Here is a 55,327-nt window from a genome sequence, read left to right on the forward strand (position 1 = left end):
TTAGTGGATGCCCACTCCTCACATATCTCAGGTATGGATTTACCACTTTTTTCGGATAAACAAGCAACAATACTTTTAAAACGAGTTGTCAAACGCTGATCTTTAAATGCACATCCTGACAGCTCTTCATTTAGCCAAGAATCCATTGTTTTTTGCCCAAAAGTCCACTTTTGGCAACTAAAGTGACATAACCTTGTATTCATTGCAAATTTATGGGTAATTAAATGCCATCCTTGGTGGTCAAGAACGCTGACAACAAACCCCAAAAATTGATTCGCGAAGAGTATAAAATCATATTTTTAATTATTTCAAATGAATGTCTATGTTGTTTAAAATAATTCAATAGTTATTTTTTGACTGATTTGAGTGGCAAAAAGTGTGATGCAATTTGTATTTGGCTGAGAATTTTTTCATTAGGTAAGTTGAAGTTGTTAAGTTTCGTTATGAGAATGATGACAAAGTGATGGCCTGGTGCTGTTGGTAAATTATGTTTGATCAGCTAGATTAGTTAGAATGATCACAGTGTTGAGACGTACACCCTTCAAGAAAAAATTATAGGCTTAGTTTTTTGTCTCATGAGTAGTTGAGTAGTAATTTATGAGTTTTACAGTTCAGGTTTTTTCAGCATTTACTGTTGTTCCCGCTGACTTGCGTGAGTCAACCTCTTTCGAGCCCTCATCTTGCTCATTGTTCTACTCTTGGCAATGGTTTGAAAATTTATTCAATAATGCGCTTGTTCACGAAAATGAAGAGCCTCGTATTTATTTTGTGCTGGATAGTAATCAACAGCCAGTGGTTGCGCTGTTTTGTCTTGCCCAGCCATCAAGTCGAACTCTCAGGAGTATGACAAACTTTTACTCTTTAGCTTATGGCGTTGTTGTTTTGCAAAGTCATTGTGCCCAGCAAGCTATCTCGTCATTGGTTGAGTATATAACTCAAGAACAGCCGCGCTGGCAAAAAGTTGAATTATTGCTGACTCAAGATCATGATCTGGAAACTACAGGATTTGTGACTGCTCTAAAAGCAAAGCAGTTTTCTGTTAATGCATTTTTTCAGTATGAAAACTGGTTCTTGAAATTAAACGGTGAAGATTTTACTTCTTATTATCAAAGCCTTTCCTCAAAACTACGTAACACTATTAAGCGTAAAGAGAAAAAACTAGCCAAAGAACATAGCTATGACATAAAACTGATCAAGGGGGGGGAAGCGCTTGAGCAGGGTATAGCGGGGTTTGTCACTGTATATAATCAGAGTTGGAAGAAACCTGAGCCATATCCTGATTTTATGCCAAGCTTTATTAGGCTCTGTGCAGATTTGGGAATTTTACGCCTGGGTGTTTTGACTATTGGTCAGCAACCTGTTGCTGCACAGCTTTGGATTACTTTTCAGTCAACATCCATTATTTACAAGCTGGCCTATGATGAGAACTACAAAGTTTACTCTGTGGGCTCAATACTATCGCACTTTATGTTCAAACATTCGATTGATGAAGATAAGGTGACACTTATTGACTATGGTATCGGTAGTGAAGCTTATAAGCGGGACTGGATGAGAAGCGTACAGAACGTTCAGGGCGTGGAGGCATTTAATTTAAGGACAGTGAAAGGGTTAGGGTTGGCAAGTAAACAAAAAGTCATAAGTTTTTTAAAAACAGCTAAGTCATAGCGGAGTCAGGACCCCGCTCGCATAAATATTATTCATCTAATTGCTCTTGATTAGGCTATCGCCAGGCGTTAGCACGTACAAGTCGGTTTTTAAGGCCTTGAAGAGGATAGCCAAGCTTGTAGGCTTCGTGAGCATGGGCAAGTGCCTTATTGTAGTCTTTCATATCGGTATAAAGCAGGCCCATATTGTAGTGTACTTCAGCTTTATTCGTGTTTAATTTTAATGCTGTTTCATAAGACTTCTGGGCTTCATCGTATTTTTTTAGTCGGTGTAGATATATGCCATAGAGCATATGAACAGTGCCATCATTTGGTTTAAAGCGTATCGCACGATCAAAAAAGCACTCAGCGGTAAAATACTTTTTTGCATTTTCTGGCCGGTTTTTTTGTGTGTAGTAACGAATCACGGTAAATAATGCACGATGATGGTTGGGAAATGCTCTAAGTGTGTAGGTGACATCCCCCATCGCATCCCCAGTAATGCCACGCTTTAAAAACTCAACATCAGAGCTAAAGTGGTATCGCTCAACAATCGTTAAGCGATTTTTGACATGCATTGGATTCGTATAGTCATAGGGACCATAGTGATTTTCTAAACTGCCACAATCAGACTTGCCAAATGCCATTATTGGCGTGAGAAAAGCTGCATAAATGATCAGCACAATGATGCGCATAGTGGTTATGCCCTCTGAGTATTATATTACATAGTCAATGGGCAATATCTGGTAAGCTTTTACTACATATTTGTAAGGTACTCTTACAAATATACCCTTTCCATAGGTTTTTGAGCTGAGGGCATTACTACAGCACCACAGATATCGCATGTGATTATGAGTTTAAAATAACATATTACATCACTTTGCGAATACTTTTTCTGGGTTTACATAGTGACCTTTTGTCTATCTCTTAATAGTCGCACTTACAATATTGATTATTTGGCTGCAACACGAAGTCTGGGACCTTGCTTAAAGGAAATATAAATCCAAGGCGCGTGACTGGATAGCATTAATTGACATTTCCCTACACAAATAAAGGTGGCAGAGCCTACTCGTTTTGCTCCAAGTCGCTCATGAGCGCGTATAGATTCTTTGTTGAATGCTGAAATGCGACTTAATGTCCACTGTATATTATTGTTTCTGTGGTGAGCACATAGGGTATCCCAAAGCTTTGGAAATGCTAGGCTCATGCGGGCATGAGGCACAATATAAACATCAAAATCCCATACCGATTCATTAGCAGGAAGAGGCTCAAAGAAACAGCGGACTTCATCTTCCTGATAAGTGCCTGGGGTATACCAAATATACCCATGAAACTGGTTATTTTTATAAGCTGCGAAGCACCGAGCATGTTGATTGAAACGATAGCGAATTACTCGTTCTGGGCAGGGAAAGTCAGGCCAGCATTGTTGGTCTGATGCAGTTATTTCTTGAATGTTAAACTGCTTGCCTCGGCTCTCAGGAAGGAGTGCTTTGTGACTGATAGGCTGGCTGTAGAGATAGTATTTTATAATTCTGCAGCGGCGATGTAGCTTATTGATGCCGCGGTGAATACTATAAAGGAATGCATTTAGCCAACCGAGTTCATGGACTAAAAGCTGAAATTTGCTGTACATATCCCATCCTGGTCATTAATAGCAAGGGGTTGCCAATGTAAAGCACGTTTTTACACAGGAGTGTGTTATTATCTAACTCATGTCCTAACATGTAATCCTGCGACCGAAGAAGCACATGCTTCATTCATGTGTAATGCTTAGGTAATAAAAAAACACCAAGCCTGTCGCAATGCTTTATTCTCAAAGCAGCCGCTAATTTCGGCTGCATCCTTGATAGAGCAAACGGAATACCACGGTCATTTTTAATAAGCGTACATCCAGTACATGGTGCTGTAAGTACGCTAGTTTATAATGAATAAGCGTATAACTAGTATAGTTAGTCTATAAGTATACGTTAGTTTAAGTATATGTTGGTAAGTTCAGATGGAGCACAGTGAATGGATGTTCTAAACGAGGTTAAACAGTTATTAGCATCCCAATTGCAGCTTGATCAGCAGTTGGCCGCTGCCAATGAAAATACACCTTTATTAGGCGCAATTCCTGAATTTGATTCTATGGCAGTGGTGTCTGTGATTACGGCCCTAGAAGAACATTTTGGTTTTATGGTCGATGACGATGAGATAAGTGCCGAGGTGTTTGAAACGCTGGGCTCTTTAACTCAGTTTGTGCAACAAAAGCTCTGATATTTTCCCAGGCATCATAAATCAAGCATCATGGATATTATACCGGCATTTATTCCTGCTGAGTCAGGTGATTTATTTTCAGTATGCTACAAGCCTACTACAGTTGTTGGGTATGTTTTATGTGTACCGCCATTTGCTGAAGAAATGAATAAATCTCGGCATATGATCACTATGCAAGCCAGGGCACTGGCTGAGGCAGGATGGCAAGTGTTGGTATTTGACTTTCATGGATGTGGAGATAGCCAGGGACTGTTAGAAGAAGCGAGTTTGCCCTTATGGCGCTCCAATTTATTGGCAGCATTTAACTATTTGACTCAGGGTCAAACGCAGCTTCCAGTCATGCTATGGGGGCTTCGGTTAGGGGTTCCTATTGCTGTTGACTGGATGCGGCACCATGCTGAGTGTCCTGTTACCCGCGTACTTGCCTGGCAGCCAGTGACGAATGGCAAACAGTTTATGCAACAGTTTCTCCGGTTAAGGCTGGCAGCAAGCATGGTAAGAAGCGATACTCAGCGCCAAACGGTACAACAGTTAAAGGATATCATCGCCTCAGAAGGGACGCTGGAGGTGGCGGGCTATAATTTATCAGCCACATTACTCAATGATTTGGAAGGCTTAGACTTATCAACACTGATTCCCTGCACAGAAACCACGGTTGGCTGGGTTGATGTGGTAAGAGATGAACAGGCTGATGCTGCACCTGCTACGCGTAAAGTAGTGGACATTTGGCGAAAACAAGCTATTGATATTGATTTACAGACGATTGTTTGTGAACCATTTTGGGCAACACAAGAATTAGTGGACGTGCCTGAAATGATTGCTTTGTCGCTACAGTGGTTGTCGCGGGTTAAGGAGCAGGCCGTTGTATGAGTGTAAGTAGTGAAGTTCCTGTTATTTTTCCCTGTCATCAGCAACGTTTGATGGGGATTATTCATAAACCAACAGACGAAAGTGTTTCACGTGGGGTACTCATCATTGTAGGAGGACCTCAAACTCGGGTAGGCAGCCATCGTCAGTTTGTATTGTTGGCGCGTTATTTGGCTGCTGCAGGTATACCTGTAATGCGCTTTGATTATAGAGGTTTGGGGGATAGTGAGGGCGCGCGTCCAGGGTTTGAATTTATTAATGATGATATCCAAGCAGCGATTGACGTTTTCTATCAGCAGGTACCACATTTAAAAGATGTTGTGTTGTGGGGGCTATGTGATGCAGCCTCTGCCGCATTGCTGTATGGCTTTCAGGATAAGCGCATTGCTGGTTTAGTGTTGCTCAATCCCTGGGTTCGTTCGGAGGCTGGTCTGGCCAAGGTTTATGTCAAAAATTATTACCTGGCAAGACTGGTAAACCCTGATCTTTGGCGAAAAGTGTTCTCTGGACAGTTTGGCTTTACGAAAGCCTTTGGTGATTTGTGGGGCAACATTAAGCAGGTTTTATTCCCTGAACAGTCATCTGAGCCTGGTAAGAAAAAAGTTAATGGAAGCACTGAGACTGCCGTTGATTTTGTGACAGGTATGAGGCTTGGCCTTGAGCGGTTTAAAGGGGAAATTTTAATTATTCTTAGTGGTAATGACTTAACCGCAGATGAGTTTCGTGAGTTGTTAAATGCATCTAGTCCCTGGAAGCAGGTAATCAACCAGCGTCACGTTGAACGCTATGAAGTCAGTGGGGCGACCCATACTTTTTCCTCAGCTGCTTGGCGGGATGAAGTGGCAGAGAAAACACTCACTTGGCTGAAGTCTTGGTAATGTCGATTAATCCATATGTTTGCAAAGAATGGTCAGTCTTTCTTTGCTCATTCTGCAAGTAATCCTTTCGCTTTATTAGGGACATTCGTTTTATACATCAAGTATTATTTTGGCTGAGTTGGCCACTACAGTGTGCTTGTTGTCAATTATTTGCTCACCCCTTTTTTGCTTTTTTGTTTTTTTGAATTAGCAGTCATAGCGTTGTATTACTCCCTTATAAAATAGCGATTTTTATAATAGTTGATTCACTAAAGTGAATTAAGTATGTCGTTACAATTTAGCTCAAGGCAAGAACAACATGTGTTGTTACGGTGACTGAGTTTGCTTTTGATGACAGAACGTTATGTCTGCCTGTTTAAAGCTTCTAAAAGGAACGATATGCCACGTATAAAAGGATAAGGAATGGCTAGTGGAAAGAAACAGTGCGTTTTGCAGAGCAAGCAGCCAAGAAAAATTGTTAGGATTGGCCTAATTGTTACTGGTTTACTAACAACACTAGCCGTTATTGCTGAGCAATTGGCAAGTCACTGGCCTTTTGAGTTTTCACCAAAGGTGCTAATGGATGAAGTTGATCAGCGAAGTTTATTGGCCGGGAAGCTGGTACAGGGGGAAAAAAAAGACGGGCTTGACGGTAAAATAAAGCAACAGCACCCTCGTATATTTTTGCCTTTTTTGGCGGGCTGGGACCCTGCAACAGGTACGCATCCTACGTTAAAAACACGCTTAGCAACCTTTAAGAAACGTAAGGTATCTTCTGTAAATCCCTGTGTTTATCCGAATGTGATGGCTCGAGCGGCATGCTGGGTATTAACGCCAACCAAGGAAAATGGTGATTTAATGGTTAAACGAATGTTTGACTTTTATCTGAAATCACCTGCTGAAAGTGGTTACTATGGGAATGCTTGGCAGTTAGCATTTGCTTATGATCTAGGCTCCTTGTACCCAGGGTTTTCTGCTAAACAACGGCAAGAAATTCAATCACGCTTGAAAAGGGAGCTTAAAAAATATATCCGGCTGCTGGAAGGGGATGATTTATCACTTTGGCATGGCCGAGCTTCCATGGCAGCTAATGCATTTCTGATTGCAGTGATTTTGGACACTGACCTAGATGATCATAAAGAACTGTTACAGCAAAGTCAGCGCCATTTTTTAGATGTTATGGCTGCGCTTGAGCTTACAGAGGGATGGCCTGAAGGTTTTAGCTATTGGATTAATAACAGGGCACTGGTACTGGCACTTGCTGCAGGGGCTTATCTTAATGGTTTGAGTGACACGAAAGAAGCAGATCGAATAAAAGAAATTATGCGGCGCACTGGTCATTGGCATATTTATGCTACGAGGCCTGACCATCGTGTGGAGCATGTGGGGGACGAAGGTGCGCGTGTTGATTTGAAAGATATCACTCGCCCTTATATTGATTTTGTTGCGCAAATGACGGAAGACCCGTTTTTGACTGCTTACTCGCAATATTTATTACAGGCATTTGGCGGTTCCAGTTATCACGACAGTTATCGTTGGGCATTTCGTTTATTTAATGAGCCTAAATTATTAACGCGCTTTGTTGAGAGCCCTTCATTGAAGCATGTTGGCGAAGGGTTACCGCGATTTGATATTTTTGGTAAGGGAGCATTTAACTTAGGTTACATTCGCTCTGACTGGACTAACAATGCAACATACATCAGTTTTCGTGCAGGTCATAACTTTACCCATCATGGACACTATGATGCTGGACACTTTACCTTATTTAAAGGTGAGCCATTAGCGGTGAATAGCAGTAGCTATACATTGTTTGATAAGCCAAATCGTCTAAATTATGCATTACGAACGGTTGCTAAAAATAGCTTATTAATTCTACGTCCTGGGGAGCATGTTCAGCCCAATAAGTTATTTAAGGAGAATATTGCCGCAGGTGGACAACGGTTGACTATGCCAACGGGAAGTGCAGTACGAAACATTAAACACTGGTACCAAAACCTTTACCAGGGAGCACACTGGGAAGGTGGGGTTATATTACAGCAGGATAGTCAGTTAGATTTTGACTATGTGCTTATGGACTTGACTGCTGCCTATAATAATACCCACTTTGATGATAATGGTGAGCAGGGAAAAGTATGGCGTGTTACACGGGAGTTGCTGTATTTACGTCCTCAGGACCGCTTATTGGTCCATGATTTTATTCATGCGGTTAAACCAATCTATCGAAAAAAATGGTTGTTGCATACGCTTGTAAAGCCTGAAGTCAATTCTGTGAAGGTAATTAAAGGGCAGAAAAATGATGGCATTATGCTGAGTGATGATAATCGGGTGCTGGTCAAAGGTAAGACGGCTCAGCTAACGGTTGATCGAATCTTCCCTATTGATGCTAAGACCGAAGTCATTGGTGGCCCTCATTATCGGTTTTATGCGGATACTGATGGAGATGGTGCAACCTATGATGGGAAAAATCAGGCAGAGGGTGCTTCCAGTAAACCATGGTTTGATCAAGCACAATGGCGGTTGGGATTTGTGTCTTCAGGTCAGCAGAACGTTGATCAGTTTTTAGTATCGCTCACACCCCGCTTAAAACAAAAGCAACATGATTATCCCGCATTAAAGTCACTTTTGGCAGTAGGGCAACAGGCAAGGGCAGTACTTTCTGGCGATCGTGCAGTGGTTTTTGTAGCGCATGAAATGGCAGATGTACTTGCAGTTAAAAAAACAGGCCAGGCAAAGCAGCTTTTGATTGTCGGTTTGGCAATGGCGCAGTCTGTTGATATTCAAATAGGGTCAGAAAAAGTGACAGTGATGGCAAATAGTGCAGGTGTTGTGAAAACTAAACTACCGCACTCGTCGGATAAGATTCTGATTTTTTTCAATAAGAAGTAACTAAGTAAAGTACTGATGTGCTTACTCAACAAATCAACACATCCTTATATTAAAGTATGATGGGTAACTTTAAGGTTGTGCTGATTTGTTGTACAAAATTTCAGAACTATTAAATATGCAGGGGCTAGCTTTTACAATAATAGCTCTGTAACCGATGGATGACTTAAAAATTGCTGCGGGCTTGCTGTGGGACCATAAGCACCTGATTGGGTAATAGCAATGAGGTCGCCTACTTGAGCAGCTGGGAGCATCACCTTATCACCCAGAATATCGAGTGGGGTACACAGTGGGCCAACAACCTGTACTGGTTGCAGTGTGGTATCACTCACTTTGTTGGCAAGCAACACAGGGTAGTTTTTGCGAATAACCTGACCAAAGTTACCTGAGTTAGCCAAGTGATGATGTAGCCCACCATCAACAATATAAAAAGTGGTTCCCCTGGACTCTTTAATATCAATAATACGACTGATATAAACGCCTGCCTCACCCACCAGATAGCGTCCAAGTTCAATCACCAGTTCACAGTGATTTAAGGCTTTATGGTGCTGATTAATGAGTTTTTGTAGATTGTCGCGAATTGGTTCCAAGTCAAGGCGGTTTTCCCCAGGGAAATAAGGAATACCCAGGCCACCTCCAATATTGAGTGTAGAAATAGGGGTGGGGGCAAATTGCGCGAGGGATTCTGCTAAGGCAAAGGTCTTGGTTTGAGCATCTATTATGGCTTCTGAGCGCAAATTTTGAGAGCCAGAAAAAATATGGAAACCGCAAAACTGTACTGAGCTGGGCCAGTTTTTTAAAATATCTGGTATTTGCTCTGCATCAATACCAAACTGTTTCGGGCCACCACTCATTTTCATGCCAGAGGTCTTTAACTCATAGTCAGGGTTAACCCTTAAGGCAACACGAGCTGTACAGTGTAATTGCTGACTAATTTTGACGATGCGTTGTAGCTCGTGCGCTGACTCAACATTAATTAAAATACCAGCAGCAATGGCGGATTGTAGTTCATGATCTTGTTTGCCTGGGCCTGCAAAGCTTATATTGTCAGCGGACATACCACTATTAAGTGCGGTATGTAGCTCAAGCTGAGAGGCAACATCCAAGCCATCTACAATGCCTGCCATATGATTAACAACAGCAGGCATAGGGTTTGCCTTAATGGCATAGTGCAGTTTCAGTGGGTCAGGTAAATAAGCTTTTAGCTCCGTGACCCGTTTAGTTAGAAGCTGGCGGTCATAAAGATAAAATGGTGTACGGCCTATAATATTAGCTACTTCAGAGATAGGGCGTTGAGCAACCATCATCTCATTATTGTGTGTCGAAATGCCCCACAGTGGAGCATGTTGGGGTCTTTTATCCATCAGTCGTTAACTCCGAATAATGTTTGGAACTGACTGGTAAGTAGTTTGCGGTCAATTTTGCCATTTGGGTTGCGAGGCAGTGTGGGTAGGCACTGCAATTGTGTTGGGACCATAAATCCTGGTAATTGAGCTTTACAAGTATTGATAACGGCGACTTCATCAACAGTGTTATCTGGTTGGGAGGCAGTAACGGCTAATACGATGGCCTGGCCCAACTGTGGATGAGGAATACCGAGGGCTACAACTTCTCCGACGAGGCCTGATGCATATACAACTTCTTCTACCTCAGAAGGGCTGACGCGATACCCGGAAGTTTTAATCATGTCATCATTGCGCCCAATAAAGTAGAGAAAACCCTCTTCATCTTTTTTGACAATATCGCCTGACCACACTGCCAGCTCTTCTGTAGGAATACCAGATAGCTTTGTTGGAGAAGGCCGAAAACGCAGCTGGGTTTTTTCCGTATCATTCCAGTAGCCCATGGCTACAAGGCTGCCACGATGGACCAGCTCGCCGGGTTCATGAGGTTCACATTCTTCACCTGCCTCATTAATGACAAGTAATTCTGCATTTGGAATGGCTTTACCCATTGAGGTTGGACGTTTTTCCAGTTCGCCTGGGGGTAAGTAACTTGATCGAAATGCTTCAGTTAAACCATACATCAGATATGGCTGGGTTTTTGGCAGGGCGCTTCTAAGTTTACTTAATGTAGCTGTAGGCATTGCGCCACCAGAGTTAGTGATATAGCGTAAAGAGTCTTTGGTTTCCTCGGGCCACTCCAGTTCAGCAAGCTGCACCCAAAGGGGAGGGACGGCAGCTAAACCCGTAATTTGGTAACGCTGAATGGCACGAATGACATCTTTAGGCAGTAGGTAATCCATGAGAAAACAGCTAGCACCCCGACTAAATGCAGTGGTGATCTGGCTTAAGCCATAGTCAAAACTCATGGGTAAGACCGCTAATAAGCGGTCTTTGGAGGTGTTTTCTAAATACTGAGCGACACTATGGGCGCCCGTCACCATATTTCGATGAGAAAGTACGACACCTTTAGGACGACCAGTACTACCTGATGTATACAAAATGGCAGCCATGTCTGTGTCAATGGTTGCAGTAGCTATTGGTGTCGGGCTTGTATTTAACCATTGCTGCCAGCTAATAACTGGGCAGGGTAGATGATGCTCTTCAGGCACATCATCTACACACACCACAAGACGTATATCATGACAATGTCTAAGCTCATCCATCAATTGTTGTAAGCGTGCCCGCTGTGTAATAAGCACTCTTACATTGCAATCTTGTAATATATATCTTACTTGAGCAGGCTTGAGGATAGGGTTGATAGGAACAAATGTGCCTCCTGCCATAGAGCAACCAAAAAAGGTAAATACTGCTTCGGGAAGTTTAGGTAAGTAAATCGCGACACGCTCAAATCGTCTAAGATCAGACTGGTGTAATGCTGTTGCCGTGAGCTGAACAGCTGATGCTAATGCTTTGTAGGTAATTGTTTGTGCTTTAAATCCCAAAGCGACTTGGTCTGGGTCATGAATATCCGTATGTTGGTAGAGTTCGTGAAGTAGTTGCGTCATTAGCAGTTGCTCATCCTTAAGAAATCAGTTTAAGGTAAGTACTATGAGTGTCATGGTTAATTAAGTAGCTATTGCAGTTTTATACTTTTACTGAAGAGTAAGATGGTGATGAATATTGTGCTTCCATTACATGGGAACCTTTGTTAAAACACTTGCTTTGGGTATAAGCATAGCTAATTAGAGCATTTGGTTGGTTATAAAATGAATGGAATCTTTTTGCAATTGCAGCAAACTGCTTTTGTGGTGTTAGCCTATTTTCTGCTTGGAATAAGTCAGTTAGCTTACGGTGCACGTTTTCCTGATGTAGTTGCTAAGGTAAAGCCATCAATTGTTGGGGTTGGAACCTATGATGCCATGGCATCACCTGCCGCACAGTTAATCGCTACCGGTTTTGTTGTGCATGATGGTTATCATGTTGTCACTAATGCCCATGCTATTCCTGAAATATATTCTGCAAAATATCAGGGTAAACGTAAGCTAGTTATTTTTGTAGGTCAGGGGCGTCGCCCGGAACTACGTGAAGCCCGTGTTTTACAGAAAGATGCTGCTCATGATTTAGTGTTGTTAAGAATTAAAGGAGCGCGCCTGCCTGCCTTAGCGCTAGGTCAAGCTAAACTGGCTAGGGAAGGAGAGGCTATTGCATTCACTGGTTACCCTATTGGTGCTGTGCTTGGCTTATATCCAGTTACGCATCAAGGTATTATTTCTAGTGTGACACCAATAGTTATACCTGCAGCGAATGCCAGGCAATTGGATATACAGCATATTAAGCGTTTAAGACATCCCTATAATGTTTTACAGTTAGATGCGACAGCTTACCCAGGAAATAGCGGCAGTCCCGTTTATTTAAGGCAGAGTGGAGAAGTGGTAGGTGTAATAAATAAAGTATTTGTTAAAGAAACAAAAGAATCTGTTTTACAAAAGCCAAGCGGAATTACTTATGCTATTCCCGTAAACCATGTTAAAGATTTAATTAAAAAGTTAACAGAAAATTAGCACATTATTAAAAGGGCGTACGCCGGTCAGTTTGTGAGCGGCGTTCTCCTGTTACTACAATACCACTTGAATCCCTAAAGGGAAAAAACACAGGTTGTGAATTTTTTCGGCGATCACCTGCTTGTCGTCCTTTTGTAAAAGCTTGCTCCATTTTCCCAGGTGGTGGCGTGTTGTCTGAAACCTGCTTTGAGACATACTGTCTGGCAGCAGCAGCAAAAATGTAGGTGAGTAAAATACCTACAAATATAAAGCCTAATAAGTAAAACCATATATGAGTCATTTTTTACTCCCTTATTAACAGATCAATAAGGTGACGCTGGTTTAAATACTAAGCAAATGCTAGGCCGCTTTTTTAATCTGCTGAATAAAAGAGCATATTCGCTTTTCTTTGAACCAACTGTAGCATTTCTGTAATAATTTCTGACGTTTGTTTTAAAGCTATTTCTCGATTTAGCCTGCCTTTTGGTACAATTCTTTCAGGTATTATTGAGTATGCTGTAGCAACCATGTATTTAAGGTCTGGCTATTAATTGACCTGTTTTTGGTAGTTTATTGAGCAAGGCCTTATTAGAGCTAAAGGCGAGCAGGATGGCTTGATCTTCCATTTAATCTCGTGAATGAAAAGTGTAAAAATTAATCAAATTCTCTAGATGTTTGATGAATCTGAGGGTGTTATGTCTGGTTGGATAGGGGTTGATCTTGACGGCACATTAGCGCGTTATGATCGCTGGAGAGGGCCTGAGCATATTGGTGAGCCAATAAAGCCAATGTTGGAAAGAGTGAAGAGTTGGTTGATGCAAGGTCAAGAAGTTCGAATCTTTACTGCAAGAGCCTCGATACCAGAGTATATACCTCATGTTGAACGCTGGTTAGAGAAAAATGGGCTTGCAGGGCTTGAAATAACTAATGTAAAAGATTTTAGAATGATTGAGTTATGGGATGATCGATGTGTACAGGTCATGACGAATAAAGGGCAACCTATTCGTACAAAAAGGCTATGGCGGGATAACTTAAGAAAACTACTTGTGAAGTTGTAAAAAATCATTTTCTTATTAGTTACTTATCAAGTTTTACAACAAAAATAAAAGGGCCTGTAAGAAAAGCCCTTATATTTATATTGTGGTTGTTTTTATGCCGTTGGTAAGTGATGTTTGTGTTACAACGGCTAGCGTGCGCCTTTACCAAATAAAATCACTTCGACGGTTTGAATTAGAATTAAGATGTCTAAAAATAAACTATGATTTTTTACATAGTAAAGGTCATATTGCAACTTATGTAGAGCATCTTTATCGGATGCACCGTAGGGATAGCAGAGCTGAGCCCAGCCAGCAATACCTGGTTTGATACGGTGGCGCTCGTTGTAATAAGGGATCTTGTCTGATAGTTGATGAACAAATTCAGGTCTTTCTGGTCGAGGACCCACGAATCCCATATCACCTCTTAATACATTAAAAATTTGTGGTAGCTCATCAATCCGGTATTTGCGAATAAATTTTCCTACCCGAGTAACGCGGGGATCATTTTGTTGGGCCCACTGTGGCTTGCCTTTTTTCTCTGCATCGATGCGCATACTTCTGAACTTTAATACATTAAATGTTTTACCGTTGAGTCCAACACGCTTTTGTTTGTACATGAGAGGAGCTTTGAAACCTTCTTCTAACCAGATCGCTACGACTGTGATTGCAATGAATGGCCAGGCAAAAGCTAATAGTGTTAGGCTGGCAAATATATCAAAGGCTCGCTCGGAGTATACGCGTAAGTTACTTTGGCCAAATCCGTCAGAAAAAATAATCCAACTTGGGTGTAATAAATCGAGTTCTATTTTGCCAGTCTCTCGTTCAAAAAAAGTGAGAACATCAACAACATCAATGCCACTTAACTTGCAGTCAAGCAAGTCATTGATTGGGAAGTTTCGGCGTCGATCATCTACAGCAACCACTATTTCATCAATATTATGCGCGTTAGCAAACTCTACAAGTGACTGAGTGCTGTTTAAAATATAGTCAGGGTTGACGATATCTTCTTCGTCAGCAATATGCATATAACCAACGATATTGAATCCTCTACGATCGGTTCTTCGACGTAATCGCTGGGCAATATTATTTGCACGATGTCCTGCACCAAGAACAAGCACTTGGCGCTTTAAAATATTTTCATCAACTAAGCGAGTAAAGAAGAAGCGAGTAACACCAATAGAGATGAAAGTGAAGAGTACGGTGAGTATAAAAACACCGCGGCCTATCAAAAGGCTAGGAAATAAGAAAAAACACAATGACAGGATAATACTGCCAAAAATAAAACTAATTGCTGCTCTGATCAGCATTCCTGTAAAGCCTTCCCTGAGCCTGGCTTGATAAAGGCCCATGGCAATCATGCTGATAATGAAAACCGTACCGAGCAATATGGCTCTGAAAATGAGAGGGGTATTAGGCTCACTATGGATGGGGTCAAATGTGCCAAACCTGGAGTAAGTGCCTAGGTATGTTGCAAGTACAAAAAGGCATAACTCAAATATACCTAGAAGGAGATAGGGGACTCGCACATGATGTTTGAAAATACGAATACTGCTCACCGAAACTCCCTTTTATTACGCATGGTAGTTATCTTAACTTTGTTATAAATAAAGGCTTTTTATAGCTAAAGGCTTTATTAAATTAACCGATATTTATTGCAAATTCTCACAAACTTGAGCTGAGTTATGCTGTGAAAAAAGAAAGCAAGAATTTAATAGATGGTTAAGAAAAAATCAGTTAACAAATTCAATTTTTTTAAATCCTTTTGTCTTTTGACCAGTAACAGCAAACTTAACTGGGGCTTGCTTCAGCTTCTTCGATAGTTGCAGACGGTGCAATTTGGCTGACAAGTAAACCTAAAAACACAAGCAGGACAGCCATAAGTTGTTGGTGTGTTAACTTCTCTCCAAGAATTATAAAAGCTAACAAGATAGTAAATACCGGAATTAGATTAACAAATACTGATGCTTGTGTTGCAGAAATATAGCTTAGTGAAATGTTGTAGAGTCCGTAAGCTCCCAATGTTACCACTATGCCCAAGTATACAATGGCAATAGTTGGTGTGTATGGGAACTCAGTTGGTAAATCAGTCAAAAACAGGGCTGGGGAAAAAAATAATGTCCCTATAAATGCCTGTATTGCTGTTAAGAATAGAGCAGAGTAACGTGAACTCAATTTCTTTACGACTAAGGTATAGCCTGTTGCGCAAATCATCGCAAGGAATTCAAAAAAGTTTCCTAATAGAGGATTAGGTGCGTCTGCAGATGACTTTCCTGAGAGGCTTAACCAGCAAGCACCAATAAGCGCAAGTGCTAAGCCTATACCCACTTGCTTATTAATTTTTTCCTTCAGAAAAATGGCCGCAGCAATCACCACAAGTAGAGGAAGTAGGGCAGTAATCATTCCTGCTGCAGAGGCTGTAGTGTTTTGTAGCGCATAGGTCTCACATAGAAAGTATAAGCAAGGCTCGAACAATCCCATGAGTGCTAAGTACTTCCAGTCACCAGCTTGATACTTGAAGCGATTGGCATATTTCCAAATGAATACAAAGCATGAGCTTGCAATTAGCATTCGAATGAATATGACGAGTAGGGGCGGGTAGGCTGTAAAAGCGATCTTGAGGGCGATGAAAGAGCTACCCCATAAGAACATTGCACAAACTAGCAGCATGCTAGCAAGCAGATTTGGCTTTGCACTCCAATTGCGCATTGACACTTCAACCTTTTTGTAATGGAGCTGTTTGTTTTATCAGAGGGGAATTAGTATAGCTGAAGTGAATTAATGTGATAAGAGCACCAACAGTGATTACTGCTGGTGCTAATCATAGCAGGGAAATGTTTAAGGTTAATTACGAATATCTAGGCACCCTTGCTTAGCAGCTTGTAACTGTCTACACAGTGTTTGTGCCTGACGACGGTCACTCAGCCCACTAAAGACAACACGGTAGTAAACACCCTTACTCCCCATATTTGACTCTTTAACTTCAGATGTTAGTCCACCCAGTAATTGAGAGTGCTGAGACTGAATTTTACTCGCAGCTTGTTGGGCTGCATTGGCAGACCGGTAAGATGCGAGCTGAACTCCCCAGCCTGGCCCACCACTAGAAACAGGTGCATTGCTTTGAGCTTGAGATGAAGAGACTCCTCTGCGTGCTGCAGGGGCAGGATCTTGCCAAATAGTAGGCTTATTACTTGATCCTTGCTGACGTTTTTGAGGGCTGTCAAATAAGCCACTGGCATCTTGTGGAAGCACTCGATCAAGCTTAAATTTCTCAGATTTTTTATCAAGCTTATTGCGAACCATCTTTATTGAAGAGTACTTATCATCTGTAAGCGATGCGTTTTCTTGCTCATTCAGCACTATCGAGGTTTTGATAAAAACCATCAGGTTTCTTTTAGTATGCGTATCTGTATCGTTTTCAAATAGTCTTCCTAGTAAGGGAATAGAGCTGAGAAAAGGAACAGCGCTTTCAGACTGGCTTACATCATCTTGAACCAAACCTCCAAGGACAATCGTTTCATTATTATTAACCTGGATTGTACTCTTTATAGTTCGCTTATTAGTAACCAAACCATCAACACCACTTTCAGAGCTTGGAACCACAGCAGAAATTTCTTGATCTACTTCTAAACGAAGGGTTTCACCTTCATTGATGTGAGGTGTAACTTTTAAACGAACACCTACATCTTTTCGCTCAGTAGTAGTAAAAGGGTTGCTGGAACCTGATGAGTCAGTAGTGTAGGAACCTGTTTCAAATGGGACTTCCTGACCTACCAGAATTTCAGCTTCCTCATTATCCAGAGTCATAATGCTGGGTGTTGATAGTAAATTACTATTCGCGGTCGTGGTCAGGGCATTAACAAGAACACCAAAGTTTGAGTTACGAAGCGCAACACTACCAATACTTATTTTACTGTTATCAAGAATGGCGCCTGTGATTGAGCTTTTTGCACTGTCTTTTCCTGAAGATGTTTTTGTTCCATCTATGCCCCACTGAATACCGAGTGCTTCATTAATACTGCCAGAGACCTCCACAATTGCTGCTTCAATTAACACTTGAGCACGTCTAACATCTAGCTTGCGCACAATATTTTCAATTTCACGAACTAACTCTGGGGCTGCAGCAATAATCAGCGCGTTGTTATCAACATCAGCTTTAACTGCTACCTGTTTAGACTCTTTGCTATCTTTGCCTCCTGCAACACTGCCACTGAGTGATTTTGTTAGGTCTGCCAGTGTTTCTGCTAGTTTTTCAGCATCAGCGTGACGTAAGTGAATAACACGTGTTAATGATGTTGCTTCAGAAGCAACGTCCATTGCTTTTGCGAGGCGGCGGACTTGCTGACGAAACTGAGGCTTACCTGTAACCAAAAGACGGTTGGTTCGTTCGTCAGCGATGAGTTCACCACTGAGTTTACGGTTTTGCTGCTTGCCAAGTAAGCTTTCTTTAATCACTTTAACCAGATCACCAACCCAGGCATGTTCCAGTTTTATGATGTCAAAGTTGGTACTCTCTGCCATGTCCATTTCACGGATAAGCTTGGCCAGTCGATTAACATTGCTGACATGGTCACTAATGATGATGGAGTTACTGGATGCGATGGCTGCAGCGTGGCCGTATTGAGGGATTAGAGGCCGTATTACAGGTATTAATTCGACAGCAGATAGATTTACCAACTCCACTACGCGTGTGATCATTGTGCCAGAGTTAGGCTTAGTGTTTGGTGCGAACTCTGGTGCATCACTTTTAGCACGATTGATAGGAACGATATTGAGCATCTTGCCCTGAGGAACTGCAGTAAACCCATTGGCTTGAAGTACAGAGAGGAATACATCGTATATTTCCTCTTTGGACAATGGTGTCGATGAAACCACAGTCACGTTATTCATGCTTTTTATACGTGGGTCTATGATGATGGTTTGTCCCGTTATCGAGGCAACCTGAGCGATGAACTCACGAATATCAGCATTTTTTTGGTTTATGGTCCACTTTTTTTCTGTTTCAGCGTTTTCTGCATAACTATGTATTGGCATAGAAGCACAAAAACAGAGTAAAGAGGCATTTATTAAAAGCCGGGTGAAACGGCCAAGTTTAGTTTTTGGATGTTGGTAAGGCATGAGTGTTTTCCAAAAGTCCCGACACTTTTCCTCGTTCTTGACAGTTAAAGGCAGCATGCTTTAACCCCCTGTGGAGCTGTTTTCGAGAGCACGCATCCTTTCTCTGAGCTCTTGCATTCGTTGTTTTATCTGAGACTGGTCGTAGCTCGGTGTATAAATCGGTGCTTTTTCCTCTTTGCGCTTAACCGGAGTTGCTGGCAATAACGACGTGGGTTCTGGGCGGGAAAAAGCAGAATCTTGAGTAGGCTGTATAGGCGCTTTTGGTAGCTGAGTTATATTCACTTCAATGGCTTGGAAGCGACTTTGTCCATGAGCTTCAGGAAAATAAAGTGTTTCAAGGACTCCATTTCGAGAAATAACAATATGATCAGAGTGCACTTTATCAAGCTGCGCATTGCCCGGTAATGTATCCCCTACATAATAAAGTGCAGTGCGCCGGTCGCTTCCTTCTATAATGGCACTGGACAGTTTGTCATCAGCATTCGCAAAAGCGCCTTTAAGTATTAATCGTAGATTAGTTTTAGGGATGTTTTTTTGGACAGTTTGTGGGTCCTGACCTCGGCCAAATAAGAGTGCAACATTGGCGGGATTAATAGCAGCCTTTTGGTATTGAGAGGGTTGCCGAATGATTTCTGGCTGTGCAGGCTCAGCAATGAGAAGGGTATAAATAGACAAACCTTGGGAAGCAACTGTCATTCCTATTATGGTTAACAGAACGAAGATGAGCACCGAAATATTTTTGGGATGCCCCAAGATAAGGTAAGGAGGTAGTGAAGCTGCTTTCATTACTGATTATTCTATATTCTATAGTGATCGTTTGTTTGGTCAGTTGTTGAGTAAGGAAATGTACCACAACAAACGTATTATTAATGACATAATAACAGCAAATGCTTGAAACGGGTCAAGCAAGTAGCTGTAAGACTGTGAAATTTTTAAAAAATATTATTCCCTTAATGCTTTAGTGCTCAAAAAAAAGGTGACCAAATTTACAAAATAGGTCTATGACTAAATAGTCTAGTTATAGATTGTTTGCACTTGGTTCACAACTGATGTAAACCATTGGGAACTGTTGGCTTTGTTTAAGACCTAAAAGGAAGCAAATGGTTCAAAGCAGCAGGTGCTCATACTAGCCTCCAGACTAGCTATGTCGAGTTAGTGAAATTGGGCATAGATGCTAGTAGCTATCCCAGGCATAATCTTACTATTGATAATCATAATTTCGGGTGGGTAGATGACTGCGCAAGTACAAATTAAGTCAGTCCAAAAAGAGGCTGCGAATACTGAAAACAAGGATGTGTCGTCGCAGCCAGAACTAACAAATCAAGAAGTCTCCTTTGAGGAAAAGCGCCTACCTTTTGCGTTTGCTAAGAAATATGGTGTGCTTTTTCAAACGCAGGAAGATGGCCATGTTCGGGTGTTCCATAAGAAGGGCTTGACGCCCATGATTGCAGCTGAGCTGAGGCGTTACACTGCAGCCAGCATGAGTTATGAGCTTGTGGATGAAGATCGTTTTGGTGAATTGCTTTCTGTAATTTACCAAAGTGATAGCGGAGCACTGCAAAACGTTGCTGGTATTGGCGATGACATGGACTTGGCTAGTTTGGCTGATCAGGTTCCAGAGTCTGAAGACTTACTTGAACAGGCTGATGATGCCCCCGTTATTCGATTGATCAATGCCATTTTATCAGAAGGTATTAAAGAAGGAACATCAGATATTCATATTGAGACCTTTGAAAAACACTTAGCTGTGCGCTTCAGGGTCGATGGTGTGCTACAGGAAAAGCTGCGATTGAAAAGGCAGCTTGCGCCGCTACTAACTTCTCGTATCAAAGTTATGTCTAAGCTGGACATTGCCGAAAAAAGAGTACCTCAAGATGGGCGTATTGCTTTGCGAGTAGCTGGCAAAGAAGTTGACGTGCGGGTATCTACGTTGCCATCTAACAGTGGTGAGCGGATTGTAATGCGTCTGTTAGATAAATCAGCTGGGCGTTTGAACTTAACCCACTTAGGTATGTCTGCTGATGATATGCAGCTGATGAAGACTATTCTATCTCGTCCTCATGGCATTATTCTTGTCACAGGGCCAACAGGTTCGGGTAAAACAACTTCGCTTTACGCTGCTCTTTCAACACTTAATGATCAAACACGTAATATCCTTACGGTAGAAGACCCGATTGAGTATAACCTGGAAGGCATTGGTCAAACACAAGTCAATACTAAAGTTGATATGACCTTTGCGCGTGGTTTGCGCGCTATCCTCCGGCAAGACCCTGATGTGGTCATGGTAGGTGAGATCCGTGATACTGAAACGGCTGAAATAGCTGTACAAGCTAGTTTAACTGGGCACTTAGTTTTATCTACTTTACACACTAACAGTGCTGTTGGTGCGATAACCCGCTTACAGGACATGGGTGTAGAGCCATTTTTATTGTCTTCAAGTCTTGTTGGTGTTGTTGCTCAGCGGCTAGTACGCCGGTTGTGTCAGAGCTGTAAAGACCCTTACCGTCCTGATGATGCAGAGTGCTTGAGGCTGCATTTAAATGTAGATGTGCCGCCAGAGATTTACCGAGCAAAAGGCTGCGCTGACTGTAACTATACTGGTTATAAAGGGCGAAACGGGATTTATGAAATTATCCCGATTGATAGTGAAGTGAGACGGTTAATTCATAACCAAGCAGGCGAGCAAGAAATTATTGAATACGTTCGCATTAATCGACCCAGTATTCGTGAAGATGGACGGCGTAAAGTGCTTGCAGGGTTAACTACTCTGGAAGAAGTTTTAAGGGTAACACAAGAAGATTAGCAGAAGGTTTAAGTGTGGCCGCTTACGAATTTACAGCCCTGAATGCCAAGGGAAAGCAAGAACGTGGTACATTGGAAGCAGATAGTGCTCGACAGGTTCGACAACTGCTTCGAGAGAAAAAACTTACACCCTTAACCGTTGAGGTTGCATCGCAGCAAGAGCGCAAAGCAAAGGGTGGTGGTAGTATTCTTGCGGGAGGCATTTCTACATCAGCACTCGCACTGCTTATTCGTCAATTAGCAACATTAATTCAAGCCGCTCTTCCGATCGAAGAGGCTTTACGAGCTGTAGCTGAGCAGCAGGAAAAGCAGCGTATTAAAAATATTGTGCTATCAGTTCGCTCTAAGGTTTTGGAGGGCTATACCTTAGCACAAAGCATGGAGTGCTTCCCTGGTGTTTTTCCTTCGATGTATTGTGCAACGGTTTCTGCAGGAGAGCATGCTGGTTTTTTGGATAAAGTGCTTAATCAGTTGGCAGATTATTCAGAGTCTCGCCAGCAGTCTCAGCAGAAAATAAAAATGGCACTGGTGTATCCAGCATTATTAATACTGGCTTCTTTTGGGATTGTTGCCTTTCTATTAGGCTTTGTGGTTCCAGATATTGTTAAGGTCTTTATTGATAGTGGTCAGGAACTTCCTGCGCTTACCACAATCTTGATATCATTGAGTGATGTCTTTAAGGGCTTCTGGTATCTCATAGTACTTGCCATTATTGGTATTGTGGTGACTACCCGTTACCTATTAAGCAAACCTCCTATTAAGCTTCGTTTTCATCGCTTTATTTTGCGGGTGCCGCTAGTAGGGCGTTTGAATCGGCAGATGAATACGGCACGTTTTGCCAGTACGCTAAGTATTCTGACACGAAGTGGAGTGCCCTTAGTTGAAGCGTTAAAAATTGCCACAGAGGTAGTTTCTAACCTTTATATCAAACAGGCGCTCAGTACTTTGCCACAACAGGTGAGTGAAGGGGTGAGCTTGACTAAGGCGATGGAGCAGACAGGTCATTTTGCACCCATGATGCTACATATGATTGCGAGTGGAGAGGCCAGTGGGGAACTTGATGATATGCTGGAGCGAACAGCGCGAAGTCAGGAGACTGATTTAGAAAGTCGAATGGCGGTTATAGTTGGCTTATTCGAACCGCTGACGCTCATGTTTATGGGGGGGATAGTGTTGATAATTGTACTTGCAGTGCTATTACCGATCCTCAACATGAACCAGCTTCTAGGTTAATACAACGAGAATGTAAGGAATGAAACTGTGAGAAGAAATGTTGCAAGGCCGAAGCAGTCAGGCTTTACCCTTATCGAGATTATGGTTGTTGTAGTTATTTTGGGTATCTTGGGTGCGCTTGTGGTGCCTAAGATAATGAGCCGTCCTGATCAGGCTAAAGTGACTGTTGCTCGATCAGATATTGCAAACATTAAAACAGCACTGGAAATGTATAAGCTTGATAACCATAACTATCCCAGCACAGACCAAGGACTAGAAGCACTGGTGCGTAAACCCAGTGGTCAGCCTGAAGCCCGTAACTGGAATCCTGATGGCTATTTAGAGAAAATTCCAGTAGACCCATGGGGACGTCATTATCAGTTTCAGTCACCAGGTAACCATGGCAAGTTTGACCTTTATTCGTTAGGTGCTGATGGTAAAAAAGGTGGTGAAGGCTTTGATACAGACATCACCAGTTGGGAAGGCTAAGTAAGTGACTTCTTTGCCCTCTAAAATGCATGTGTCAAAAGGCTTTACCCTTGTTGAAGTATTGGTGGTTATCGTCATTATCGGTACCCTTGTAGGCATCACAATGGTAAGTCCATTAATGCGAGATGGAGGGCAAAAAGTTTTACAGGATGAGTCTCAGCGGTTGCAGCAGCTGTTTCAGCTTGCGGCTGACCACGCTCTGCTCAAAGGAGTTGAGCTTGGTTTTAAGAGTGATGGCCGTCGTTATGAGTGGTTACAATTTAATGAAGGGGAAGGGGCTTGGCAGCCTATTGAAGAAGGCCACTTTCAGCAGTATGAAATGCCTGATGGACTAATCTTGGATGTAAAGCCTGAAGAAGATCCCTTCCTGAATAGTAAGTCAACAACCCTATCCAAAAGTAAAAGCAACTCTACTAAGCAAAAAGATAAAGGAAAAGTAACGCCTGATGTAGTTGTATATAGTGACTCTCAGGTTACGCCTTTTCGAATGACTCTCTCCGATGATAACTCCAAAACACCTTATTATTTAGTCACTGATGGTTTTAATGGCATTGAAGTTAAAACAGAAAAGTAAAGGGTTTACGCTGCTAGAAGTCATGATTGCATTAGCGATATTTGCTTCTGCAGCTGCAGTTGTTGCTATGTCTGGATCAACAGGTGTTAGACAGGCTGCTTATCTCGAAGACAAAATCCTTGCTGGCTGGGTTGCAGAAAACTATCTAAATCAACTCAAGCTTTCCCGTGACTGGCCTGATACCGGTGATAAACAGGCCTCAGTCCGTTTTGCGGAAAGGGACTGGCAGGTTATTGCTGAGATAAAAACAACCGGTCAGGATGGGTTTAGGCGTGTTGAAGTTGCGGTTATTCCTGAGCAAGGTGGTAGTGTTAATAAAGAGCGAAGTCTTTATCGCATGATTGGCTTCTTAAGGAAGCAGAGCGAATGAAGCCTTTGCTAAACGCAAATATCAAGCGAAAAGCTCAAAGTGGTGGCTTTACGCTTTTAGAGCTGATGATTGCCATTGCCATTTTTTCTATCGTGAGTATGGCTGCATATTCATTGTTTCATACAACCGCACGGACACAAGCGGTCACAGAGAAAAGCCTTAAGCGACTGAATGAAGTACAACGGGCCTTTCTGATTATGGAAAAAGACTTTTCACAGTTAGCCCCTCGCCCAATAAAGAGTGAACTAGGGGAAGTGCTACCAGCTTTTGTAGCTAATCAGGGGGGGTATTTAGTTGAGTTTACCCGGCAAGGATGGCGTAATCCTGCGCTGGCCAAGCGCAGTGAATTTCAGCGTGTCGCCTACACGCTTGAAGATGACAAACTTATTCGGCGATTTTGGTTGGTGCTAGATCGTGCACCTAATCCTCCCTATAAAGAGCAAGTGATTTTAACTAGTGTTAATAGCATTAGTTTCCGTTTCCTCAATCAAGAGCATAACTGGGTAGAAGACTGGGCTGTGGCAAATAATCCTGGAGCATCAGACCCTTTTGCTAACAATAAGGGGGCAGACCCTAACGAACTTGTGCCTGGAGGGGTTGAGTTGGCCCTAGATGATCCTCGTTACGGTCGGATGGTCAGGTACTTTGTGGGGGTGAGTACACCAAAAGCACAGCAGAAAAACCAGATTCCTAACATTCCTGGAGGGGGATAGCTATGCGAGATAAAAACCCTACTCCCTCGTTTCCAATGCGTCAGCGTGGTGTCGCCCTGATTTTTGTGATGGTAATTTTTAGTTTGATCAGTGTGATGGTAGCAAAAGTAGTAACTGAGCTTCATTTCCAGACAGATAGAACATCCCACTTTTTAATGCGGAGCCAAGCTCGAGCCTATGCTTTAGCCGCAGAAGATTTGGTTGCTCAATTATTATTAGCTGATTTAGAAAACGATAAAAAAAACCAACCTGCAGGATCAACTACCCCTCCTAATACAGGGACTGGTAATACACAAAACTCCTCCACAGTTGACCATTTAAAAGAGCCTTGGAGTCTTATTGATCGCTACTACCCTCTAGATGAAATTGAGTCAGGGGTTATTGGGGAAAGTAAAGATAAGGAAAAAATTAAAGAAGGTGATTACATTTATATTAATGTGATTGACTTGCAAGGTTATATCAATGTGAATTGGCTTTCTTCTTCCTCAAGCTCAACCCCTTCAACTGCAGAGCCTCCACGAAGTGTTGATGGTGATGATAGTAGCAAGGGGAAGACAAAAGGAAGTGGTGGTAAGGACTTATTTAATAACCTGATCACTAAGCTGGGTCTTAATGTGCCTACTCAGCAGATAACCGACTGGGTGGATGAAAATGATCAAACTACCCCTGGTGGTGGCTTTGAGGATAACGAGTATTTGCTGAATGAGATGCCTTATCGAGCAGCTGACAGGGCGATTACATCAATTTCTGAATTAATGTTTTTACCTAAAATGGAGCCCAAGCTTTATAAGCAATTAGCGCCTTATCTTGTCGCATTACCTCCAGACGCTAAGTTAAATATTAATACAGCTCCCAAAGAGGTTTTAATGTCGCTGCTGCCTAATATGCAGGAAGCGCAAGCCGAAGAAATAATTCGCCAACGAGGTGATAAGGGATTTGAGTCGGTCGATAAGTTGACGTCATTGTCTATGTTTGCTGGGCAAGGGAATAAACTAAATAAAGACGCATTAGTTGTATCCAGTAACTATTTTTTAGCAGTAATTACCGTTAAGTTTGCTGATGCGCGTTATCATATGCTTAGTTATTACAAGCGTGCAGAGAAGCAAGTTGATGTTATCTCTCGGGCAGAAGGGCGTTTGCCAGCACCTTTAGTTCAAAATAAACCCAAAAAGACATAAATTAGGCTGTTAATTGGTATGGAACGTCACCTTTTTGTACGGATTTTATCTCTACCTAGTGAAGACCCTGCAGACATTGATACTGAGTGGCTGCTGTGTTCCAGTGAAGGTGAGGTTATTAGTGGTCCCGCTAAAGGAAGCTTGTTATCGATAGAGGAAACGCTTGCTGAAGAAAACGCTTTAGGTCAGGCGAAGACAGTGTTTATTTTGCCAGGTGATCAGGCATTACTGGTGAAAGTGCCTGTCAGTGAAGCTCAAATGAAGCATATAAAGCAAGCTTTGCCCTATATGCTAGAAGATCACTTGGTTAATGATGTGGATGATATGCTTATTGTCACCAATAGCCAGGTGAATGAAGGAACGCTTCCTGTTGCGGCTATTGCGCATGAGTCAATGAGTAAACTGTTTGCGGCTATTTCTGACTTGGCGCTGAACCCTTATCTTTGTATCTCTGAGGCTCAGTTAGTCAATACCACCTCTTCAGAAGTTATACAGGTTGTTGTTGAAGGGGATAAAGCTTTAATGGCTATTCCAGAAGACAACTACTTTAGTGTAGACACTTCCATTTTACCAATGACGTTACAAACGGTATTAGAAAACCCCGCTGAGTATCGTATGATTGATGCTGAGGATGACCCTACATTGGCAATGTCGGCAGGATATACTCGGCTAAAAGTGACTGTAGCTAAGCCTGTTACTTTAGAAATAAAACGATTATTAAAACAGTTAGAACATCAGTTGCAGCAGTACCAAATTGAGCTGGAATTTTCTGCGTTAAAGGGTGCTATTTTTCATTATTTGTGTCGCAGTTTTTTACAGAATCAAAACCGCCAAAAATATATTAACCTCTTTCAAAACCAATATTCCGTGAGTGCTGACAGTGGTGCAGGGTTTGCGAAGTGGAAAAGTGTTATCTATTTGGCGGCAACCTGGGTGGTTGTCACGTTAGGTCTGCATTTAGGGCAGGCCATTTACTTTGGCCAGCAAAGTGATGCTTTACACCAACAGGCAGAGGAAGTTTTTCGTTCGATATATCCGAATGCACGCAATGTTTTTGACCTTAAAGACAGTATGACAAGCCGGATGAAACAAAATGCTTCTTCAGGTGGTGAGGGGGTATTTATCAAATTACTGGTAGATGTTTCATCAGTCACCCAGCAGTTGGGGAGCCAGCAAATAAAACCTAAAAGCCTGGACTTTAATAGTTCTGGTAATTCTCTAATGCTTGAAGTGAATGCTAAGAGTTATGAAGTATTGGATGCTTATGTCAATCAGTTAAAGCAACGGGGTATGAGTGCCAAGCTGGAAACAGCTAATCAAGAAAAAGAGACTGTTTTAGCACGTATTAATATTCAAGCATAGCAAGGTAGATTGATAGTATGGCATCACCTTTCAAGGAAAAAATAACTGCACAGTTAAATGCAATGCCAGAGCGAGATCGGCGCGCTTTGGTCATTATGGTTGTTGCTGTCACATTAACTGTGGTGTACATGTTGATTTGGGAACCGATCATGCAGTGGTCTGATGAGTCCCGCAAGGAGTATCAGTCAAATATGGATACGCTTGCTTTTATTCAGGCGAATGAGCAAGCAGCTAGGCAAAGTACAAGTCAGGGTGTGCAGCAGGTTTCACGAGATAAATTATCAGCAGTCGTCACTGGAGCAGCCAGGCAACAAGGCATTAAATTAAGTCGGGTACAACCTTCGAATGAGGGTGTGACAGTATGGATGGACAAGGTTGCCTATCAGAAGCTACTGGCGTGGGTCATTAACTTGCATAATCAATATCACTTTTCTATCGATAAAATTAGGATTGATGCTCAAGATGAAGCTGGCATGGTAAGAGCCTATCTGAGTATTACTATGTAAAGTCTTATCAATAATGCGCTTACGGTGCCTTGCTTATACGGCGGTTGTTTTATACTCGGACAAATAAGTGTTATGGATTACGTGTATAAAAATGATTTGTGAAGGAGGGTAAATTCTGCTCGATATAAAAGTACTGGAGTGCTTTAGTAGTAAAGCATAGTTTTTAGATTGTCAGGCAATATATTAACTGTTGACTCTGAGAAAAATACCAGTAGAATGCGCATCACCTGTCGGGCAGGTAGCTCAGCTGGGAGAGCATCGCCCTTACAAGGCGAGGGTCGGGGGTTCGAACCCCTCCCTGCCCACCACGTCAGGTTAGTAGAGCAAGTGACACAGTATAAGATGTGGAGCGGTAGTTCAGTTGGTTAGAATACCGGCCTGTCACGCCGGGGGTCGCGGGTTCGAGTCCCGTCCGCTCCGCCATATCTAAAGATCTTAAATCCCCTCATTACTACTTCATGCTTTAAATCAAGTTTTCTAGTCTCATGAACTCCATTTCTAGCATTTAATTACCAAAGCTTACTTTATTAAGCTATTCTCAACAGTGGCTTAGTTATTGCCTTACTTTACCTGCTGATCTTTAACGTAGCATTTGCAAGCCAGGTGGTTTTTGGCTGCCTCAAATACAAGAGTGGTGTGTATAAAACCTTTGATGTACGCATAGTGATCGGTATTAATAACTTTTGCACAAATAGAGGGCACTTAAATGGAAGATTATGTTGAGGAGCTGTTAGAGCAACAACAACAGTCAGAAGACTGGTTTGAACTGGCAGAGCAACACGAAACACCTGTAGATTTTCCTTTGGATTATGAAGAGTAATTTGACTCTTTTTGTCGTACTTGACCAGGAGTTTGTTTAGTCCAACGTTTAAATGCTCGCTGGAAGGCTTCTGGGGATGAAAAGCCTAATAAATAAGCAATTTCTGAAAAGCTAAGTGGTGTTTCTTTTACATAGTTAAGCGCTAAATCCAACCGGGTTTGATTGAGTAATTTTTGAAAAGACGTATTTTCTTCATTAAGTTTACGTCTCAGTGTCCACTGAGATAAACCTAACTGTGATGCAGTGAACTCTAGTGTGGGCTGACCTCCATGCAGTTCCCGTGAAAGGATACGAGCGACGCGTTCCTGCCATCGAGCAGAAAAGGTGAGTTGTTTTTTCTTTTGCTCGCATACAGCCAGTAGCGAGTTATACATAACATGATGTCTAAACCGATTACTCTGTGTAAGAGATGATACAGAGATGACTAGCTTATTAAATGGTTGAGAAAAGTAGACTGGACACTTAAAAAACTGTTTAAACTGATTGGCATAGGCTGGTGCAGGAAACTCAAAGAATACCTCTGCCAGAAGATTTTCAGGTTTAGCAAGCCAGCGCAACGTTTTTAACCAGCTTAGTAAAACAGACTCAGCAATAAATTGGTTATAAACCGTATACGGAGAAATACTGTAAAAGTTTATATGACAACTGTCTCCTGAATATTCAATAAAAGACTCCCCTCGCACACTTTCACTGGTTAGGCATTCATAATCTATCAATGCTGTTATCGCCATTTTTAGATTGGGTGCACTCATTGCTAATAAGCCAGCTAAGCCCCACTGCTGGATGGGAGCATGTTGTCCCATTATTAAGCCAAGGTAGGGTTCTTGAGTTAATGTAATTGCTGCAGCCCCCAGATGCATAAACCGAGCAATACTCACTTGCTGCTGTTCATCATTCAGCGTTGGCAGTGCTAACCCAAACTCATTTAATAAAGGTTCAGGCCTTTTGCCACAGCGACGAATTGCATTAGCCAGTGTCTCTATATAGGTTACTGAAACATTACCTAACTTCATCAGTACCTGCTCATCATGGTCAGTAAAGTGTCACTCTTAATCATTGTCGGCATTATAAGACAGATTTATGGTAAGCCGCAGAAAAACAAATGAATGCCTGATTAGGAGTGATCATGAATCAACATTACCCTCACTTACTAAAACCACTTGATTTAGGGTTCACCACGTTAGCCAATCGTGTGTTAATGGGGTCAATGCATACAGGATTAGAAGAAAGACCTAATGGTTTTGAGCGTTTGGCTGCCTTTTACCGAGAGCGAGCACTAGGTGGTGTCGGATTAATCGTGACAGGAGGCATCAGTCCGAATGAAGTGGGTGCTGTTCTAAAGGGAGCAGCAAAATTGACCAATAGCAAAGAGGTGGCGCAACATAAGGTTATTACTCAGGCAGTCCATGATGTTGGCGGTAAAATATGTATGCAAATTCTCCATGCGGGGCGTTATGCATACAATCCCGCTAATGTTGCACCTTCTGCAATTCAGGCACCGATTAACCCGTTCAAGCCTCATGCTTTGACTTCAGAAGAAGTAGAGCAACAAATTTCTGACTTTGTACAATGTGCCCAGCTCGCAAAAGAATCGGGATATGATGGTGTAGAAATCATGGGTTCTGAAGGCTACCTGATTAATCAGTTTATCGTGGCGGCGACGAACCAAAGAGATGATGAATGGGGGGGCGCTTTTAATCAACGCATCAGATTTCCTATTGAAATTGTTCGGCGTACTCGAGAAGCTGTTGGAGAAGACTTTATCATCATTTTCAGGCTTTCTATGTTGGATTTAGTGCCAGGTGGCAGCCAGTGGGATGAAGTAGTTACGCTGGCTCAGGCGATTGAGCAGGCAGGTGCAACCTTGATCAATACTGGCATTGGCTGGCATGAAGCAAGAGTGCCGACAATTGCCACAATGGTTCCTCGGGGAGCCTTTGCAGAAGTTACAGCAAGACTGCGCCCTTCAGTAACAATTCCAGTGATCGCAACCAATCGTATCAATACCCCAGAAATAGCAGAGAATATTTTGGCAGCTAACCAAGCAGATATGGTTTCTATGGCGCGTCCTTTCCTAGCGGATGCATACTTTGTCAATAAAGCAGCTGAAGGACATTCAAACCTTATTAATACCTGTATTGCCTGCAACCAAGCTTGTCTTGATCACACCTTTCAAATGAAGCTGACCAGCTGTTTGGTTAATCCACGCGCTTGCCATGAGACAGAGCTGGTTATTCGTCCTGTGAATGGAGCAGCAAAGAAAATAGCGGTTGTTGGTGCTGGCCCAGCTGGACTTGCCTTTGCCTGTACTGCTGCAGAACGAGGTCATGAAGTAACACTTTTTGAACAAAGTGATCAAATTGGTGGACAGTTTAATTTAGCCAAACAGATACCTGGTAAAGAGGAGTTTCATGAAACGTTAAGGTATTTTACCCAACGTTTACAGTTGGCGGGTGTGCGTGTGAAAACAGGAGTGCCCGTTAAGGCTGATGATTTAATTGCGCAGCAGTTTGATGAAGTTATTTTAGCCACAGGAGTATCTCCTCGAACCCCTGAAATTCCTGGTATTGGGCATCCTTTAGTGATGAGTTATTTAGATGTGATTAAAAAGCAGAAGCCTGTTGGGAATAACGTGGTAATTATTGGCGCAGGAGGTATAGGGTTTGATGTGGCAGAGTATATAACCCATAAGTCTTCAGAGGCATCAGAACCTCAGGCATTTTGCCATGAATGGGGAATTGATCTTTCAGTCAGTGAGCGAGGTGGCATTATTGCTTCGGATCATTCTCGTCCCGAGCGTAAGGTCTTTTTATTACAGCGCAAAAAGTCAAAAGTGGGCAAAAATCTTGGCAAAACAACGGGCTGGATTCATCGCGCACAGCTTAAACAGCGCGGTGTTGAGATGATGAATGACGTCCAGTATGAGCGGATTGAAGCGAATGGAATTCATGTAACGGTTGGGGGAAGTCCATCGTTTATAGCAGCAGAGTCGATTATTATTTGTGCTGGCCAGGATCCTGATCAAGCCCTTTATCAACCATTAGCTTCTGCAGGCATGAGTGTGCATTTGATAGGTGGTGCAGATAAAGCGGCAGAGTTGGATGCCAAACGCGCAATTGCTCAGGGAACTGAGTTAGCCGCTAAGTTATAGTGTTGCTATTAAAGGCTAATTAAAACAAAGCGTTAACACGACTGTTTGAATTATTTACCGCTTAGCTATCGATAACTGGTTGTTTTTTAAACGAACTATTGCTATGGAAATCACATTTTTTGTGCAGTAGTTTCACTACAATGAGGCGAACGTGCAAAGCTAACTATCTGAAAAGTAGAAATAATTTTGCATATCGTTATTTCGATTAGTTCTCAGGGTGACCGAGAACTAATCTGTAAAAATGAGTGGCTTGTTGTTTTTTAAACCTGGTCATTTCATTGGTGTAGTGAATCGTTATGATAACAAGCTGGTATTACCTATTTTCTTACAAGGTAAAAGGAGTTCGCCTTGAATAAGTTCGCTGAAGCAGTCATGTTTTTCAACACAAAAGGCATTTGCAAACAAATGCTTATGTCTGAGTTTGAAGCAGTTCTTGACGGTGTCGTTCATTTAGAAGAATTTAAAACTCAAACAGTTAAAGGTGCTTACGTGCAAATTGATGCAAATTTGCATGTAACTGCGGCTGTTTTATTCCTCTTGGATTTTGATCGAGAGGGTATGGCAGATCGCAGCTGGAATGTGCCATTAAAGCATATGTCATCTGTGGCTGATAAAGGCCCTAACTTAGGTGCAGGACCTATCCGGCTGGCCACTCGGACTAATTGTCCTGTGAACTGGCATCATGCCAGTCTATGGGACTATCGTCAGAATGCTTCAGTTAATGAACTTGTGCTACTAAAAGCGGCCGCTAAACGTAACCGGTTGCGCCTTTTTACAGACATTAATAACACAACTGTCGTTAAACTGGTTCAAAACAATGAACCAGAGCCAACTCAGTTAGCTGCGGCTCGTGCTATCAAGGCAGTTAAGTTGCATGAAGAAAAACTGGCTAAACTGGCATTGCAAAGCAAAGAAGAAATAGCGCGTCTTAAGCAACAGTTTAGCCACGAGCTTGCACGTTATAAGCAAGAATTAGCGTTAGCAAAGCAAGCTAATGAACAGTTAGCTAATAAAAACCGCGCACTGGTTATGAAACTTGAAAATCAAAAACAACAGTTTCAAGAAAGTCGTAACGAAATGACACAGCTGCTAAAAGAAATTGAGCAGCAGAGCCGTGCAGAGCTGGCAACAATGCAGCAGCAATTAGAGTTTCAGATTAGAACTAAGGTTCGTTCTGCAACGCAAGAGTTAAAAGAGCAGCTACGTGCTAAAGAAGTTGAGCAAGAGTATTTAGAAGAGCTTGATAAGCAGCAACAAACTGAAATAAAAGACTTACATAAAGAAATTGCTCGTTTGCAGAGTGGTAGCCCTCACCAACTGCTTGATCAGCTGGCTGCAAAAGGGGTGATATTTGTTGCCTATCATCCAGGTGTTGGGCATGTCACTATTCCACTCAACGAAGTAGAGCGTTATCTAGAAGATAATATTGCTTATGTTGCGGCAAAGTGTTTTGTCAGCAAAGAGCACTATTTAAAGTGGCGTCGTCACTATGAATCGTCACGATGTGAAGCGGCAGGTGAGGATGGAAAGAGCTGCGGCCAGCCTGTCAAGCGTATTGATATGCCAGGGCAGTTTATCGATGGTGATTCAAACCGCTGTGAGCATCATAAAAATGACAAGGAATCAGCCCCAAATAATGTAACGGATTTACAGCTGGCTTAGTTTAGAAAATTTAAGCAAGCTAGTATTTTGGGCTAGTTTTGGTAATACCAGTTGCAGTGCATATAATAGGGTTTTTATAATACTTATCCGATTATGTGCACTGACACTTTTAACTCTCAATTCCCCACATTTATACCTCCCTTTCAGTCACTTTCTCACTCTTTAGCCCGTGAAAAAAATATTCAACTGGACGTGCTGCGTTTGGATTTAGTACACCCAAAGATTTCAGGTAACAAGTGGTATAAGTTGAAATATAACCTTAGAGCAGCAATTACCCATGGTGCTGACTGTATTGCGAGCTTTGGAGGTGCTTTTTCAAATCATATTCATGCCTTGGCAGCGGCAGGCTCATACTTGGGGCTTGAAACAATGGGCTTTATTCGAGGGCATAAGCCCAAGTTGTTATCTCCAACACTTAAAGATGCCGCTGAGATGGGGATGCAGCTCATTTATTTGGATCGAGCGTCTTATCAGGAAAAACACCTGCCTGAACAGCGAAGCATACTGGCAAATCAGTTTATTGATAACAGTAGATCTGTTTACTGGGTACCAGAGGGGGGAAGTAACCTTTTAGCAGTACAAGGTACACAGGAAATTGCCGAAAATGAACAGGTAAAACAGTTTGACTATATTTTTGCAGCCTGTGGTACGGGGGGAACATTAGCAGGGTTAATAAAAGGTGCTGCTAATCATCAACAAATTATTGGTGTGCCTGTGCTTAAAGGTGGGGGATTTCTTCAGGGTGTTATCGAAGGCTTTTTACGGGATTCAGGGCTTGAAGAAAAAAAACAGTGGCATTTATGGCTAGATGGTCACTGGGGAGGCTATGGCAAAACCAATGAACAGCTTCACCAGTTTATTTTATCAATCGAAAAGGACTATGCTTTGCCATTAGATCCTATTTATACAGGTAAGCTTGTATGGCGAGTGCTTGAGGGCATAAAGCGAGATGAAATACCAGCAGGAAGTCGAGTGCTCATCATTCACAGTGGAGGTTTACAAGGGCGCAGAGGATTTCCACAATACTATAAATGAAGTCTTTTACCTTTCTTGTGAAGAGGCTATTGCCTTATCTAACCATTGGTCAGCAACAACAAAAAAACGCCTTAACTCATTAAAAAAATGACGCCCTTGATAGCAGGCTGCAATTAACTGTGGTGGTTGAGCCAGCGCAAACCGTTGCAGCATGGACTGCTGTAAAGCTGCGTCACTCATAAAGCCTTTTATTTCATTGGTAGCTTGCCGATGAACAGTGGAAAGCCACTCTAATTTGGCGAGAGGAATATACGCCAGTTGATCTTTTAATTTGTATGACTCAGTGAGGGTCGCTAAATAATCAGTTAATTTGCTGACAGAGACCCAATCGCCGGTAAGATGCTGAGGGTTGGCCTGTTTGGGTGGGGGACAATACTGTTGATAAGGATAAAATAAGTAACCTTGTAGCATACCTTCTTTTATAGGCTCATTCTCTTGTAATGGTTGTCCTGTTTGCTTAGTTAACTGCTTTAACTCTAACTTTGCTGCTGGTTGTTCACTCAGTCTTAATTGCTTAGTCAGCATTTTATTGACTTTGAGATCAAGCCTATCTTGACAGTTAGGTCCCACCCATTGATGCCATGAGCTTGATTTTTGTTTTGTTTGACTGGGCACACCTAAATAAAACTTCACAGCAAGTTCACGATGTATCCAATGATTTACTGTTTGATCAAAGTAAAGTAAGTCAAACTCTCCTAATGTTCGGCCTGCAGAGTGGACTGGGATATTATGTTTTAGAAAGTGAACCTTTGGTTGATGTTGTAATAACGTATGGACCAGCGTTTCATAATAATGCCCAAGACGGTAGTTTTGTTTCTTTTGTAACGCTAACTGAAGTACTTCAAGTTGATCTTGTTGCCAAGAGATGGTGTGGTCGCAAAAAGGTCTTTCTAAAAAGAAAGGTGAAGCTGTATTAGTTTGACCATAAGGCAAGAGAATAACAGGGGATTGATTAATCCACTGTAAGTCTTGAAATAACTGTTCAATTCGGTAAGTCATTAGTAATCAGTATTTTAGGCTTGTAGATTGAGATACCCTCATAACTCAAACATATATGCACGAAAGCTATATTATGCATATGTTGTTTATTTTGCCTATAGATTAAGAGTACCGCACAACTTAAAGTTATTAAACAAAGCGTAATAATTCAGGTTTTAGCTGCAAGTAATTCTAGAAGGTAGACATTATGCGCTGAGCCAGTGACAATCAGTCAAAACAAGTAGCCTGTTATCACGGAGTGTTATGGAGCAATTTAAGCATGTCGGTGTTATCGGTCGACTAGGCAGTGCAGAGGTCGTTGAGACTCTGAAGCGATTAAAAAAATTTCTGCTCTCTGAAGGGGTCCATGTCATTTTGGACAAACCTCTTGCTGATGTTTTACCTGGGCATGGGCTTCAGGTGTGTAGCCATAATATGATGGGTGAGGTTTGTGACTTGGTAGTGGTTATCGGAGGCGATGGAAGTATGCTTGCCGCAGCAAGAGCACTGGCCCGCTACCGAGTGCCTGTGCTTGGTATTAATCGAGGGCGGCTAGGCTTTTTGACAGATATTCACCCGGATGAAATCGAGCAGCGTGTCGGTGAAGTACTGGCGGGTAAATACATCATGGAGAGCCGCTTCTTATTGCAAGCTGTGGTTAAGCGTCAAGGCCAGCCTATTGGCCAGTCAGATGCATTGAACGATGTTGTGTTACACCCTGGTAAAGTTGCGCGAATGATCGAGTTTGAAGTTTATATAGAAGGGCAGTTTGTCTATAGCCAGCGCGCAGATGGTCTTATTATTTCAACGCCTACGGGCTCAACGGGTTATTCTTTATCAGGTGGCGGTCCAATCATGCATCCCAAACTCGATGCCATTGTGGTCGTACCTATGTTTCCGCATACTTTGACCAGTCGTCCCCTTGTGGTGGATGGCAACACAGAAATCAAAATTGCTATTAGTGGACACAATACCACCTACCCACAAGTTATTTGTGATGGTCAGGTGCATATTCCAGCATCACCCTCTGATACCATTACCGTGGCAAAGAAACCACAGCGTCTAAAACTCATCCACCCCTTGAACCATAATTATTATGAAGTGTGTCGACGTAAACTAGGGTGGGGCAATCGTTTAGGAGAGGGATGAGGTTGAGATTTATATGAGTTGGATTACGGCAGATACTGCTGATGGGTATGACTTAATTGGTGATATTCACGGCTGTGCTCGTGCATTAGTGCTTTTGTTAAAAAAGTTAGGTTATCGACAATATCGTGGTTGCTTTCGCCACCCTCGACGCAAAGCCATATTTATGGGAGATATTGTAGATCGAGGCCCTCGTATACGTGATGCACTCCATATTGTAAAAGACATGGTTGATCATGATCAGGCGCATATTGTCATGGGTAATCATGAGTTCAATGCGTTAGCGTACTGTACACCAGCACTTGAGGGCAGTGGACGATCATACTTGCGAGAGCATAACCCTCGACACCACCGTCTCATTGCGGAAACTTTAGAACAATTTGCTTGTCACCCTAAAGAGTGGCAAATGTTTTTACAATGGTTTAAAGAGCTGCCCTTATTTTTAGAGTTTGCTCAATTTCGGGTGGTGCATGCATGTTGGGATCAACGACTGGTAGAGGCTTTTTGGAGCCGCTATCAGCGAGCAACTATTGACGATGATTTTTTACATCAAACCATTGTTTCTCGGAGCTTTGAAAAGTACTGCGTTAGTCGTCTTATTCGTGGCATAGATATTCCACTGCCAAAAGGCATAAAAATTGAGAGTAAGGATGGCTATATTCGCAATAGGTTTCGTGCGCACTTTTGGCATCCTGACCCAGAAACATACCAGGACGTTATCTTTCAGCCAGATCCGTTGCCACCAGCCGTGGCAGCAGAAATGCTCACAGCTGAAGATAAAAACCGCTTGTTTGTTTATGAGCTAAACGAAAAGCCTTTATTTGTGGGGCATTACTGGCAAATGGGCGTGCCACACCCCATTCGTCCAAACATTGCATGCCTTGACTACAGTGCAGTTAAATACGGCAAGTTAGTGGCTTATCGTATGGATAATGAAACGGTATTAGATAAAAAGAAGTTTGTATGGGTTGAAGTGGAGCCGCGAAGCCCTTTTGTGCCTCGCTAAAAGGAAGAATAGCTATGATGCGATTGCTTGAGGTCCCTGCTGAACAGGACTTACGTTCATTCTCATTGTATTTGTTTCACCAGGGGGTGAAGCACAAAATCACTGAAGAATCGGGGCAGCAAGTATTATGGCTGGTGACAGAAGACCAGCAACATCAGGTTTCACACTGGTTTCAGCAGGTTCAGTGTGGGGAGTTAGATTTATCACGTTACCAGGCTGTGATTGATAATCCTCCGCCACAACCTACTCAAAGCGCACAGTTCTCAATCAGCCAGTTAAGCCTTTTCCCAATAACAGCCTTTTTCTTAGTCATTAACTTATTTGTAGCCGCGATGACTGGGCTTGGTAGTAACTATCAAGTCGTGTCGTGGCTGACCTTTGTAGACTTTACCCTAATAGGCAATTATGTATTAGCTGCATCAATGGGTGATGTGTTTACAAACCATCAATATTGGCGTTTGTTGTCACCAATTTTCCTGCACTTTGGCTGGCTCCATATCATCTTCAATATGCTTTGGCTCTATGTGCTGGGCCGGCGTATCGAAAACAAAGACAGTAGTGGCCTTATGTTTGGCTTAGTGCTATTTGTCGGCTTTCTTTCTAACCTTGGACAATATTTAATGTCAATGGACCACCCCATCTTTGGTGGTTTTTCGGGTGTTGTTTATGGCTTGTTAGGCTACTGTTGGGTGAGAGAAAAGCTGGCCAACGTGAGCTTTTCCATCCCTCAAAGTATCTATATGTTTATGCTCGTCTGGTTGGTGATTGGTTACTCAGATATTTTAGCTGTGATAGGCTTTGGTAATGTGGCAAATACAGCCCATACCGTGGGTTTATTAGCTGGTTGCTTGTTTGCGGCATTTCGAGGCCGTTATAATCCAGATAATGCGCTTCGATGTTAAAGCACCTCTAAAAGGCACTTTTTTCGTGATAGCTGAGAGAATCTATGGACTTTTCGCAACTCATTAACCAAATTGATGCAGATACCTACCAGCGCTTAAAAACGGCAGTAGAAATTAGAAAGTGGCCAGATGGTCGTGTCCTTGAACAATCTCAAGTTGAGCTTTGTTTGCAAGCGATCATTGCCTACGAGCACAAGCACTTACCTGCAGATCAACACACGGGGTTTATGAGCCAGCAATGTGCCAGTCAAGCCAAGCTAGACACTGAGCAAGCGGATCGTCAGCCACAGACTGTAAAAATAAAGTAATAAACCTTCTCCCGTGATTTATACAAAACCTAAATAAAAGGTATAAGACCTTTATCGGTACAAAAAAAGGAATAGCCTGTTTTGAGTGATGTTTTATCTCAGTCAGTAACCACCGCATCGCCAATATCTGGTCAGCTGCAAAAAATGAAATCACAACTCGCAGACCCAGTGATGTATCAATTACCCGTGGGTGAATCACTAGTTTCATTAAATGAGTTGTTGGGTCAGCAAATAACACTGAAGTTTTTAGGGGCTATTCATTGTATTGCCTGTGGTCGGAAAACCAATAAAAGCTTTAATCAAGGTTATTGCTTTCCATGTTTTAAAAAGTTACCCCAGTGTGACAGCTGTATTATGTCTCCTGAAAAGTGCCATTATGATCAGGGTACCTGTAGAGATGCGACTTGGGGTGACCAGTTTTGTATGACTGATCATATTGTTTATCTGGCAAACTCATCAGGGGTAAAAGTAGGTATTACCCGCCTGTCACAAGTCCCAACACGCTGGATTGATCAGGGGGCAACCCAGGCATTACCCATTATGCGGGTTGCTACACGACAACAGTCGGGATTGGTTGAAGCCGCAATGAAAGCCTTTGTAGCGGATAAAACTAACTGGCGAACGATGTTGAAAGGGACTTCAGATGAAGTTGATTTGGTGAACAAGCGGGATGAATTGTTTGCCCAGTGCGCTGAGACCATAACATCGCTTCAGCAACAGTTTGGGGTACAGGCATTACAAGCCATAACAGATGCCAAGCCATACACTATTAATTATCCGGTTTTACAGTACCCAGTGAAAGTCACAGCGCTTAACTTTGATAAACAATCAGAAATAACGGGTACGCTGTTAGGTATAAAAGGTCAGTATCTGATAATGGATATTGGGGTGTTAAATATCCGCAAGTATACGGCATATAACATACAGTTCAGCATTGTATAATATTTACCCTTTGCGATATAACGATAAGATTCTAAGAGAGAACAGCATGAAAGACGCTCAGCCTCGGACAATTTATTTAAAAGATTACCAGGAACCAGATTACTGGATTGACCAAACAGACTTAACCTTTCATTTAGGTGAAGATCACACAGATGTGACTGCCGTTTTGCAGGTACGCTTAAATAAAAGTAAACAACATGAACATTTACCTAACCTGGTGTTAGATGGCACTGATATGCAACTTCTGTCGGTAAGTATTGATAATCAACCAATCGACAGTAACCAGTACACAGTGACAACAGAAAACTTAAGTTTGCCTGTGAGCAAAGAACAATTTGTGGTGACTATCAATACCCGCATAAAGCCACAAGAAAATACATCACTTGAAGGGTTATACCGTTCGAATGATATGTTTTGTACGCAGTGTGAGGCAGAAGGGTTTCGTAAGATCACGTATTACCTTGATCGTCCTGATGTCATGGCTAAGTTTTCAACGACAATTATTGCTGATCCCAAAAAATACCCTGTAATGCTTTCGAATGGTAACTTGGTTGCCGATGAACATTTAGCTGATGGCTTGCGTAAAGTTAAGTGGGAAGACCCCTTTAAAAAACCCTGTTATTTATTTGCGTTGGTTGCTGGTGATTTGGCCTGCGTGGATGATGAGTTTATTACCCAGTCGGGTCGTAAAGTTGCGCTTAAATTATTTACTGAAGCGGCCAATGTCGATAAATGTGCTCATGCGCTGTTATCACTCAAACGATCAATGAAGTGGGATGAAGATGTCTATGGTCGTGAATATGATCTGGACATTTTTATGATCGTGGCTGTGGATCACTTTAATATGGGAGCCATGGAAAATAAAGGCTTAAATATATTTAACTCATCGTGTGTGTTAGCCAAGCCTGAGACAGCAACTGATGGAACCTATCAGCGCATTGAAGCGATTGTTGCCCATGAATATTTTCATAACTGGAGTGGTAACCGTGTAACCTGTCGGGACTGGTTCCAGTTAAGTTTGAAAGAAGGCTTTACCGTTTTTCGGGATGCAGAATTTTCGGCGGACATGAATTCACGACCAGTGAAGCGTATTGAAGATGCAAACTTTTTACGCACCATGCAATTCCCTGAAGATGCTGGTCCTACTTCTCACCCTGTACGTCCTGCGTCGTATATTGAAATTTCTAACTTTTATACGCTAACTGTCTATGAAAAAGGCGCTGAGGTTGTGCGTATGATTCATAACATTGTGGGTAAAGAAGGCTTTAGAAAAGGCAGTGATTTATATTTTTCGCGACATGATGGACAGGCAGTAACCACAGAAGATTTTGTTAAGGCCATGGAAGAGGCGAATAATGTTGATTTAACACAGTTTCGCCGTTGGTACACCCAGTCTGGAACACCTGTAGTACAGGTGTCGGATAATTATGATGCGGCTAATAAACGCTATACATTAACCGTGAAGCAAAAATGTCCTCCCACACCAGGACAAGTAGAAAAAGCACCTTTTCATATCCCATTTGCTGTTGGGTTGATTGACTCATTGGGTAATGATATGCCGCTTGATGAACAAGGTAATACGACACTTGTTTTAGATATTAAAGAGGCTGAGCAAACGTTTACCTTCAGCAATATCAACGAGCAGCCGTTACCGTCATTGGCAAGAGACTTTTCAGCCCCGATAAAAGTTGAGTACCCTTATACTCGTGATCAACTCATGTTTTTAATGAGCCACGATAATGATGGCTTTAACCGTTGGGATGCAGGTCAAAAACTGGCAGTTGATATTATAAAAGAGCTTGTTGAGCACCAGCGGGCAGGAATGACGCTAACATTGGATGAGCGTTTAGTTACCGCTTATAAGTCATTATTGACCAGCGCTTCGCTGGATAAAGCGATGCTCGCCAAAATGCTTGCTTTGCCAAGTGAAGACTACATTGCAGAAGAGTGTGATGTTATTTATCCACTTAGCATACACGTGGCACGTGATTTTGTGCGCCGTACGTTGGCGATGAAACTACACAAGCAGTTTAAAGCCTGCTATGCCGCCAATAATATTGAAAAAGCCTATCAGCCTACGGCAGATGATATTGCTGAGCGTAGCCTTAAAAATATTTGCTTGAGCTATCTGACTCTCGCTGATGAGCAAGGCATAGAGCTGTCTTGGCAGCAATACCAGCAGGCAAACAACATGACGGATCGCTTTTCTGCCTTGAGTATTTTAGAAAATGCGGTGTCTGTTAAAGCTCGAGACTATGCGGAACAAGCACTCGCTAGCTTTTATCAGCAATGGCAGCATGATGTGCAAATGATAGAGCAATGGCTATCTGTGCAAGCAGGGGGTGAGTATACGGATCTCGAAAAAATACACCAATTAATGCAGCATGAAGCGTTTGATATGAAAAACCCAAATAAAGTCAGGGCATTGATTGGGGTATTCGCTAACCGAAATAAAGTACATTTCCATCGGGATGATGGGGCAGGTTATGCTTTCCTGGCTGATCAGGTGTTAGTACTTAACCGTTTAAATCCACAAATGGCCTCTCGTTTATTAACGCCTATTACTCGTTGGAAGCGATATGATGAAACCCGTGGTGCGCTAATGAAAGAACAACTGCAGCGTATTATGAAAGAAAAAGACCTTTCGAAAGACGTCTATGAGATAGTCTCTAAAAGCTTGCAGTAACTAACCCCCTCCTAACCTCCCCCTTCAACAAAGGGGAGGGACTGAATGAGAGTTTAAAGTGGCTTCGGTATTTTATTCCCTCCCCTTGGAGGGTGTCGCAAAAGGTTATGAGCGAAGCAAAGACAAGGAAAAAATCAGCGAAAAGGCGGAGTTTATACTTAATAAATGAGTACTTTGAGCCGATTTTTAACGCTGTATTTGCAAGTGCAGTAGTTTTGCGACAGCCTCCCTGGTAAGGGGAGGGCCAGGGTGGGGTTTAAGATATGTCACAAAAGTCGAAGGATTTATTTTTGTTCCTCGTGGATAAAATAATTGTCTAACAATTTGTTTTTGTTTATATGTAAGACACTGTTTCTATCTTTTTAATACCTGCTTTTTTTCTTACTTAAGTACTGCAACTGTTACTTTTATTCTCATATTGAGAGTACCTTTAAAAATAGTGATTTTTTTGCAAGAGCAAGGAAGCACTGCACGGAGAACCGCAGTGTATAAGGAATACATGAGGATTTGAGTACAGTGCTGACACAGCTATTACGAAAAAAGTGCATTTTTAGCGGTGCCCTCGATTATGATCTGCTCTTGCTGAACGGTAGACAGTCAATAGGTCATTTTATTTAAAAAGTGATCTACTACATAAAAAACTAATAAGTCGTTAGCTGTATCATGTAGGTGTAGCAATTACTTGTCCCTTGGACAAGGTAACAGATTAGAGGGGTTAAAAGAATGTGGTTTGCTTAATAGTTAAACAGTTGGTATCGTTTAAACGTTCGTTTTTACTAGACTGTATTGCTCAAAAGTTTCATAATGTAACAAATTTATAAAACAACAATGGACTGAGATAAGTTAATAGGCATTACTCAATAATTTTTTACATATTTCATTGCGAAGCTATTAACATTGAATAAAAAAAATAAGAAGATAGTATATAGCTCACTTTGAGGGCTTTATATGATGGTAAATAGAAAATCATAAAAAGCTAATTCAATGTGTTCACAGTAAACATTGAAAAATTTAAGTATGAATGTACTGAGATAACAAAAATAATTAGGAAGTTGGAGCTGAGCGTAATAACCAAAAAGAGCTATTTTAAGTAATAAGAATTAATAACTTTGCTTGGTGTACCCATTATGATGGGTATAGTAGTTCAATTTGGATAACTAGGGGACAATAACAATAAGGTAAGGATACGATTATATATACCTAAAACGAAAGTTTTTTAGTGGAGGTCGTCAAGCGATGAAGCCCCCAGTGCTTATATCAATAAGTGACTGGAGTGAAGAGCGCAGACAACAAACCCTAAAATTGATTCGTGAAGGGTATAAATAAGATTGGGTGTGAAAAAAAATAATACTCAAGTAAAAATTTATACCTTATCTATTGTATTACTCTTAAGACTTTAAGTCGGATATACGAGTGTATTAGCCGATGGATTATTGTATCCAAAGAAAAGGCTATTTTTAACTCGGTATTCATAGTGATATATACAGCTATTATTATGTTAGTGTGGCTTCTTACTTTTAAGGTAAGTATGCCCATAATGAAGGGTATATATTACGATCAAACTGCTCCTACGTGGTTAATTTATTAAGTTTTACTTTAATGATTTCCACCCTTCCTATAAAGACCATGCTACGGAGCGATCCATGAACAACACAAATAGCCTGCCTGTACGCCTGTTATTTGCACCCGCAAAAGCAGGATTTGCCTTAGCCAGTTTACTTGCCGTTATGCCTGCCCAGGCGTTTGAATTTGACTTAATGGAAGGAGAGGTAACCGGTTCATTAGATACTACCTTATCCTATGGCGCGATGTGGCGAGTTGAAGGTAGAGATACACATACCTATGGTAACGACACCGAGCCAACCCATGATGATGTAAATACCAACGATGGTAACCGTAATTTTGATACGGGAATGGTGTCTAGCGTCTACAAAATAAATTCAGAACTTAAATTGAATTATAAAAACTATGGTGCATTCGTGCGTGGTCGTGCATTTTATGACACCGAAATAATGGATAAAGACACAGACTGGTCTGATACCAATGATCGGTTTAATCGTAGATTTCCTGGCTACTTTGATCAGGCAGGTACCAATAGAGCTGCAGATGCATTTGACAGTGATGTTGAAGAGTTAATTGGCAAAGACGCTTCAATTATGGATGCATTTGTATTTGGTAGCTTCCATATTGGGGATATGCCTTTAGATGTCCGGTTTGGTAAGCAAGTACTGAACTGGGGGGAAGGTATTTTCTATCGTGATGGTATAAATACCATTAACCCGATTGATGCTGCACAATTTGCACTGCCGGGTTCAGAGCTTAAAGATGTATTAATTCCACAAATGGCGCTATCGTTTAACCTAGGTCTTACTGAAAACCTCTCCATGGAAACGTACTACATGATGGAGTGGGATGAGAGTATTGTACCGCCGGTAGGGTCTTATTTTAGTAATAATGATATTTTCGCTGATGGTGCAACGTTTGGGTATAATGAACTTACAGATTCTGCAGGAGATAAGTTGTCTCCTGCTGCTATAGCATTGTTAGATGCCGGTGGTGTGAATTATAATGGTGATTATTTAGTAGTTGCAGACTTGAGAGGAAAGCAAAATGCTAAAGATGGTGGTCAATGGGGAGTTAATTTTAAATATTTTGCTGAAGAGTTAAATGAAACTGAATTTGGCTTTTATTTTGTAAATTATCATGCTCAAGTACCATATACTGCAGCAGGCATTCGGAATGGGTCAGTCTTAGAAGCTGTAAACAACCCATTTCTAACAATACCATTTACACAACTACTACATGTGCTTTCCAATGGTGTTTATGCTGATAGAGTTTATCCTGAAGATATTAGAATGTTTGGGCTAAGTTTTAATACAACAGCTGGTAATACTTCAATTGCTGGTGAGTTGACTTATAGACCCAATATGCCTATGTGGATTGATCATCCAGATGATTTAGTGTCAGGTATTAGCCGAAACCTTCCAACAATTATTGGTACTGTTACAGGAACAGGTTCTGAAGCAGGAATTTGTACAACGGTACAGCTATCTCAAGGGCGTCCAGGCAATTTTGGCTGTGTAGGCCAAGATTATAAAAACTATGAGCGTGTTGAGTTATATACAGGCTCTTTAGTATTTATCCATAATTTTGGCCCTCGTTTTGGTTTTGATAATTTTATAGCTGTCTTAGAGCCATCATTTGAGCTGGTATCAGGTATTGGTGGTAATTACGATTCCTTTGCGGCTAAAGGTTCTAGTCCTTACGATTCTCGAAAATTTTCCGGGGACTATACACCTGAACACGAACGCTTAGACCGCTTTAGTTGGGGTTATACCACCGTATTTTCAGGTCAGTGGAATGATGTATTTGCAGGTGTTAACTTGAACCCGATTTTACGCTTTAAGCAAGATGTGCAAGGTAACTCGCGTGTTACAGGTAACTTTATGGAAGACCGTAAAGCAGTAACTTTGGCATTAAATGCAACGTATATGAATTCTTTAGAAGCAGGTATCAGTTATACCAACTTTTTTGGTGCAGAGCGGCGTAATAAATTGAATGACCGTGATAATATAGCATTTACAGTTAAGTACTCATTCTAAATAATAAACATATAAAATTAGCATTAGCCAATGTGTAGCGCCCATATACGCGGCATCAAGTGGTGAAGTGAATGAGCTTATTAGGAAATAAGTGATTGAGCTGACAGTTAATTGCTCCTGCATTAACTGCATTTCCAGCATCCTTGGTGGTCAAGAGCGAAGATAACAAAGTAGATGGGTGCTTTACGAAGACTAATAGAGAGCCTGCTATGAAAAAGAACGTAATTTATATCGGTGCTGCTGTGGCAGCACTGACTTTAGCAATTCAAACGGCTACGGCTGCCATTAGCCCACAAGAAGCGAAAAAATTAGGCACAACCTTAACGCCTATTGGTGCTGAAAAAGCGGGAAATGCGGATGGCACGATTCCCGCTTGGACAGGGGGGATAACCAAAAAAGATATTCCCGCGTCATATAAACGTCGTGGACAGCATTATCCTAATCCTTGGACGGGAGATAAACCTCAGTTTTATATTACCGCTGAAAATCTAGCGAAATATAAAAGCAAGTTAACAGCCGGGCAGATTGCGTTATTTGAGGCTTATCCAAAAACGTTTAAAATGCCAGTTTACCAAACGCGACGCTCTGGTTCGTTACCACAGCATGTGTATGATAACACCCTTAAAAATGCAACAACTGCTACATTAGTCAATGGCGGGAATGGCTTTAAAGGTGCCTATGCCAGTGTGCCGTTTCCCATTCCTAAAACTGGTTTAGAAGCTTTATGGAACCATATTGTTCGTTACCGTGGTGAATACGTCGTTCGTCGTGCATCTGAAGTTGCAGTACAGCGTAATGGTGACTATACATTAATCACTGCACAACAAGAGGCGGGTTTTAATTTTTACTACCCAAAAGGCAGTGAAAACACGTTAGATAATACCATTATTTATTATCTTTCATTCACCACAAGTCCTGCGCGCTTAGCCGGTGAAGCGGTGTTAGTACATGAAACATTAGACCAGGTTAAACAGCCACGCCAAGCATGGAAGTACAATGCTGGTCAGCGGCGAGTGCGTCGGGCACCTAACCTTGCGTATGATACGCCAATTTCAGGTGCAGATGGTTTACGTACCGCTGATGATACAGACATGTTTAACGGTGCTCCAAATCGTTATGAATGGAAATTGCTAGGGAAAAAAGAAGTTTATATTCCTTACAACAACTATAATGTGATTAGCCCTGATCTTAAGTATGAAAATGTATTGGCAAAAGGGCATATCAATCCAGAACATACGCGCTATGAATTACACCGCGTTTGGGTTGTAGAAGGTACCTTGAAAAAAGGTGAGCGACATATTTACTCCAAGCGTACGCTTTACCTGGATGAAGACAGCTGGGGCGCAGCCGTGGTTGACCAATACGACGGACGCGGAGAATTATGGCGTGTTAGCATGGCGTACTTATTAAATAATTACGATCTGCCTACTACCTGGACTGGATTAGATGTATTCCATGATCTACAAGCCCGCCGTTACCATGTACAAGGTATGGCAAATGAAGAGCGTAATTATGTAGACTTCTCACGTCCAATTCCTGACGATAAATACTTTAAACCCAGTACCCTCCGTAGAAGAAGTTATCGTTAAACCCCATTTTAATCCCCCACCAACCTCCCCCTTAGCGTAAGGGGGAGGTTTTTTTATTATTATAAGTTGAAGTATTATATTATTTGGCTTTAGAGCGGAATGTAACCGTTGTTGTTTTGTCTACAAATGATACTTGATCTACTTTTTCCTCTGCGGTATGACTGTTGTTTTGGAAAAAGGAGACTTTTGTTGAGGAAGAGCTAAAGCTTGATAAAATGCTGCCTGGAATAGCAAGGAAGTTTCCACTAGAGAAATTTGATGCAACAGAGGCTAATACGCTGTCTTTATCTTTAACAAGGGATCCAAGCAGGTTTTTATCAAAGGTAAATTTACATGCATCGTTAAATGCTTTTACTGTATCAGCCGGCTTATTGTTCTCTGGGGTTGAGTCATCATTATTGCTGACTGAAGATGGGTTGTTTTCGTTTGCAACCGCTTCCTCTGCTTTGGCTTTAACTTCTGGTTTCGCACAATCGCCATTGTTTAATAAGTCAGCTAATTTACCAACACCTGTTTCTGGGGCTGTAGGTAAGGTTAAATTGGTTCCAAGATTGTTAAAAAGGGATATCTGTTTAAGTACACGATTTAGTAGTGTAGCCTTAATATCTTTAGTAAGTTTATCTTGTTCTTCTGGTGTCCAGCTGAAGTAACTGTCATCGGCATCAAATTTGATATCAAATATTTCTTTTGAATTTTTATCCTCTATTATCTCATGCTTTGCTTTTGAGCTAAAAAAACCGCCTTTACTTTTTAGTTTTTCTATGCGTTTATAAAGTGCTTCTAAGTTAAACTTGGCGGTATATTTTCTTCGTACCTTAGGATGATAGTTATAATCCACGCGGCTACTAAGATAGCTCATAATATTTTTAGATATATCATCAGGTGTGCTTAGGTCGTCATTTAGTATGTAACAAACAGCCGGTACACTAAGCGTCATAGATGCACTCATACTGTCGCTAAAACCAACGGATGCAGGATTTAAGCTGATAGGTTTATTTTTTAAAGGCTCAATTGTTTCACCTTCAGGTGGGTTAATCACTGAACCTTGGTTTAAGCTAACACCCGCTAATGAAGTAGCTAAAACTAAAGGCGCTTTATTTATTGTTAAATCATCAGAGCGAAGGTTAATGCTGAATGTTGCTTTTGAAATGGGTATTGATTGCCAATTAATATTTAAGCCATTATTTAAAAACTGATATTTGTTAATTAAATCGTGCCAATCTACATAGTATTCAACAGCGATATCTCCACCAGGCAAACTTCTTACCTCTTTGTAAATGTTATCCATTTGTTCAACTAGTCTATTTATATCATTGCTAATACCTTCTATTGCTTCTAGATCTTTTTGGTATTGTAGTTCTTTGTCGGCTTCTGATTTAATATCAATTTCTAAGTATCCTATTTTTGCTTCAAGGTCAAAACGTTCATTAATGAGGGGGTCAAGCTTAGATTTCTGTATTTTTTCAACTTTTCTATATAACTCTTGGACGTTATCTTTGTGGGGCTTACAGTCTTCTTCAGTATTTAACGGGCTTTTCTTACATTTTTTGTAATCTTCAAGAAAAGGTTTTATTTCAAGCTCTATTGAGTATGTTTCCTTTTCAAGGATTGCCTCTTTTGATTTTATTGCTTCCACTTTTTTTTCTAGGAAATCTATTTCTGACTCTAGATTTTTCAGGTTGCTTTCTTTTAAATTAAGTTTGTATTCATTTACTCTTTCTTGTTGTAGTGAAATTATGCTAGAGCGAGTCTCATTCAGCTTTGCGCTCTCTTTTAATATGGAACAGTTTCTATAACTTTCTGCTCCAACAGTTAAATTGATTACTCTAAATTCTCCAAAAATAGGTGGTGTAACATATGCTGTCTTACATAACTCATCAAAGTAAACTCCGGTACCCAGTAAAGGATGATTTATTGTTTGAGGACAGTTATTTTTATAAAGAGGCCCGTTTGTCGCAAATGTTGAGCTTGATATTGCTATTAAAATACTCGATGCAAGAATATTATTTTTCACTATAGTTCATCCCAGAAATAGCTATCTTTTGTCTATTTATTAAACGTTTTAACTGATCTATACTGTTTACAAAGTAGTATTTGCTATTTGTGCAATAAGTGGCGTATTATAAAAGTTATTCTATATTTAATACAGCGTAGATTGTTTTATCTTTTTTGTTGCTGTTAAAGAAATGCATAGTTAAGCTAATCACTGCTAGAAGGAGTGATTACAATGTTTAAAAATAAAATAATTGAAACTATATATGAATAAAAAAGTCTCCATTATTGTTGCTTTTGTGGTACTCTTGTTGGCTGTTGGTATATACCTGAATAGTACGTCGAGTGCAGTAAATAATAACCAAAAAAGGGTTGTTGTTACTGATGCTGAGAAGATGAAAAGTGATGATGCAGGAAAGCCTCGTGATGAAGTATCAGTGACTGAGAAGATCATAGATTCTGACCAACAGGGGGCCAGTGTTTCATCTTTAATCATTTATGGTTATGACATTAATCAGCCAATCGGTGAGCTTGATCGTAAGCAAATAAAGACACAAATTGAAGATTTAGAACATGCTGTTGAATATAACGATCTGATAGGGCGTATTAATAATGGTATGGCTTCTCCTGAAGAAGCTGAGCAGTCTGCTAAAGTATTTGCGCGTCTTTCTAAGCTGAGAATGGCAGAAGTACAATATATGATTGAAGACTTGGGTCAGGATTTTGCAGCTTATGAGGAAGAACATAAAGAGCGTCTGGAGGCTTACCGTGCTAAGAAAAAAGCTGAGCAAACTGAGTCTGATGAAATAACAGCGCTTGATATTTTGGAGTAGTAGTATTTTTATGGGGAGTAGCGAAGAAGGCTTCGCTACTTAAATGATAAAGTAATATCAGTACTAAAAATGAATAGGTTAATACTATCAGAGTTAAAAGCGCTAACGTTTAAGCGCAAGTGTTAACCCATCAGCAAATGGCAGTAAGCTTAAGTCTATCCTTTCATCAGTTGATATTTTTTTATTAAGTGCCCGTAAGGATTTAGTTTCTGTGTCCGTTATTGATGAATTTACCACTGCTCCAGACCACAGCATATTATCGAGTAAAATTAGGCCACCTTTTCTCACGAGTTTAAGGGCAAACTCATAGTAAGTGTCGTAGTTTTCTTTATCAGCATCAATAAATGCAATATCAAATGAGCCTTCAAGCTTCTCATCAATGAGTTGTTGCAGGCTGTCTTTGGCACTGCCAATCATGGTTGATATTTTGTGTTCTACACCTGCTTGTTGCCAATACTTTCGGCCAATATTCACCCAGTCAGCATTGTTATCACAGGCGATAAGCTCTCCATTATCAGGTAGTGCCTGTGCCACACATAAGGAGCTATAACCTGTAAATACGCCAATTTCTAGGGCTTTTTTAGCTTGCATTAAGCGTACAAGTAATGCCATGAATTGGCCTTGTTCAGGCAGGATTTGCATATTGCACTCAGGCATTTTTAGTGTTTCATTTCTGAGGGCTTTGAGCGTATTGGTTTCACGAAGGGATATGTCTCTGACATAGGTTAAAATATCTTGAGTGATTTTGAGGTGATGAATCATTGACTTCGTCCTTGTATGAAGTTCCTTAAGGGTAAGCCCTTCGCTGCGGGTTTATTTTGTTAATATATACAATAAAAAATTTATTTCACTCATATTAAAGCGCTTATATTGGTAATATTACTTTACTGTTAGACAGCTTTGCTGTAAAGAAATCATTACTATTGGCCAATTTTTTTCATTGTCGTTAAATTACTTCCCTTTATTCAGTAGCCATATAGGATTAACAGCGATATTATAACGGACGTTTAAATTTAGATTCGCCAAATTATTCGTGGAACGATGTACCAATATACTGTGGTGTAACCACATAGATACAGCCAAGACAATTATAAAAAAGACTGAGAGAAGGGGTTGGCATATGCGAGTAGCCGATCGGGTAGGCTCTGCTTTGAGTGCGCTCAAACATAGCTTGTCTAAAGTGCCTTGTGTAGGGCTAACGGTGTGTTTACTGTTTGCGTTGATGATAACTGCCCTACGAGCAGAAGAAAACAGTACGAGTACACCTGTTGAGTTTGCAGAGTCATCAGTATTAGCCCAGCAAAAACTATTAATTGATGTGACAACCGCTGGACCCAGTGGTCGATTGGTTGCTGTAGGTGACCGAGGGCATATTCTTTATTCGGACGATGATGGTGATACTTGGGTACAGGCTAAAGTACCTACCCGACAGTTGTTGACAGCGGTTCATTTTGTATCAGCTAAACAAGGTTGGGCAGTAGGGCATGATGCATTGATTTTAGCAACGACAGATGGAGGTCAAACTTGGCAGGAACAATATAAAAATCCTGCTGCTGAGGCGCCTTTGCTTGATGTATGGTTTAGTAGTGAATTTGAAGGTTTTGCAGTCGGTGCTTATGGACAAATAGTGCGCACCAGTAATGGTGGAAAGAGTTGGGAAGACTGGTCTGATCATATCGAAAATGAAGAAGAATTTCATTTTAATAGTATTACAGGGTTGAAGAATAAGCGGGAGATGGTCATCGTTGGTGAGGCTGGAATCGTTTATTTTTCAGTTAATCAGGGTATGACATGGCAGCGCCTGGATAGTCCATATGAAGGGTCATTATTCGGTGTTATTGCTAATGGTGAGCCACTGAGCTTTGTTGCATTTGGCCTGCGTGGACATGTATTTCGCTATGATGGTTCTCTAAAGCAGTGGTCAACGGTAAAAACTCATACTGAACAAAGCTTATTTGGCGGTCAATATATTGCCGATGGCCGGCTGGCACTGGCTGGGAATGGTGGTGTTTGGTTAGTTAGTAATGATTATGGTAAGCGGTTTAGTTTACATAAGCAGTCTGATAGAAAGCTTGTGTCGGGTATTACAGAAACGGCTGATGGTCAATATATTTTGGTGGGGCAGGGGGGCATTGTAAAAACCATTCCCCAGGGAAATGATCTCGCAATACGCCCATAATTCTGGCTGACATTGGAGGACCCTGCTATGTCTCCTGTACATCATAAAGATTCTGAAGTTGTGTTAGAGCGCTTATTTTTTAATAACCGGCTCTTTGTTTTAATTGTGTTTGCTTTGGTGACGGTTTTTTTGGGTTACAAAATGACTCAGGTAAAGCCAGAAACCAGCTTTATGAAAATGATTCCTACTGAACATCCTTTTATTCAAAATATGTTGAATAATAAGGATGATCTTGAAAATTTAGGAAATTCAATTCGTATTTCTGTAGAAGCCAAACAAGGTGATATTTTTTCAGCTGATTATATGGCTGTATTACAAAAAATTACGGATGATGTATTTTATTTGCCTGGTGTCAGTCGGGCAGGACTAAAATCGTTATGGACGCCAAATGTACGTTGGATAGAGGTTACAGAAGACGGGTTTGAAGGGGGACCTGTTATTCCCCAAAGTTACGATGGCACTGAAGACAGCTTAAACCTTTTGAGGGAAAATATATTAAAGTCAGGTCAAATTGGCCGGTTAGTGGCCAATGATTTTAAGTCCTCAATTATTGAGGTTCCACTATTTGATAAAAATCCAGAGACAGGTGCTGCGCTTGATTATGAAGAACTTTCTAAAGCCTTAGAACAGCAAATTCGCCAACGTTATAACTCAGATTTTGTTGATATAAAGATTATTGGTTTCGCTAAAAAAGTAGGTGATTTAATAGAAGGTATTGGTTCTATAGCCTACTTTTTTGCAATTGCTATTGGCATAACATTAATACTGTTATTGATTTATTCTGGGTGTTTGAAAAGTGCTATTATTCCTTTAATTTGTTCTGTGATTGCGGTTGTTTGGCAACTAGGTTTACTGTCTTGCTTTGGTTATGGGCTTGATCCTTACTCAGTATTAGTCCCTTTTTTAGTTTTTGCTATTGGTATCAGTCATGGTGTACAGATGGTCAATAGTATGGGTATTGAGTCATCATTAGGTGCTGATCGCTTGACCGCGGCCAGGCGGACGTTCCGAGGACTTTATATACCTGGTATGCTTGCTCTGGTTTCTGATGCTATTGGTTTTTTAACGCTTTGGGTTATAGAAATTGATGTCATTCGCGATCTGGCGGTTGCTGCAGGAATTGGGGTCGCAGTCATTATTTTTACGAATTTATTTTTATTGCCAATACTGTTGTCTTATGTGGGGGTCAGTCAGCGAGCGATTCGTAAAGTACAGAAAAATAGAGAGCGAAAAACACGCAGCTGGGAGTTATTATCTTATTTTTCACACCCTGTTGTTGCACCTATTTCAATCGTTTTAGCTATTGTGGGATTTAGTTTAGGGCTTTATTGGAGCAAAGACCTAAAAATTGGTGATTTAGACCCTGGCGCACCAGAGTTGCACCCTGACTCTCGTTATAATCTGGATAATGCGTTCATCACGCGTAATTATTCTACGAGTGCTGATGTGCTTGTGACAATGGTTGAAACGCCAAAAGAACAGTGTTCGTCTTATGCAACCATGTCTGCTATTGATCAGTATATGTGGCGTATGGAAAATGTGCCTGGCGTCCAGTCTGCTGTTTCTTTAGTGACAGTTTCTAAGCTGTATATTAAGGGTACAAATGAAGGTAATCCCAAATGGCAGACTTTGGCGAGAAATCCTTATGTACTAAATGCTTCGATTGCTCAGGCCAGTCAGTTGTTTAATACGGATTGTAGCTTGGCTCCCGTACTGGTGTTTTTAGATGACCATAAAGCTGAGACATTAGATCGGGTTGTAAAGGCGACCGAAGCATTTGCAACAGAATATAATTCACCTGAATTACAGTTTAAACTAGCGGCGGGTAATGGCGGAATTGAGGCAGCAACCAATCAGGTTATTGAGTCTGCACAAGATAAAATGCTGCTTTGGGTATATGGTGTTGTGAGTATTTTATGCTTGCTTACCTTTCGTTCTTTGCGTGCAGTTGTTTGTATTATTATCCCTTTGGCACTTACCTCTGTATTATGCCAAGCTTTAATGGCCTGGTTAGGGATAGGTGTTAAGGTTGCCACATTACCTGTCATTGCATTAGGTGTTGGCATTGGTGTTGACTATGGTATCTACATTTATAGCCGTTTAGAAAGCTTTTTAAGGCAGGGCAAAAACTTACAAGAAGCTTACTATGCAACGCTTCGTACGACAGGTAAGGCGGTAAGCTTTACTGGTGTAACATTAGCGATTGGGGTGGGAACCTGGATTTGGTCGCCTATTAAGTTTCAAGCTGATATGGGTATTTTGCTTACATTTATGTTCTTATGGAATATGTTTGGTGCGCTCTGGTTATTGCCAGCCCTAGCACGCTTTTTTGTGCGGCCTGAACGTCTTAGTACTGTTATTACAGTAAATACCCAGCAGACGACTGACTCAAAAAAAGCGGTAGCTTAACGTATTAATATGTTGAAAAAATAGGAAATAAAAAAACCGCAGTTTCGGATAATAAGTGCAATTGGCATTAGAGAAGCCAGCTGATAGAGTTTGCGCTTCTCCCGACCAAGAGATGAAGCATTGTGAACTACAATCAGCTGACTGAGCATGAACGATACCAGATTTATTCGCTTTTAAAAGCAGGATTAAATCAAAAAGAAATTGCTAAGAACTTGGAACGAAATCCATCAACCATCTCTCGTGAGTTGATGCGTAATAAAGGACTTCGAGGATATCGTCCCAAACAGGCACAGCAGCT

The 55,327-nt window shown here is 41.4% G+C and carries 45 protein-coding genes and 2 tRNA genes; 33 read left to right on the forward strand and 14 right to left on the reverse strand.

Annotated elements, in window-relative coordinates; genetic code table 11:
* Nucleotides 1–203, reverse strand: a 203-nt coding sequence (locus F607_RS35975; RefSeq protein WP_038290454.1) for an IS4/Tn5 family transposase DNA-binding protein, incomplete at its 3' end; no start/stop codon positions are given.
* Nucleotides 204–597: 394 nt separating this feature from the next.
* Between F607_RS35975 and F607_RS32600 the strand changes: the two genes are divergently transcribed.
* Nucleotides 598–1,665: a GNAT family N-acetyltransferase gene (locus F607_RS32600; RefSeq protein WP_051311035.1), complete on the forward strand. Its 1,068-nt coding sequence runs from the start codon at nt 598–600 to the stop codon at nt 1,663–1,665.
* Nucleotides 1,666–1,720: 55 nt separating this feature from the next.
* On the opposite strand, the gene F607_RS0107055 is transcribed toward F607_RS32600, so the two are convergent.
* Nucleotides 1,721–2,338, reverse strand: coding sequence for a tetratricopeptide repeat protein (locus F607_RS0107055; RefSeq protein WP_027707532.1), 618 nt, complete (start codon nt 2,336–2,338; stop codon nt 1,721–1,723).
* A 257-nt stretch (nt 2,339–2,595) separates the two neighbouring features.
* Entirely contained in the window at nt 2,596–3,276 is a 681-nt protein-coding gene (locus F607_RS28525; RefSeq protein WP_051311036.1) for a GNAT family N-acetyltransferase, read from the reverse strand.
* Nucleotides 3,277–3,653: 377 nt separating this feature from the next.
* Between F607_RS28525 and F607_RS0107065 the strand changes: the two genes are divergently transcribed.
* From F607_RS0107065 to F607_RS0107080, 4 genes are all read left to right on the forward strand, one after another.
* Entirely contained in the window at nt 3,654–3,899 is a 246-nt protein-coding gene (locus F607_RS0107065; protein WP_027707533.1) for an acyl carrier protein, read from the forward strand.
* A 30-nt stretch (nt 3,900–3,929) separates the two neighbouring features.
* Nucleotides 3,930–4,769, forward strand: coding sequence for a hydrolase 2, exosortase A system-associated (locus F607_RS0107070; protein WP_027707534.1), 840 nt, complete (start codon nt 3,930–3,932; stop codon nt 4,767–4,769).
* Nucleotides 4,766–5,644 carry a hydrolase 1, exosortase A system-associated gene (locus tag F607_RS0107075; RefSeq protein WP_027707535.1) on the forward strand — a complete coding sequence of 293 codons (879 nt, stop codon included), beginning with the start codon at nt 4,766–4,768 and terminating at the stop codon, nt 5,642–5,644. The genes F607_RS0107070 and F607_RS0107075 overlap by 4 nt, the downstream gene beginning before the upstream one ends.
* Before the next feature lie 402 nt (nt 5,645–6,046).
* Nucleotides 6,047–8,509, forward strand: coding sequence for a heparinase II/III family protein (locus F607_RS0107080; RefSeq protein ID WP_027707536.1), 2,463 nt, complete (start codon nt 6,047–6,049; stop codon nt 8,507–8,509).
* Between the two features lie 131 nt (nt 8,510–8,640).
* Here the strand turns inward: F607_RS0107080 and F607_RS0107085 are convergent, their stop codons facing one another.
* On the reverse strand, nt 8,641–9,870 hold the full coding sequence (locus tag F607_RS0107085) for a pyridoxal-dependent decarboxylase, exosortase A system-associated (protein ID WP_027707537.1): 1,230 nt from the start codon (nt 9,868–9,870) through the stop codon (nt 8,641–8,643).
* Nucleotides 9,870–11,456 (reverse strand): acyl-CoA ligase (AMP-forming), exosortase A system-associated, encoded by a 1,587-nt coding sequence (locus tag F607_RS0107090; protein WP_027707538.1) that lies wholly within the window; start codon nt 11,454–11,456, stop codon nt 9,870–9,872. Before F607_RS0107090 ends, F607_RS0107085 begins: the two co-directional genes overlap by 1 nt.
* A 201-nt stretch (nt 11,457–11,657) precedes the next feature.
* Here F607_RS0107090 and F607_RS0107095 point away from each other — a divergent pair, with 201 nt between their 5' ends.
* Nucleotides 11,658–12,452: a S1C family serine protease gene (locus F607_RS0107095; protein WP_084611146.1), complete on the forward strand. Its 795-nt coding sequence runs from the start codon at nt 11,658–11,660 to the stop codon at nt 12,450–12,452.
* A gap of 7 nt (nt 12,453–12,459) precedes the next feature.
* Here the strand turns inward: F607_RS0107095 and F607_RS0107100 are convergent, their stop codons facing one another.
* Nucleotides 12,460–12,732 (reverse strand): hypothetical protein, encoded by a 273-nt coding sequence (locus F607_RS0107100; RefSeq protein WP_027707540.1) that lies wholly within the window; start codon nt 12,730–12,732, stop codon nt 12,460–12,462.
* A 370-nt stretch (nt 12,733–13,102) separates the two neighbouring features.
* Here F607_RS0107100 and F607_RS28530 point away from each other — a divergent pair, with 370 nt between their 5' ends.
* The gene (locus F607_RS28530) at nt 13,103–13,489 is read left to right on the forward strand and encodes a hypothetical protein (protein ID WP_211233606.1); all 387 of its coding nucleotides are present in this window, start codon (nt 13,103–13,105) and stop codon (nt 13,487–13,489) included.
* Nucleotides 13,490–13,617: 128 nt separating this feature from the next.
* Here F607_RS28530 and F607_RS0107115 read toward each other — a convergent pair whose 3' ends face one another.
* The 4 genes from F607_RS0107115 to F607_RS32605 form a co-directional block, all read right to left on the reverse strand.
* Nucleotides 13,618–15,024 carry a TIGR03013 family XrtA/PEP-CTERM system glycosyltransferase gene (locus tag F607_RS0107115; RefSeq protein WP_027707541.1) on the reverse strand — a complete coding sequence of 469 codons (1,407 nt, stop codon included), beginning with the start codon at nt 15,022–15,024 and terminating at the stop codon, nt 13,618–13,620.
* Between the two features lie 232 nt (nt 15,025–15,256).
* On the reverse strand, nt 15,257–16,174 hold the full coding sequence (locus tag F607_RS0107120) for a DMT family transporter (RefSeq protein WP_038290457.1): 918 nt from the start codon (nt 16,172–16,174) through the stop codon (nt 15,257–15,259).
* A 135-nt stretch (nt 16,175–16,309) separates the two neighbouring features.
* Nucleotides 16,310–18,640 carry a type II secretion system secretin GspD gene (gspD, locus tag F607_RS28535; RefSeq protein ID WP_051311038.1) on the reverse strand — a complete coding sequence of 777 codons (2,331 nt, stop codon included), beginning with the start codon at nt 18,638–18,640 and terminating at the stop codon, nt 16,310–16,312.
* A 3-nt stretch (nt 18,641–18,643) separates the two neighbouring features.
* A complete protein-coding gene (locus tag F607_RS32605) occupies nt 18,644–19,369 on the reverse strand; it encodes a type II secretion system protein N (RefSeq protein WP_051311040.1) in 726 nt (241 codons plus the stop codon).
* A gap of 445 nt (nt 19,370–19,814) precedes the next feature.
* Here F607_RS32605 and gspE point away from each other — a divergent pair, with 445 nt between their 5' ends.
* From gspE to F607_RS0107185, 11 genes are all read left to right on the forward strand, one after another.
* Nucleotides 19,815–21,386 (forward strand): type II secretion system ATPase GspE, encoded by a 1,572-nt coding sequence (gspE, locus tag F607_RS0107135; protein ID WP_027707543.1) that lies wholly within the window; start codon nt 19,815–19,817, stop codon nt 21,384–21,386.
* A gap of 14 nt (nt 21,387–21,400) precedes the next feature.
* Complete coding sequence (gene gspF / locus F607_RS0107140; protein ID WP_027707544.1) at nt 21,401–22,618, forward strand: type II secretion system inner membrane protein GspF; 1,218 nt, start codon at nt 21,401–21,403, stop codon at nt 22,616–22,618.
* Nucleotides 22,619–22,645: 27 nt separating this feature from the next.
* The gene (gene gspG, locus F607_RS0107145; RefSeq protein WP_027707545.1) at nt 22,646–23,086 is read left to right on the forward strand and encodes a type II secretion system major pseudopilin GspG; all 441 of its coding nucleotides are present in this window, start codon (nt 22,646–22,648) and stop codon (nt 23,084–23,086) included.
* 4 nt (nt 23,087–23,090) lie between these two features.
* Complete coding sequence (gene gspH, locus F607_RS0107150) at nt 23,091–23,660, forward strand: type II secretion system minor pseudopilin GspH (protein WP_157365396.1); 570 nt, start codon at nt 23,091–23,093, stop codon at nt 23,658–23,660.
* Nucleotides 23,632–24,030, forward strand: a complete 399-nt coding sequence (gene gspI, locus F607_RS0107155; protein WP_038290459.1) for a type II secretion system minor pseudopilin GspI — start codon at nt 23,632–23,634, stop codon at nt 24,028–24,030. Before gspH ends, gspI begins: the two co-directional genes overlap by 29 nt.
* Nucleotides 24,027–24,743 (forward strand): type II secretion system minor pseudopilin GspJ, encoded by a 717-nt coding sequence (gspJ, locus tag F607_RS0107160; protein WP_027707548.1) that lies wholly within the window; start codon nt 24,027–24,029, stop codon nt 24,741–24,743. Before gspI ends, gspJ begins: the two co-directional genes overlap by 4 nt.
* 2 nt (nt 24,744–24,745) lie before the next feature.
* The gene (gspK, locus tag F607_RS0107165; RefSeq protein WP_027707549.1) at nt 24,746–25,921 is read left to right on the forward strand and encodes a type II secretion system minor pseudopilin GspK; all 1,176 of its coding nucleotides are present in this window, start codon (nt 24,746–24,748) and stop codon (nt 25,919–25,921) included.
* Nucleotides 25,922–25,939: 18 nt separating this feature from the next.
* Complete coding sequence (gene gspL / locus F607_RS0107170) at nt 25,940–27,283, forward strand: type II secretion system protein GspL (protein WP_027707550.1); 1,344 nt, start codon at nt 25,940–25,942, stop codon at nt 27,281–27,283.
* 17 nt (nt 27,284–27,300) lie between these two features.
* Nucleotides 27,301–27,789, forward strand: a complete 489-nt coding sequence (gene gspM / locus F607_RS0107175) for a type II secretion system protein GspM (RefSeq protein ID WP_027707551.1) — start codon at nt 27,301–27,303, stop codon at nt 27,787–27,789.
* A gap of 232 nt (nt 27,790–28,021) precedes the next feature.
* Nucleotides 28,022–28,097 (forward strand) — tRNA-Val (locus F607_RS0107180).
* Between the two features lie 38 nt (nt 28,098–28,135).
* A tRNA-Asp gene (locus F607_RS0107185) sits at nt 28,136–28,212 on the forward strand.
* 384 nt (nt 28,213–28,596) lie between these two features.
* Here the strand turns inward: F607_RS0107185 and F607_RS0107195 are convergent.
* The gene (locus F607_RS0107195) at nt 28,597–29,622 is read right to left on the reverse strand and encodes an AraC family transcriptional regulator (protein ID WP_027707552.1); all 1,026 of its coding nucleotides are present in this window, start codon (nt 29,620–29,622) and stop codon (nt 28,597–28,599) included.
* A 113-nt stretch (nt 29,623–29,735) separates the two neighbouring features.
* Here F607_RS0107195 and F607_RS0107200 point away from each other — a divergent pair, with 113 nt between their 5' ends.
* The 3 genes from F607_RS0107200 to F607_RS0107215 all read left to right on the forward strand — a co-directional run bounded on the left by F607_RS0107200 (nt 29,736) and on the right by F607_RS0107215 (nt 34,457).
* Nucleotides 29,736–31,760: an NADPH-dependent 2,4-dienoyl-CoA reductase gene (locus tag F607_RS0107200; protein WP_027707553.1), complete on the forward strand. Its 2,025-nt coding sequence runs from the start codon at nt 29,736–29,738 to the stop codon at nt 31,758–31,760.
* A 348-nt stretch (nt 31,761–32,108) separates the two neighbouring features.
* On the forward strand, nt 32,109–33,422 hold the full coding sequence (locus tag F607_RS28545; RefSeq protein WP_051311042.1) for a hypothetical protein: 1,314 nt from the start codon (nt 32,109–32,111) through the stop codon (nt 33,420–33,422).
* Nucleotides 33,423–33,515: 93 nt separating this feature from the next.
* On the forward strand, nt 33,516–34,457 hold the full coding sequence (locus tag F607_RS0107215; protein ID WP_051311046.1) for a 1-aminocyclopropane-1-carboxylate deaminase/D-cysteine desulfhydrase: 942 nt from the start codon (nt 33,516–33,518) through the stop codon (nt 34,455–34,457).
* 6 nt (nt 34,458–34,463) lie between these two features.
* Here the strand turns inward: F607_RS0107215 and F607_RS32610 are convergent, their stop codons facing one another.
* Nucleotides 34,464–35,456, reverse strand: coding sequence for a DUF1853 family protein (locus F607_RS32610; RefSeq protein WP_051311048.1), 993 nt, complete (start codon nt 35,454–35,456; stop codon nt 34,464–34,466).
* A 243-nt stretch (nt 35,457–35,699) separates the two neighbouring features.
* Between F607_RS32610 and F607_RS0107225 the strand changes: the two genes are divergently transcribed.
* The 8 genes from F607_RS0107225 (at nt 35,700) to F607_RS0107265 (ending at nt 47,616) form a co-directional block, all read left to right on the forward strand.
* Nucleotides 35,700–36,584, forward strand: a complete 885-nt coding sequence (locus tag F607_RS0107225; protein WP_027707555.1) for an NAD(+) kinase — start codon at nt 35,700–35,702, stop codon at nt 36,582–36,584.
* 13 nt (nt 36,585–36,597) lie between these two features.
* The gene (locus tag F607_RS0107230; RefSeq protein ID WP_027707556.1) at nt 36,598–37,587 is read left to right on the forward strand and encodes a metallophosphoesterase; all 990 of its coding nucleotides are present in this window, start codon (nt 36,598–36,600) and stop codon (nt 37,585–37,587) included.
* Between the two features lie 14 nt (nt 37,588–37,601).
* Nucleotides 37,602–38,489: a rhomboid family intramembrane serine protease gene (locus tag F607_RS28555; RefSeq protein WP_051311050.1), complete on the forward strand. Its 888-nt coding sequence runs from the start codon at nt 37,602–37,604 to the stop codon at nt 38,487–38,489.
* A 44-nt stretch (nt 38,490–38,533) separates the two neighbouring features.
* Nucleotides 38,534–38,797, forward strand: a complete 264-nt coding sequence (locus F607_RS28560; protein WP_038290462.1) for a YeaC family protein — start codon at nt 38,534–38,536, stop codon at nt 38,795–38,797.
* Between the two features lie 81 nt (nt 38,798–38,878).
* The gene (locus F607_RS0107245) at nt 38,879–39,739 is read left to right on the forward strand and encodes a DUF2797 domain-containing protein (protein ID WP_338112611.1); all 861 of its coding nucleotides are present in this window, start codon (nt 38,879–38,881) and stop codon (nt 39,737–39,739) included.
* Between the two features lie 46 nt (nt 39,740–39,785).
* Nucleotides 39,786–42,425 carry an aminopeptidase N gene (pepN, locus tag F607_RS0107250; protein ID WP_027707558.1) on the forward strand — a complete coding sequence of 880 codons (2,640 nt, stop codon included), beginning with the start codon at nt 39,786–39,788 and terminating at the stop codon, nt 42,423–42,425.
* Between the two features lie 1,643 nt (nt 42,426–44,068).
* On the forward strand, nt 44,069–46,027 hold the full coding sequence (locus F607_RS0107255) for a DUF1302 domain-containing protein (RefSeq protein WP_027707559.1): 1,959 nt from the start codon (nt 44,069–44,071) through the stop codon (nt 46,025–46,027).
* A gap of 209 nt (nt 46,028–46,236) precedes the next feature.
* A complete protein-coding gene (locus tag F607_RS0107265) occupies nt 46,237–47,616 on the forward strand; it encodes a DUF1329 domain-containing protein (RefSeq protein WP_027707560.1) in 1,380 nt (459 codons plus the stop codon).
* Between the two features lie 79 nt (nt 47,617–47,695).
* Here F607_RS0107265 and F607_RS0107270 read toward each other — a convergent pair whose 3' ends face one another.
* Nucleotides 47,696–49,630, reverse strand: coding sequence for a hypothetical protein (locus F607_RS0107270; protein WP_027707561.1), 1,935 nt, complete (start codon nt 49,628–49,630; stop codon nt 47,696–47,698).
* A gap of 244 nt (nt 49,631–49,874) precedes the next feature.
* On the opposite strand from F607_RS0107270, the gene F607_RS0107275 reads away from it, so the two are divergent.
* The gene (locus tag F607_RS0107275) at nt 49,875–50,441 is read left to right on the forward strand and encodes a hypothetical protein (RefSeq protein ID WP_027707562.1); all 567 of its coding nucleotides are present in this window, start codon (nt 49,875–49,877) and stop codon (nt 50,439–50,441) included.
* Between the two features lie 102 nt (nt 50,442–50,543).
* Here the strand turns inward: F607_RS0107275 and F607_RS0107280 are convergent, their stop codons facing one another.
* On the reverse strand, nt 50,544–51,203 hold the full coding sequence (locus F607_RS0107280; protein WP_051311052.1) for an O-methyltransferase: 660 nt from the start codon (nt 51,201–51,203) through the stop codon (nt 50,544–50,546).
* Between the two features lie 358 nt (nt 51,204–51,561).
* On the opposite strand from F607_RS0107280, the gene F607_RS0107285 reads away from it, so the two are divergent.
* From F607_RS0107285 to F607_RS28570, 3 genes are all read left to right on the forward strand, one after another.
* Entirely contained in the window at nt 51,562–52,620 is a 1,059-nt protein-coding gene (locus F607_RS0107285) for a WD40/YVTN/BNR-like repeat-containing protein (RefSeq protein WP_051311054.1), read from the forward strand.
* 27 nt (nt 52,621–52,647) lie between these two features.
* Nucleotides 52,648–55,029: an efflux RND transporter permease subunit gene (locus tag F607_RS28565; protein ID WP_051311056.1), complete on the forward strand. Its 2,382-nt coding sequence runs from the start codon at nt 52,648–52,650 to the stop codon at nt 55,027–55,029.
* Between the two features lie 122 nt (nt 55,030–55,151).
* On the forward strand, nt 55,152–55,327 hold a 176-nt coding region (locus F607_RS28570), incomplete at its 3' end, for a helix-turn-helix domain-containing protein (RefSeq protein ID WP_038290466.1).

Origin of the sequence: Zooshikella ganghwensis DSM 15267 (assembly GCF_000428585.1) — a bacterium.
Taxonomy (GTDB): Bacteria; Pseudomonadota; Gammaproteobacteria; order Pseudomonadales; family Zooshikellaceae; genus Zooshikella; species Zooshikella ganghwensis.

What these genes read in the sequence shown, in the direction of transcription:
- F607_RS32600 (WP_051311035.1), top strand. Translation starts at nt 598, where the DNA reads ATGAGTTTTACAGTTCAGGTTTTTTCAGCATTTACTGTTGTTCCCGCT.
- F607_RS0107055 (WP_027707532.1), bottom strand. Translation starts at nt 2,338, where the DNA reads ATGCGCATCATTGTGCTGATCATTTATGCAGCTTTTCTCACGCCAATA.
- F607_RS28525 (WP_051311036.1), bottom strand. Translation starts at nt 3,276, where the DNA reads ATGTACAGCAAATTTCAGCTTTTAGTCCATGAACTCGGTTGGCTAAAT.
- F607_RS0107065 (WP_027707533.1), top strand. Translation starts at nt 3,654, where the DNA reads ATGGATGTTCTAAACGAGGTTAAACAGTTATTAGCATCCCAATTGCAG.
- F607_RS0107070 (WP_027707534.1), top strand. Translation starts at nt 3,930, where the DNA reads ATGGATATTATACCGGCATTTATTCCTGCTGAGTCAGGTGATTTATTT.
- F607_RS0107075 (WP_027707535.1), top strand. Translation starts at nt 4,766, where the DNA reads ATGAGTGTAAGTAGTGAAGTTCCTGTTATTTTTCCCTGTCATCAGCAA.
- F607_RS0107080 (WP_027707536.1), top strand. Translation starts at nt 6,047, where the DNA reads ATGGCTAGTGGAAAGAAACAGTGCGTTTTGCAGAGCAAGCAGCCAAGA.
- F607_RS0107085 (WP_027707537.1), bottom strand. Translation starts at nt 9,870, where the DNA reads ATGGATAAAAGACCCCAACATGCTCCACTGTGGGGCATTTCGACACAC.
- F607_RS0107090 (WP_027707538.1), bottom strand. Translation starts at nt 11,456, where the DNA reads ATGACGCAACTACTTCACGAACTCTACCAACATACGGATATTCATGAC.
- F607_RS0107095 (WP_084611146.1), top strand. Translation starts at nt 11,658, where the DNA reads ATGAATGGAATCTTTTTGCAATTGCAGCAAACTGCTTTTGTGGTGTTA.
- F607_RS0107100 (WP_027707540.1), bottom strand. Translation starts at nt 12,732, where the DNA reads ATGACTCATATATGGTTTTACTTATTAGGCTTTATATTTGTAGGTATT.
- F607_RS28530 (WP_211233606.1), top strand. Translation starts at nt 13,103, where the DNA reads ATGTTTGATGAATCTGAGGGTGTTATGTCTGGTTGGATAGGGGTTGAT.
- F607_RS0107120 (WP_038290457.1), bottom strand. Translation starts at nt 16,174, where the DNA reads ATGCGCAATTGGAGTGCAAAGCCAAATCTGCTTGCTAGCATGCTGCTA.
- gspD (WP_051311038.1), bottom strand. Translation starts at nt 18,640, where the DNA reads ATGCTGCCTTTAACTGTCAAGAACGAGGAAAAGTGTCGGGACTTTTGG.
- F607_RS32605 (WP_051311040.1), bottom strand. Translation starts at nt 19,369, where the DNA reads ATGAAAGCAGCTTCACTACCTCCTTACCTTATCTTGGGGCATCCCAAA.
- gspE (WP_027707543.1), top strand. Translation starts at nt 19,815, where the DNA reads ATGACTGCGCAAGTACAAATTAAGTCAGTCCAAAAAGAGGCTGCGAAT.
- gspI (WP_038290459.1), top strand. Translation starts at nt 23,632, where the DNA reads ATGGCATTGAAGTTAAAACAGAAAAGTAAAGGGTTTACGCTGCTAGAA.
- gspJ (WP_027707548.1), top strand. Translation starts at nt 24,027, where the DNA reads ATGAAGCCTTTGCTAAACGCAAATATCAAGCGAAAAGCTCAAAGTGGT.
- gspK (WP_027707549.1), top strand. Translation starts at nt 24,746, where the DNA reads ATGCGAGATAAAAACCCTACTCCCTCGTTTCCAATGCGTCAGCGTGGT.
- gspL (WP_027707550.1), top strand. Translation starts at nt 25,940, where the DNA reads ATGGAACGTCACCTTTTTGTACGGATTTTATCTCTACCTAGTGAAGAC.
- gspM (WP_027707551.1), top strand. Translation starts at nt 27,301, where the DNA reads ATGGCATCACCTTTCAAGGAAAAAATAACTGCACAGTTAAATGCAATG.
- F607_RS0107195 (WP_027707552.1), bottom strand. Translation starts at nt 29,622, where the DNA reads ATGAAGTTAGGTAATGTTTCAGTAACCTATATAGAGACACTGGCTAAT.
- F607_RS0107200 (WP_027707553.1), top strand. Translation starts at nt 29,736, where the DNA reads ATGAATCAACATTACCCTCACTTACTAAAACCACTTGATTTAGGGTTC.
- F607_RS0107215 (WP_051311046.1), top strand. Translation starts at nt 33,516, where the DNA reads ATGTGCACTGACACTTTTAACTCTCAATTCCCCACATTTATACCTCCC.
- F607_RS32610 (WP_051311048.1), bottom strand. Translation starts at nt 35,456, where the DNA reads ATGACTTACCGAATTGAACAGTTATTTCAAGACTTACAGTGGATTAAT.
- F607_RS0107225 (WP_027707555.1), top strand. Translation starts at nt 35,700, where the DNA reads ATGGAGCAATTTAAGCATGTCGGTGTTATCGGTCGACTAGGCAGTGCA.
- F607_RS0107230 (WP_027707556.1), top strand. Translation starts at nt 36,598, where the DNA reads ATGAGTTGGATTACGGCAGATACTGCTGATGGGTATGACTTAATTGGT.
- F607_RS28555 (WP_051311050.1), top strand. Translation starts at nt 37,602, where the DNA reads ATGATGCGATTGCTTGAGGTCCCTGCTGAACAGGACTTACGTTCATTC.
- F607_RS28560 (WP_038290462.1), top strand. Translation starts at nt 38,534, where the DNA reads ATGGACTTTTCGCAACTCATTAACCAAATTGATGCAGATACCTACCAG.
- pepN (WP_027707558.1), top strand. Translation starts at nt 39,786, where the DNA reads ATGAAAGACGCTCAGCCTCGGACAATTTATTTAAAAGATTACCAGGAA.
- F607_RS0107255 (WP_027707559.1), top strand. Translation starts at nt 44,069, where the DNA reads ATGAACAACACAAATAGCCTGCCTGTACGCCTGTTATTTGCACCCGCA.
- F607_RS0107265 (WP_027707560.1), top strand. Translation starts at nt 46,237, where the DNA reads ATGAAAAAGAACGTAATTTATATCGGTGCTGCTGTGGCAGCACTGACT.
- F607_RS0107275 (WP_027707562.1), top strand. Translation starts at nt 49,875, where the DNA reads ATGAATAAAAAAGTCTCCATTATTGTTGCTTTTGTGGTACTCTTGTTG.
- F607_RS0107280 (WP_051311052.1), bottom strand. Translation starts at nt 51,203, where the DNA reads ATGATTCATCACCTCAAAATCACTCAAGATATTTTAACCTATGTCAGA.
- F607_RS0107285 (WP_051311054.1), top strand. Translation starts at nt 51,562, where the DNA reads ATGCGAGTAGCCGATCGGGTAGGCTCTGCTTTGAGTGCGCTCAAACAT.
- F607_RS28565 (WP_051311056.1), top strand. Translation starts at nt 52,648, where the DNA reads ATGTCTCCTGTACATCATAAAGATTCTGAAGTTGTGTTAGAGCGCTTA.